33 protein-coding genes and 1 pseudogene (2 of these 34 cut by a window edge) are annotated in these 57671 nt (G+C 48.3%); 15 read left to right on the top strand and 19 right to left on the bottom strand.

Going from position 1 to position 57671, the window contains the following annotated elements; genetic code table 11:
• The 7 genes from HMPREF1212_RS00575 to HMPREF1212_RS00550 all read left to right on the top strand — a co-directional run.
• Nucleotides 1-478: the end of an efflux RND transporter periplasmic adaptor subunit gene (locus HMPREF1212_RS00575; protein ID WP_046148054.1), read on the top strand. The gene continues 638 nt to the left of window position 1, outside the view; the window shows 478 of its 1116 coding nt (coding positions 639-1116); its start codon lies beyond the left edge, outside the window; the stop codon is at nucleotides 476-478.
• A gap of 14 nt (nucleotides 479-492) precedes the next feature.
• Nucleotides 493-3705, top strand: a complete 3213-nt coding sequence (locus HMPREF1212_RS00570) for an efflux RND transporter permease subunit (protein WP_046148053.1) — start codon at nucleotides 493-495, stop codon at nucleotides 3703-3705.
• Between the two features lie 4 nt (nucleotides 3706-3709).
• Nucleotides 3710-5077, top strand: coding sequence for a TolC family protein (locus tag HMPREF1212_RS00565; RefSeq protein WP_046148052.1), 1368 nt, complete (start codon nucleotides 3710-3712; stop codon nucleotides 5075-5077).
• Nucleotides 5078-5306: 229 nt separating this feature from the next.
• Nucleotides 5307-9407: a hybrid sensor histidine kinase/response regulator transcription factor gene (locus tag HMPREF1212_RS00560; RefSeq protein WP_046148051.1), complete on the top strand. Its 4101-nt coding sequence runs from the start codon at nucleotides 5307-5309 to the stop codon at nucleotides 9405-9407.
• Nucleotides 9408-9563: 156 nt separating this feature from the next.
• A complete protein-coding gene (locus HMPREF1212_RS27460) occupies nucleotides 9564-11303 on the top strand; it encodes a SusC/RagA family TonB-linked outer membrane protein (protein ID WP_255353034.1) in 1740 nt (579 codons plus the stop codon).
• Nucleotides 11279-12643: a SusC/RagA family TonB-linked outer membrane protein gene (locus HMPREF1212_RS27455; protein ID WP_369800833.1), complete on the top strand. Its 1365-nt coding sequence runs from the start codon at nucleotides 11279-11281 to the stop codon at nucleotides 12641-12643. Before HMPREF1212_RS27460 ends, HMPREF1212_RS27455 begins: the two co-directional genes overlap by 25 nt.
• Before the next feature lie 25 nt (nucleotides 12644-12668).
• Entirely contained in the window at nucleotides 12669-14150 is a 1482-nt protein-coding gene (locus HMPREF1212_RS00550) for a RagB/SusD family nutrient uptake outer membrane protein (RefSeq protein WP_046150173.1), read from the top strand.
• Between the two features lie 77 nt (nucleotides 14151-14227).
• On the opposite strand, the gene rocF is transcribed toward HMPREF1212_RS00550, so the two are convergent.
• The 7 genes from rocF to HMPREF1212_RS00510 all read right to left on the bottom strand — a co-directional run bounded on the left by rocF (nucleotide 14228) and on the right by HMPREF1212_RS00510 (nucleotide 28745).
• Nucleotides 14228-15124: an arginase gene (gene rocF / locus HMPREF1212_RS00545; protein ID WP_046148050.1), complete on the bottom strand. Its 897-nt coding sequence runs from the start codon at nucleotides 15122-15124 to the stop codon at nucleotides 14228-14230.
• Between the two features lie 9 nt (nucleotides 15125-15133).
• Nucleotides 15134-16342: an ornithine--oxo-acid transaminase gene (gene rocD / locus HMPREF1212_RS00540; RefSeq protein ID WP_046148049.1), complete on the bottom strand. Its 1209-nt coding sequence runs from the start codon at nucleotides 16340-16342 to the stop codon at nucleotides 15134-15136.
• A gap of 326 nt (nucleotides 16343-16668) precedes the next feature.
• The gene (locus HMPREF1212_RS00530; protein ID WP_052724894.1) at nucleotides 16669-21276 is read right to left on the bottom strand and encodes a hypothetical protein; all 4608 of its coding nucleotides are present in this window, start codon (nucleotides 21274-21276) and stop codon (nucleotides 16669-16671) included.
• Between the two features lie 60 nt (nucleotides 21277-21336).
• The gene (locus HMPREF1212_RS00525; protein ID WP_046148048.1) at nucleotides 21337-22164 is read right to left on the bottom strand and encodes a DUF6261 family protein; all 828 of its coding nucleotides are present in this window, start codon (nucleotides 22162-22164) and stop codon (nucleotides 21337-21339) included.
• Nucleotides 22165-22371: 207 nt separating this feature from the next.
• Complete coding sequence (locus HMPREF1212_RS00520) at nucleotides 22372-25257, bottom strand: hypothetical protein (RefSeq protein ID WP_157316927.1); 2886 nt, start codon at nucleotides 25255-25257, stop codon at nucleotides 22372-22374.
• Nucleotides 25223-28138 carry a M26 family metallopeptidase gene (locus tag HMPREF1212_RS00515; RefSeq protein ID WP_157316925.1) on the bottom strand — a complete coding sequence of 972 codons (2916 nt, stop codon included), beginning with the start codon at nucleotides 28136-28138 and terminating at the stop codon, nucleotides 25223-25225. Before HMPREF1212_RS00515 ends, HMPREF1212_RS00520 begins: the two co-directional genes overlap by 35 nt.
• 52 nt (nucleotides 28139-28190) lie before the next feature.
• Nucleotides 28191-28745, bottom strand: coding sequence for a helix-turn-helix transcriptional regulator (locus HMPREF1212_RS00510; RefSeq protein ID WP_052724893.1), 555 nt, complete (start codon nucleotides 28743-28745; stop codon nucleotides 28191-28193).
• Nucleotides 28746-29043: 298 nt separating this feature from the next.
• On the opposite strand from HMPREF1212_RS00510, the gene HMPREF1212_RS00505 reads away from it, so the two are divergent.
• Nucleotides 29044-30999 (top strand): transcriptional regulator, encoded by a 1956-nt coding sequence (locus tag HMPREF1212_RS00505; protein ID WP_052724892.1) that lies wholly within the window; start codon nucleotides 29044-29046, stop codon nucleotides 30997-30999.
• Nucleotides 31000-31049: 50 nt separating this feature from the next.
• Here the strand turns inward: HMPREF1212_RS00505 and HMPREF1212_RS00500 are convergent, their stop codons facing one another.
• Entirely contained in the window at nucleotides 31050-33869 is a 2820-nt protein-coding gene (locus HMPREF1212_RS00500; protein WP_046148045.1) for a hypothetical protein, read from the bottom strand.
• An 856-nt stretch (nucleotides 33870-34725) separates the two neighbouring features.
• Between HMPREF1212_RS00500 and HMPREF1212_RS27525 the strand changes: the two genes are divergently transcribed.
• Nucleotides 34726-34821 (top strand): hypothetical protein, encoded by a 96-nt coding sequence (locus HMPREF1212_RS27525; protein WP_369800832.1) that lies wholly within the window; start codon nucleotides 34726-34728, stop codon nucleotides 34819-34821.
• Nucleotides 34822-35774: 953 nt separating this feature from the next.
• Here HMPREF1212_RS27525 and HMPREF1212_RS27520 read toward each other — a convergent pair.
• Nucleotides 35775-36233: pseudogene (locus HMPREF1212_RS27520) on the bottom strand (hypothetical protein); the annotation flags it as partial.
• A gap of 993 nt (nucleotides 36234-37226) precedes the next feature.
• Nucleotides 37227-38462, bottom strand: coding sequence for an MFS transporter (locus HMPREF1212_RS00490; RefSeq protein ID WP_046148043.1), 1236 nt, complete (start codon nucleotides 38460-38462; stop codon nucleotides 37227-37229).
• 222 nt (nucleotides 38463-38684) lie between these two features.
• Between HMPREF1212_RS00490 and HMPREF1212_RS00485 the strand changes: the two genes are divergently transcribed.
• Entirely contained in the window at nucleotides 38685-42644 is a 3960-nt protein-coding gene (locus HMPREF1212_RS00485; protein WP_046148042.1) for a hybrid sensor histidine kinase/response regulator transcription factor, read from the top strand.
• A 63-nt stretch (nucleotides 42645-42707) separates the two neighbouring features.
• On the opposite strand, the gene HMPREF1212_RS00480 is transcribed toward HMPREF1212_RS00485, so the two are convergent.
• The 6 genes from HMPREF1212_RS00480 to HMPREF1212_RS00460 all read right to left on the bottom strand — a co-directional run bounded on the left by HMPREF1212_RS00480 (nucleotide 42708) and on the right by HMPREF1212_RS00460 (nucleotide 47991).
• Nucleotides 42708-43868: a 1-acyl-sn-glycerol-3-phosphate acyltransferase gene (locus HMPREF1212_RS00480; RefSeq protein ID WP_028728279.1), complete on the bottom strand. Its 1161-nt coding sequence runs from the start codon at nucleotides 43866-43868 to the stop codon at nucleotides 42708-42710.
• A 12-nt stretch (nucleotides 43869-43880) separates the two neighbouring features.
• Nucleotides 43881-44870: a D-alanine--D-alanine ligase gene (locus HMPREF1212_RS00475; RefSeq protein ID WP_046148041.1), complete on the bottom strand. Its 990-nt coding sequence runs from the start codon at nucleotides 44868-44870 to the stop codon at nucleotides 43881-43883.
• 2 nt (nucleotides 44871-44872) lie between these two features.
• Nucleotides 44873-45949, bottom strand: coding sequence for an RluA family pseudouridine synthase (locus HMPREF1212_RS00470; RefSeq protein ID WP_046148040.1), 1077 nt, complete (start codon nucleotides 45947-45949; stop codon nucleotides 44873-44875).
• 2 nt (nucleotides 45950-45951) lie between these two features.
• Nucleotides 45952-46575: a PASTA domain-containing protein gene (locus tag HMPREF1212_RS00465; protein ID WP_028728276.1), complete on the bottom strand. Its 624-nt coding sequence runs from the start codon at nucleotides 46573-46575 to the stop codon at nucleotides 45952-45954.
• 123 nt (nucleotides 46576-46698) lie between these two features.
• Nucleotides 46699-46851 carry a 50S ribosomal protein L34 gene (gene rpmH, locus HMPREF1212_RS26505; protein ID WP_005633099.1) on the bottom strand — a complete coding sequence of 51 codons (153 nt, stop codon included), beginning with the start codon at nucleotides 46849-46851 and terminating at the stop codon, nucleotides 46699-46701.
• Between the two features lie 174 nt (nucleotides 46852-47025).
• Nucleotides 47026-47991 (bottom strand): tetratricopeptide repeat protein, encoded by a 966-nt coding sequence (locus HMPREF1212_RS00460; RefSeq protein ID WP_046148039.1) that lies wholly within the window; start codon nucleotides 47989-47991, stop codon nucleotides 47026-47028.
• A gap of 1012 nt (nucleotides 47992-49003) precedes the next feature.
• On the opposite strand from HMPREF1212_RS00460, the gene HMPREF1212_RS00450 reads away from it, so the two are divergent.
• The 5 genes from HMPREF1212_RS00450 (at nucleotide 49004) to HMPREF1212_RS00430 (ending at nucleotide 55773) form a co-directional block, all read left to right on the top strand.
• Complete coding sequence (locus tag HMPREF1212_RS00450; RefSeq protein WP_046148037.1) at nucleotides 49004-49279, top strand: OadG family protein; 276 nt, start codon at nucleotides 49004-49006, stop codon at nucleotides 49277-49279.
• A gap of 17 nt (nucleotides 49280-49296) precedes the next feature.
• Nucleotides 49297-51192 (top strand): biotin/lipoyl-containing protein, encoded by a 1896-nt coding sequence (locus HMPREF1212_RS00445; protein ID WP_046148036.1) that lies wholly within the window; start codon nucleotides 49297-49299, stop codon nucleotides 51190-51192.
• Nucleotides 51192-52427: a sodium ion-translocating decarboxylase subunit beta gene (locus tag HMPREF1212_RS00440; protein WP_028728270.1), complete on the top strand. Its 1236-nt coding sequence runs from the start codon at nucleotides 51192-51194 to the stop codon at nucleotides 52425-52427. The genes HMPREF1212_RS00445 and HMPREF1212_RS00440 overlap by 1 nt, the downstream gene beginning before the upstream one ends.
• A 233-nt stretch (nucleotides 52428-52660) precedes the next feature.
• Complete coding sequence (locus HMPREF1212_RS00435) at nucleotides 52661-54514, top strand: DUF349 domain-containing protein (protein WP_046148035.1); 1854 nt, start codon at nucleotides 52661-52663, stop codon at nucleotides 54512-54514.
• Nucleotides 54515-54564: 50 nt separating this feature from the next.
• Entirely contained in the window at nucleotides 54565-55773 is a 1209-nt protein-coding gene (locus tag HMPREF1212_RS00430; RefSeq protein WP_028728268.1) for a hypothetical protein, read from the top strand.
• A gap of 13 nt (nucleotides 55774-55786) precedes the next feature.
• On the opposite strand, the gene HMPREF1212_RS00425 is transcribed toward HMPREF1212_RS00430, so the two are convergent.
• The 3 genes from HMPREF1212_RS00425 to HMPREF1212_RS00415 form a co-directional block, all read right to left on the bottom strand.
• Nucleotides 55787-56275, bottom strand: coding sequence for a cupin domain-containing protein (locus tag HMPREF1212_RS00425; RefSeq protein WP_046148034.1), 489 nt, complete (start codon nucleotides 56273-56275; stop codon nucleotides 55787-55789).
• A 12-nt stretch (nucleotides 56276-56287) separates the two neighbouring features.
• Entirely contained in the window at nucleotides 56288-56962 is a 675-nt protein-coding gene (locus HMPREF1212_RS00420; protein WP_028728266.1) for a porin family protein, read from the bottom strand.
• Nucleotides 56963-57040: 78 nt separating this feature from the next.
• Nucleotides 57041-57671, bottom strand: the 3' portion of a protein-coding gene (locus HMPREF1212_RS00415; RefSeq protein WP_046148033.1) for a LytR/AlgR family response regulator transcription factor. The gene runs 65 nt beyond the window's last position; 631 of the gene's 696 nt are visible here — the last part of the coding sequence; the start codon falls outside the window, past its right edge; its stop codon occupies nucleotides 57041-57043.

The following is a 57671-nucleotide window of genomic DNA, read 5'->3' as shown; positions in this document are numbered from 1 at the left end:
CTCCATGACTGAAAACCAGCTCCTGTCATTAACCCGTCAGTATGGTTCGAAGCAAAAGGCACTGGAGATGATGCCGGAAGTAGAACTACAGCTGAATGACAAGTCTGTTTATCCGGTAAAAGGGAAGGTAGAAACAATCAGCGGCGTTATCGACCGCAGTACAGGGACCGTAAGCCTGCGTGCCATATTCCCGAATGAAGACGGCATACTCTACAGCGGCAGTTCCGGTAACATCATTCTATCTACAGAAAAATCAGGAAGTATCGTTATACCGCAGACGGCCACTTTTGAAATACAAGATAAAGTTTACGCCTACAAGGTGGTAGACGGTAAAGCACAGTCCACCCTGGTTAACGTAACCCGCGTGAACGGCGGACAGGAATATATCGTGAACGAAGGTTTGAAAACTGGTGACGTGATTGTTGCCGAAGGTGTAGGTTTGCTGCGCGAAGGAACCCCGATTCAGGTTAAACAATAATTGAAAGAAGGAATATGAAATTAAGAACCTTTATAGAACGCCCGGTACTATCAGCCGTTATCTCTATCGTGATAGTATTTATGGGTATTATCGGATTGTCGACGCTGCCTGTCGAACAATACCCGGATATCGCCCCGCCTACCGTCATGGTAAGCACCACTTATTTCGGAGCCAGCGCCGAGACACTTCAAAAGAGTGTTATTGCCCCGCTGGAAGAAGCCATCAACGGTGTTGAAGATATGACCTACATGACCTCTACCGCAACCAATGCCGGTACCGTCTCCATCATGGTATACTTCAAACAGGGAACTGATCCCGACATGGCTGCCGTAAACGTGCAGAACCGCGTATCGAAAGCCAGCGGTCAGCTCCCCGCAGAAGTAAACCAGGTAGGTGTAACGACGACGAAACGGCAAACCAGTATGTTGCAGATATTTTCTATCTACAGCCCTGACGACTCATACGATGAGAACTTCCTTTCAAACTACCTGAGTATCAACCTTAAGCCGGAGATCCTTCGTATCTCGGGTGTCGGCGAGTTGATGGTAATGGGAGGCGATTACAGCATGCGTGTCTGGATGAAGCCGGACGTAATGGCACAGTACAATCTGATCCCGGCTGATGTTACAGCTGTCCTGGCTGAACAGAATATTGAGTCGGCCACCGGTTCATTCGGAGAAAACTCAACGGAGACGTACCAGTACACGATGAAGTACAAAGGACGTCTGATACAGCCGGAAGAGTTCGGAGACATTGTGATCCGCTCGTCGGAAGATGGAGAAGTTCTGAAGCTGAAGGATATCGCCGAAATAGAACTCGGCCGCGAAAGCTACGCATATATCGGCGAGACATCAGGGCATACCGGTATATCCTGTATGATCTTCCAGACAGCCGGTTCGAACGCAACCGAGGTAAACAACAATATCGACGCCTTTCTGAAAGAAGCGCGTAAAGACTTACCTAAAGGAGTAGAGATCGTACAGATGATGAGCTCGAACGACTTCCTCTACGCCTCTATCAATGAAGTGGTGAAGACACTGATCGAAGCGATTCTCCTGGTAATCCTTGTCGTATATATATTCCTGCAGGATATCCGTTCGACCTTGATCCCGTTGGTAGGTATCATCGTATCGCTGGTCGGTACGTTTGCTTTTATGTCGATTGCCGGATTCAGTATCAACCTGATTACGCTGTTTGCCCTCGTGCTGGTGATCGGTACGGTGGTCGACGATGCCATTGTCGTCGTCGAGGCGGTGCAGGCCCGATTCGATGTCGGGTATAAGTCATCGTACATGGCAAGTATGGATGCCATGAACGGTATCAGCACCGCCATTATTTCTTCTTCACTGGTGTTTATGGCCGTGTTTATTCCGGTATCGTTTATGAGCGGTACTTCGGGAACGTTCTACACCCAGTTCGGTCTGACGATGGCCGTTGCCGTAGGTATTTCGGCTATTAACGCGTTGACATTGAGTCCCGCTTTATGTGCCCTGATCCTGAAACCGTACATCAATGAAGACGGTACGCAAAAGGAAAATTTTGCCGCCCGTTTCCGCAGGGTGTTCAATACGGCTTTCGACGCGATAATCACCAAATATAAGAAAGGTGTATTGTTCTTTATCAAACGGAAATGGCTTACCTGGTCGTTGCTGGCCTGTTCGATTGTCGTACTTGTTTTACTGATGAAGACAACGAAGACCAGTCTCGTTCCTGACGAAGACCAGGGAGTATTGTTTGTCAATGTAACTACCGCAGCCGGTAACTCACTGGCAACAACCAATATCGTCATGACCGATATCGAGAACCGTATCAAAGATCTTCCGCAGATAAAGGAATATAATAAGGTCTCCGGCTACGGGCTGATCTCCGGACAAGGTAACTCGTTCGGTATGTTTATCCTGAAACTGAAGCCCTGGGATGAACGTACAGCCAGGGAAGATCATGTGCAGTCTGTCATCGGACAGATATACGGGCGTACCGCCGATATAAAAGATGCCAATATTTTCGCTATGGCTCCGGGTATGATCCCCGGCTACGGTATGGGTAACGCGCTGGAAATGTATATGCAGGACAAAAAGGGAGGCGATCTCACCGAGTTCTTCAATACCACCCAGCAATACCTGGCCGCCCTGCGCGACCGTCCGGAGATCGCGGCAGCTTATTCCACCTTCGCCATCAACTACCCGCAATGGGAGGTGACAGTGGACGCAGCGAAATGTAAACGCGCCGGTATCACGCCGGATGCTGTTCTGAGCACACTCTCGGGTTACTATGGCGGACAGTATGTCTCCAACTTCAACCGTTTCTCGAAGGTATATAAAGTGATGATCCAGGCTTCACCGATCTACCGTTTGGATGACTCTTCGCTGGATAATACGTTTGTACGTATGGCAAACGGTGAAATGTCTCCGCTGAGCCAGTTCGTAACGTTGACAAAGGTGTACGGTGCCGAGTCGCTGAGCCGTTTCAATATGTACAACTCGATCAATGTGAATGCCATGCCTGCTCCGGGATATAGCTCCGGTGATGCGATCAAGGCTGTGAAGGAAGTAGCCTCAACCGCCCTTCCGAAAGGATATGGTTACGACTTTGCCGGTATCACCCGCGAGGAAAATCAGCAGAGCGACACGACGGTCGTTATCTTTATCATCTGTATCCTGATGATCTACCTGATCCTGAGTGCCCTTTACGAAAGTTTCCTGATCCCGTTCGCTGTGATCCTCTCGGTTCCTTTCGGGTTGATGGGTAGCTTCCTGTTCGCTAAAATTATGGGATTGGAAAACAATATTTACCTGCAAACCGGATTGATTATGTTGATCGGATTATTGTCAAAGACAGCGATCCTGCTTACCGAGTATGCGACCGAACGCCGGGCAGCCGGTATGAGCCTGACTTCAGCCGCACTGTCTGCCGCCAAAGTCCGCCTGCGCCCGATCCTGATGACGGCGTTGACGATGATCTTCGGTCTGTTGCCACTGGTAGTTGCTACCGGTGTAGGTGCAAACGGTAACAGTTCGCTGGGTACAGGTGCCGTTGGCGGTATGCTGATCGGAACACTGGCATTGCTGTTCGTCGTACCTTCCCTGTTTATCGTATTCCAGTATCTGCAGGAAAAAGTGCGTCCGATACAGTTCGAGCCGACACACGACTGGCAGATCCAGGAAGAAGTGGAAGAGGTAACTGCCGAGCGGAAAGAATATCTCGATAGTAAAAAGAAAGAAAAATAAGCAGATGAAAAATAACATCATATTATTATCCGTCGCCACCCTCTCGTTACTGAGCGGGTGCGGCATCTATACATCCTATAAACCGGAGACTTCTGTTCCTGACAATTTATTCAGGGATGAAGAGATGGCTACGGATACGACAAGCATCGGTAATCTCGACTGGCGGGAACTTTTCACGGATCCGCAGTTGCAGGTTCTGATCGACAAAGGGTTGGAAAACAACACCGATTTCCGTACCGCCCACCTGCGGGTACAGGAAGCCGAAGCCGCCCTGATGACCTCGCGCCTGGCGTACCTGCCGGCACTCAATCTGACCCCACAGGGTACGTTGAGTAGCTTCGACGGTTCAAAGGCAGCGAAAAGCTATCAGCTGGCCGCTTCCGCCAGTTGGGAAATCGATATATTCGGGAGACTGACAAACGCGAAAAGAAGCGCTCAGGCAGCCCTCGAACAGACCAAATCATATAAGCAAGCCGTCCGGACACAGCTAATAGCCACTATTGCCAATTCCTATTACACTTTATTATTACTAGACAAACAACTTGTCATTAGTGAACGGACGGCTTCACTTTGGAAAGAAAATGTACAGGCGATGTACGCCCTGAAAAAAGCCGGGCTGACGAATGAAGCAGCCGTCTCACAGTCGGAAGCGAATAGCCTGAATGTGGAAGCCTCTCTCCTGACTTTACGCCAGCAGATCAATGAAATGGAGAACAGCCTTTCAAACCTGCTCGGAGAAGTTCCGCGGAAAATAGAAAGAGGCGACCTCGATGGGCAGGAGTTTCCCCAGTCACTATCAGCCGGTGTCCCGGTTGCTCTGCTCGGTAACCGGCCGGATGTGCGGCAGGCTGAATACTCGCTAGCACAGGCGTTCTATGTTACAAACGGGGCACGGAGCGCATTCTATCCGAGCATCAACCTGAGCGGCGTGGTGGGATGGACGAACAGCGGAGGCGGTGTCATTGCCAATCCCGGCGGTTTATTGTTGCAGACTATCGGCTCGCTGACACAGCCATTGTTCAATAAAGGAGCCAATATCGCACAACTGAAGATAGCCAAGGCACAGCAGGAAGAAGCCTCACTCGCCTTTCAGCAGAGTATCCTGAATGCCGGCAGCGAAGTAAACAACGCATTGACCCAATGGCAAACAGCCCGCGGACGCATCGTGTTGGCCGACCAACAGATTGCCGCCCTGCAAAAGGCCGTAAAAAGCACACAGTTGTTGATGGATCACGGAAACACGACGTATCTGGAAGTGCTGACCGCTCAACAATCCCTGTTGCAATCCGAATTGTCGCAAGCAGCCGACCGCTTCGACGAAATACAGGGAGTGATCAACCTCTACCATGCTTTAGGGGGAGGACAAGAGTAGTAAAATGAGGATGCCGCAAACAGCCGTTTGTTTACGTGACAAACAAGCGGCTGTTGACACGACACACAAACGGTTGTTTATGTGGCAAACAAAGGGCTGTTGATGTAGCAAACAAGGGGCTGTGACCGCCGCCAACATCAGGCAGTCACAGCCCCTCTTCTTTTTATACAACCGATATGCGCGTTACAGCCATTGTTTTCTTATATTTGCAGCGTAATGCTTATACGTTATGAAGAGAACATTTCTGATCACTCTTATCCTTTGTTGTCTGAACGCCTTGCTCTACGGGAAAGTCTCCCCCTTCTCCTTTTCCTCACTGAAAATGGAAGACGGCCTGTCGCAACTGTCCGTATTAAAGATATATCAGGATAAAAGAGGTTTTATGTGGTTTGCCACACGCAACGGACTGAACCGCTATGACGGTAATAGTTTCGTTGTTTATAAACATAGCAACAGCGACTCACTCAGTCTCTCCGGTAATCATATAACAGCACTGGCTGAAGACAGCCTGGGTAATCTGTGGATAGGCGCAACAAACGGATTGAACCGGCTGGATTTGAAAACCAACCGGATCGTCTCTTACAACAACCAGGCCTCATCCTCCGACTCCCCTATTTTCCGGGCCTGGATATCCAGTCTCCACATTGATAAGCAACAACGCTTCTGGATCGGGACAAATCATGGCTTATATCAGTACAGCTATGAAACCGACTCATTTATCCAGCCGGATCTGAACGGCGAATTACCCCGCGACCAGATCATGGTCATCTATGAAGCCCATAACGGGAATCTGTTGATCGGCACACTGGGAAACGGACTTTACATCTTCGATAAGCAACTGAATCTCTTATCACACTATTCTAAGAATGACACTTCCCCGTCATTAACCGATAACAATATTTCTGCTATCCATGAAGCGCCGGACGGCAGCCTATGGATAGGAACCCGCACAGCCGGAGTGAACCGGATCGATATGAAGACCCGCAAAATTACCTGTTTCAACACTCAAAACGGAAATCTGGGAAATAACTCCATCCGCACAATCTCCAGTTATAACGGGAAAATCATCGTCGGTACATTCAATGGATTAAGCTTACTGGATCCGGATACCGGCACTGGCACCAAATACACCAACTTCGATGAATACCAGGGAGGACTCAGCCATTTCTCCGTTTACTCTTCTTTCGTTGACAACGCCAATACATTATGGATCGGGACGTACGCCGGAGGAGTGAGCTACAGTAATCCGCTAAACAGCCGTTTCACGTTTTATGATCTGCGGAACGATCCGGATCTATCGTTCGGTATTTATGCCACTATGGATTACCACCCGGATCATACCCTATGGGTTGCTTCGGAAGGAAGAGGACTTCTTTCGCTAGACCTGAAGACGAATACCTTTGAACGTTTCCCCCTGAATTCACAACCGGATGCTTCGAACGCGCTGAACGACCGGAACATCATCAAATCGCTGTTCGTAGAAGGTGATATCATCTGGTGCGGTACCCAGAAAGGGACTATTTACCAATTCGATATCAAAAAGAAGAAGTTCACGCTCTTCCATTCCTTCAACAGTGAAATCAGTATCTATACGATCGACCGGTGCAGTGACGGTGCATTATGGGTCGGGACAACCGATAATACAGGGATCACCCGTTTTCTGCCGGACGGGACAGTAGCCCCGAAAGATAGTCTGTTCCGCCGGTTACCCAGCGTCCGTAGTTTCATGGAAATACGAAACGGCATCTACCTGGTGGGAATGCATATGGCCGGACTGGCCATATACGACTCCAACACCCGGAAACTGGAATCCTTCAACACCCGCCAGGAAGGTAGCCACAATCTTTACAACGATCACATTACGAATATCGTAAAAGACAGTAAAGGACGCATCTGGATCGGTACTTTTGGCGGAGGACTTTGCCGTCTGGACGAACAGAAAGGGATCGTTGAACGGCTCACAAGCGATGACGGACTCAGTGACGATAACATCAATGCGATCGTTCCCGGTGATGACGGGAAACTCTGGATGAGCACGGGAAACAGTATTTCGTCCTACGATCCGGACACACATACATTTGTCAACTACACGGGAAAAGCAGAAATCCCTCTGAATGAATTCAGTATGAAAGGAGGTATCAAACTACCCGGCAACCAGATTTATTTCAGCGGCAGCAACGGTGTCGTATCCTTTTATCCCGAACAGCTGAAAAAGAACCATTTCATTCCCCCGGTTGCACTAACCTCTTTTACCGTCAACAACAAACCGGTTGTTCCCGGTGACGCCTCCGGGCTGTTGGACAAAACGCTCGATTATACGAAAGAGATTAAACTGAATTACAACCAGAACAATTTTTCCGTCGGATATGCCGCACTGAATTATCTGTTCCCGAATCAGAATAAATATGCTTATATGCTGGAAGGCTATGATACCGACTGGAATGATGCCGGTTATCGCAAGGAAGCATTCTATACCAACCTGAAACCGGGACACTATACCTTCCGCGTCCGGGCATCCAATAACGACGGACTTTGGAATAACGAAGGAAGGTCGATCCCGATCTATATCCGTACCCCACTCTGGCAAACCTGGTATGCCTATTTACTGTATCTGTTAATAATCGGTAGCATTTGCTATACAATGTGGCATTATCTGCATGTAAAGCGGAAGCTGGAACGCGATCTGGATGAAAAGCAAAAGGAACAACAAAGACAGGAAGAGTTTCATCAGTCGAAAATCCGTATGTTCACCAACTTCTCGCACGAATTACGAACCCCGTTGATGTTGATCCTTTCTCCTTTGGAAGAGATCCTGCAGCGGGTCGATATGAATCCGAACCTGAAAAGTTCGCTGAGATTGGTTTACGGAAACGCGCAGCGACTTTTATTACTGGTCAATCAATTGATGGATCTCCGGAAAAACCAGAGCGGAAACCTGCAATTACGCATATCGCATAACGACTTGTATTTATTCATTCAGGAAATATATATTGCTTTCAACCAGATCGCAGCAAAAGAACAGATCGTTTTCCGGTTAGACTCCGACGAGTCCCGCATCGATGGCTGGTTCGACCGTACACTGTTGGAAAAGGTGGTCTTCAACCTGTTATCGAATGCCTTCAAACATACCGTTCCTCACGAATCGGTCACTGTACGATTACAATCCTTATCCGTCTCCCGCTTACAGGAACTATACCCGGATCATGCCTCAGGAATTCCTCTTTCATCTTCCCGGTATGTATTCCTCTCGGTTGAAGATACTGGAAAAGGAATAGAAGACTCCGACAAGAGCCATATATTCGCCCCTTTCTACCAGGGGACGGACGAAAGCGAACAGAATACAACCGGAACAGGAATAGGACTCAGCCTGGTTCTTTCCATAGTCAAACTGCATCATGGCATTGTCTGGGTAGAGGATAACAATCCTAAAGGAGCTATTTTCCGTGTCCTGATCCCCATAGACCGGGAAGTATACAGCAGCGAAGAAATTACAACCGAGACAGAGACCGTCGAAACTGAAAATTCATTCGAAATACAGGAAGATACGGAGGAGCAGACGGTTGCTACCGGGCAACGATACACATTGTTACTCGCGGAAGACAACCCGGACGTACGGCAGTATATCAAAAAACACCTCGATCCCTACTTCGAGGTGCTGGAAGCCGAAAACGGAGCAGAAGCATTCGACAAAGCGGTGGAAGTCTTGCCGGATATGATCATCAGCGATATTATGATGCCAAAGAAAGATGGCTTGCAACTCTGCTCGGAAATCAAACAGGATCTGAGAACAGGGCATATCCCGATTATCATTATCACAGCCAAATCGATGGTTATGCACATCAAGGAGGGCTTTCAGTGCGGTGCAGACGATTACATCGTTAAACCGTTCAATATGGGTGTCCTTTTATACCGTATCCGTAACATCCTGGCTACCCGCGAACGGCTCAAAGAGTTGTATGGCAAAAAGTTTTCTTTAGAGTCGATGGGAATCGAAACCGTTTCGGCCGACGACAAGTTTATGCAAAAATTCTTTGAGGTGATCGAACAGAATATCTCGAACCCGGAATTGAATGTGGATCTTTTATGCAAAGGCACCGGCATCGGACGTGCCAATCTGTACCGGAAACTGAAAGCGATCACAGACCTTTCACCAATCGACCTGATCCGTAATAAGCGGCTCGAAATGGCAGCTAAGATGTTAGTGGAAACAGATATGAATATCTCCGAAGTCTCCGCTAATATTGGCTTTAACTCACATGCCTACTTTGCCACCTGTTTCAAATCCATGTATGGCATGTCTCCTACCGAATATGTATTGCAACACAAGTAATTAATACCTTCAAAGCATGCTCCGTGAGCATGCTTTTTTCATGTCTGATATAGTTTTAAAAGGAAAAGAGATAAATTTTAAACAGTCGCTTACCGTTTCCCCCTAGATTTGCAGCCGAAGAAAAACACAACAAGTTCAATTAACAGTATTAATATTATGAATAACACGTACATGAAAAGTTGTGCCTTGTGCATGACATTGTGCCTTACTTCCGCCTCTTTGCCTCATATAGTAAAAGCGGACGGTTCGGTTATCGAAAACGGAGTTTTGCAGTCATCTTTGATCAGAGGTGTAGTGAAAGACTCGAACGGCGATCCCCTCTTGGGAGTGAATGTGATCGTAAAAGGCTCTACTATCGGTGCCGTGACCGATATAGATGGCAACTTTTCTTTTGAAGCTCCTGCCGGTTCCATCCTGGTTGTTTCTTACATTGGTTTCAAATCACAGGAAATCAAAGTAAAAGGAAATACCCCCTTAAACATCATCCTGAAAGAAGACTCTGAAGCACTGGACGAAGTTGTGGTAGTAGGATATGGTGTACAAAAAAAGAGTGATGTTACAGGAGCTCTTTCTTCCGTAAAAGGAGACGAACTGACAAAACTGTCCATATCCCGTACCGACCAGGCTTTACAGGGCCAGATGGCCGGTGTTATGGTACAAAACAGTGTCGCAGCCCCGGGAGAAGAACCCAATATCATTATTCGCGGGGGAAACTCCCTGAAAGGTGACAACGCTCCCCTTGTCGTTATCGACGGCGTGTTAGGCGGTGATCTGTCCCTGATCGATCCGAACGATATTACCTCTATCGAAGTATTGAAAGATGCCTCCTCCACCTCCATATATGGTTCACGTGGTGCCAACGGTGCAATTATGGTGACAACCAAACGAGGCAGCACCGGTAAACCTTCTGTTTCATACAGCGGTTATGTATCCGTATCGCAGGTCTCTAAAAAAATGGATATGCTAAACGGACAGGAATTATACGACCTGTTAAAAGAAGCACAGGAGAACTATCCGACAAGTGCATTAAAAATACCCTCCTGGGTCGATCCGAATAACCTGAACAATACAGACTGGCAGGATGAAGTTTTCCGCTCGGCTCCTATGACCGGACACTCCTTATCTGTCAGTGGCGGTACGGAAACGACAAAATACAGCCTGTCCGGCAACTACCTGTTGCAACAGGGTATAATCAAAAACTCTGACTTTAACCGTGCAGGTGTTCGCGCGAACGTCGAACAGAAGTTAGGGAAAAACGTTACAGTCGGCATGTTGCTGAACGCCTCCCGCTCGTCATCTACCAGCGCCAGCATTAACCAGATGAATGGTTCCGATGGTGGTGGCGTTACATTCTCTGCCCTGGGTTTCGGCCCCTTGGTACCCATATATAAAGAAGACGGATCATTCAGCGGCCCTCTGAAAGACGGGGCACAGATGAATAACCCGGTAGCGCTGATCAACGACCAGGTAGTGGATAAAGACCGCAGTTATTTCCAGGGGACTGCTTTCCTGGAATGGGAAATACTAAAGGGCCTGCGTTTCCGGACAGCCTGGTCGTACACATACAGCGATAAACGCCAACGCCAGTTTACTTCCGGGGAAAACCTGCTGTCTTACAAAGGACAAGGATATGCGTATGTAGAGAATAAAGAGACAACGAACTGGTTGGGGGAAAATACGCTGACCTATTCAAAAACATTCAATAAAGACCATTCGTTGAATGTGGTGGCAGGTTTCACGGCAGAAGCATCCGATTACTTTTACAATACATCCAGCGGTAAAGGCTTTGATATCGAATCGCTGGGATACTGGAATATGGGATTAGCCGACAACAGCCTGTTAAGCGTGGGTAGTGGGGAAACCATTCTGCGATCGCTTCCTGGCTGGGACGTGTAAACTATGCCTATAAAGGCAAATATCTGGCATCCGTCAGTTTCCGTGCCGACGGTTCTTCCAAATTTGCAAAGAACAATAAATGGGGTTATTTCCCTTCGGCGGCATTGGGATGGCGCATCAGTGAAGAAGATTTCATGAAAGATATTTCATGGATACAAAACCTGAAACTGCGTGGCAGCTATGGTGAAACAGGTAGCCAGGCAATCACTCCTTACCAGTCATTAGCAAGTTTCAGTACGACTAGTTATGTATTAGGGGGAAACTCTGCGGTCGCCCTCATTCCGGGACGTGTGCCGAACCCTGACCTGAAATGGGAAACAACCAAGCAAACGGATATAGGTATCGACCTGAGTGTATTGGGTGGACGTATTTCACTGGTTGCCGACTATTACTATAAAAAGACGATCGATCTTCATTATGACAAGATACTGCCTTATTATACCGGATATTCATCACAGACCCAGAATATCGGAAGTAAACAGAATAAAGGATGGGAGTTTTCTTTGAATACACAGAATCTGGTCGGCGACCTCAAATGGTCAACCTCCGTAAACATTGCTTTGAACAAAGAGAAAGTACTAGACCTGGGTGACGATCAATATTTCTATACCAACGGTTCCGGCGGCGCTTTGGGAGCAGGGTTTAATGAAACCGGTATCGTACAGGTCGGCAAACCGCTCGGTAACTTCTACGGATATGTATTCGACGGGATCTATCAGAACCAGGCGGAAGTAAATAAACTGAGTAGTTCCACTGCCCGGGTCGGTGCCGTCAAATTCAAAGACTTGGATGGCGACGGAAAGATTACGACCGAAGACCGTACCATCATCGGTAATGCCAACCCCGACTTTATTTTCGGTATCGGCAACGACTTCTCCTATAAGGATTTCGACCTGAGCTTCTTGTTTCAGGGTACATATGGGAATGATATTATGAACCTGATGACAGTAACATTCAGCGAATTACCCAGTAACTCGAACAATACCGGCAACGCATTCAGATATGTAAAAGACTCCTGGAGAGGCGAAGGCACATCCAATACACAGCAAGCCCTGAACGAAGGGGTCGGCCCGGCATCTACACGCTTTATCGAAGACGGTTCCTATATCCGCCTGAAAAACCTGACACTGGGTTATACATTGCCTAAGTCGCTTACCTCCCAATGGGGTATTTCCAACCTGCGCCTCTATATCAGCGGACAGAACCTGTTCACCATCACCGGTTATTCCGGTTACGACCCAGAAGTCAGCTCCCGCACAGGTAACTATAACTTAGGTTTCGATGGCGGTAGCTATCCAGCCATCCGCTCTTATACCTTCGGATTGAATCTTACATTATAATTAAACCATTTAAATGAACATGAATATGAAATCATATATAAACAAAGCAGTTGCGGGAGTATGTTCCCTGATGTTATTAATGAGCAGTTGCGATTCTTTCCTCTCGGAAGAACCGAAAGACTTCCTTTCGCCCGAGAACCTGCCGAATACGGAAGCAGAATGTAATATGCTGCTGATGGGAACGCTTTCCTACTGGCGCAGCAACGATTTCGAGCGTCATATTAATTTCATCGCGGAAGCAACCACCGATGCCGTTGTCAGTGCTACCGCCAACAACGTTGCCCGCGACGAAATGAACTCCCTGACCTGGCAAAGCGACAACGAGAGTCTCTTCAAGCCCTGGAAACAGTTCTATGCCTGTATCAATGCTTCCAATATCATTATACAGAAAGTCCCGAACGCTTCGAAAGTGAACGACGAAGTTAAAAACCATTACGTGGCTGCCGCCCGCTATATGCGCGCCATGTCTTATTTTTACCTTGTTCGTATCTTCAATGATGTCATTTATCTGGATACGCCGGTGGAGGATTTCAACGGTGCAACGAATATGACAAAGGTTTCCGCCAAAGAAATTTATGGCCATATCATCGAAGACCTTGAATTTGCGGAAGCCAATTTACCGGAAAAATGGAGTGAAGGGACAGAGCGTCCCACTATCGCAGCCGCCAAATCACTGTTATCATGGGTATATATCACAATGGCCGGCGAACAGATCAAGGATCAGTCGATGTGGGCCAAGGCAGCAGCCAAAGCCAAAGAAGTCATCGACAATAAAGGCAAGTACGGAATTGAATTAGTGGCCGATTACGAGGATTTGTGGAAAGTAAGCAACCGTTACAACAAAGAGTCGATCTTTGCACTGAACTTTGCCGAAGGCCTCGGAGACAACCAATGCGGAGCCGAATGGCGCCCTTCGAGCATCGGTTCCGAATCCGGCTGGGGATTCTTCTACACGCTGCAAACTTATATCGACAGGTTCGATGATAAGGATAAACGCAAAGCAGCTACGTTCCTGACCGAAATAGTCAGCACCGTAGACAAGAAAACTTATACAACGGCCGATTTCGGCAGCCCGTACCCTCACGGAAAGAAATGGTGCGACGGTGGCCGCGAAAACTTCTCACAGCGTAATAAACGTACCGATATGTACATTCCGATCATCCGTTACGCCGATGTACTATTGATATTTGCAGAAGCAGAGAACGAAGCCAACGGCCCGACGGCAGCAGCCTATGAAGCAGTAAACCAACTACGTACACGTGCCGGCCTGGATAATCTTTCCGGCTTATCCAAAGACGCTTTCCGCCAGGCTATCCAGAAAGAATGGATACTCGAGACATCCCACGAACGCATTTATCGTTTTAACCTGGTACGCTGGGGAACATACTTGTCTACCATGAGGGATTATTTCCAAAAGAACTTCCCGGACAAGGTAAAGAATGTAACAGAAGAAAGACTTTATTTCCCGTGTCCGGATCACGACGCCATGCTGAATCCTAATTTATAAGCAAGTCGTTGACAAAACTTCATAAGTAAATCAAAAAGGGTATGAAATTCTATTAGTCTTTCATACCCTTTCGCTTTTCAGATCCGTGCCGTTATATAATCGATGATATCCAGACAGAGATTGGTGGTCTGGTCATTCGTATCCAGATCCGGATTCAGCTCCACGAGATCCATCGATTTGATCAGGTTGGTCGACAGCATGTGTTCGACAAACTCATTGAACTCGTCGGGAATAAGGCCTTCACAGACACGCGTTCCCGTTCCCGGGGCAAAGCGGGGGTCGATACTGTCTACATCGATGCTGAAATGGACATTGCGCACCTTTCTTTCCCGGAGTTTCCGTTTGATATCTTCGGCCGCAAAATTAATGCCTTTCAGATGAATGGTTTCCATCGTATAGACACTCAGTTGCTCCTTTTCTATCAGGGCCTGTTCGCCCTCGTCGAGGCTGCGGGTTCCGACCAGAAAGACATTCTGGGGATTCACCTTGTTGCCGGGAGCATAGATATTCACCAGTTCTTCACTCCCCATCCCCATCAGGGCGCTCAACGGCATACCGTGGATATTTCCGCTGGGAGAGGTTTCGTTCGTATTGATATCGCCGTGGGCATCGAGCCAGATGATACCGAAATCATCGAAGCACTTCCCTACCCCGGACGCACTGCCCAGTCCGAGCGAATGGTCGCCGCCGATCACAAGCGGGAAGGCGCCGCCCCGCAACGTGTCGTAGACCAACTCCGCCAGGTTGTTGTTCACCTCGACGATAGCGTCGAGGTATTTCATGCTCTTGCTTCGGGCAAATTTATCCGCTTCCGACACGGGAGGCACATAGAGATTACCCAGGTCGAAGGCACGATGTCCGTTCTTCCGGATAACCTGCATCAGCCCCCGCTCACGCAGATGGTTCGGGGCACGTTCAACGCCTTCGCGGTCGCAACCCAGATTCAGCGGGACTCCTATTACGTTTATTTTCATATAACCGGTTTAAAATTGAGCGAACGTTTCTTTAATAATACCGATTGCTTCCATCATCTGGTCGCGGGTAATGATCAGGGGCGGGGTGAAGCGGATGATATGGTCGTGCGTCGGTTTGGCTATCAGGCCGTTCTCTTTCAGGGCCAGACAGATGTCCCAGGCCACCTTACCGTCTTTGGGTTCGGTGACTACGGCATTCAGCAAGCCTTTGCCACGAACCTGTTTGATCATCGGATTGTCGATCTTTTCCATTTCGTTACGGAAGAGTTCGCCCATTGCATAGGCATTTTCCGAAAGCTTTTCATCGCGTACAACTTCCAGGGCGGCAATACCCACAGCTGCCGCCAACGGATTTCCGCCGTATGTAGAACCATGTTCGCCCGGAGCGATCGTCAGCATGATCTCGTCGCTGGCCAGCACAGCAGAGACAGGCGTCACACCACCGGAAAGGGCTTTTCCCAAGATAAGAATATCGGGATGGATATCTTCATAATCGCAGGCCAGCAGTTTACCGGTACGGCCGATACCTGTCTGTATCTCATCCGCGATAAACAGGACATTATGCTGTTTGCAGAGATCGTAGCACCCGCGGAGATAACCGTCGTCGGGCACTACTACACCTGCTTCGCCCTGTATCGGTTCGAGCAGGAAGCCGACTACATCGGGATCTTTCAAGGCTTCCGCCAGCGCATCCACCTGATTGTATTCTACTTTGATAAACCCCGGGGTATAAGGGCCGAAGTCCGTATACGAACTCGGATCGGTACTCATCGAAATGATCGTGATTGTCCGTCCATGGAAATTCTCGCTGCAAACGACGATCTTTGCTTTTTCGGGAGCGACGCCCTTGATACGATATCCCCAGCGGCGAGCCAACTTCAGGGCGGTCTCCACCGCTTCGGCTCCGGTATTCATCGGCAGTAGCTTGTCGTAACCGAAGAACTTGCAGGCAAACTCCATGTATTCACCCAGTATATCGGCATGGAATGCACGCGATACGAGTGTCAGCTTCTGCGCCTGGTCGGTCAGCGCTTTAATGATCCTGGGATGACAATGCCCCTGGCTCAGGGCGGAATAACCGGACAGGAAATCAAAGTAACGTTTGCCTTCCACGTCCCACACAAATACGCCTTCTCCTTTCTCGAGAACGACAGGCAGGGGATGATAGTTGTGTGCACCAAACTTCCCCTCACGGGTGATGTAATCTTCCGGTCTCATACTATTTCTGATTTAATTGTTTTGTCAGACTGTAAGCGTTTCATACAGCCATTGAGCCAAAGGTACTAAAATGAGTAACAGTATGTCACCGAAAGATGTATGTTAAGAAACACACTATGACCGGACTTCTTCCACAATCCACCGTTCGATATTGCGTGTTTCTTTGCTGAAATTAAGACTCCACCTTATCCATATTTGCATAAAAAGATTACCGGACACAGACGACGCAGAATACGCAGAGTCTCGCAGGCTTTTTATTAATAAATAATAGCATCTGCGATATCCTGCATATCCTGCGTCGTTGTCTGTGTGCGGTTGTATGTATCTTACTTGACAATCACCTTGCAAACCTTACGCCCGGTCTGTACAACATACAATCCGGGAGTCAGTGGACGGCGGTTCATACCTGGCTTGGCATCAAAGACGGCGACTATGCTGCCGCTCACCGTTATGACACGGACCTCTTCCGTGCGGTCGGTTTCGAGGCAGAGGGCGGAAGGCTCTGTCCAGACTTTCACACCCGCCTCGATCGTGGCGTTGGCTACATCGGTGTTCTTTTGGATACCGGCAATCGAGATGGTCACATCCGAACGGATATACTTCACCAGATAAGCGCCGTCGCTCGCACGGGGAGTGATCGTTTCACCACGGCTGGTCGTTACGACGGGGACGGATTGGTCATAATCCTTATCCAACGTGAAGTAGAAACGGAAACTGCTCCAGGACTCCACCTCGTAATTACCCGGAGCCGGATCGGTTGTTGCACCTTCCAGGGCGGGAAGGGTGACAGTGTAGTAAACCGGAGTCGGATCAGGAACCGGATCAGGATCGGGAGTCGGGTCGGCGGCCTTCGTCCAGACAATGCCGAAGGGGCTGAAACTGGAAACGGAAAACTTCAAACCGACTACCGTATTTTCCAGATTACCCTCCGAAACAGAATAGACTTCCGTCGTTCCATCCATCTTCACATGGACAATCGTGAAGGTATCGCCGGCATCCGTACCTGCGGGATAAGGGTAGATAACCGTTACCGGATGATCGGCAGAAGGCTGGATAGGGATTTTCGTACCACCCGACTTTACTTCTACCAAAGCGATCTCGACATAGATCGGTTGATCGGGATTTTGTACATTGGCCTCTATCACTTTATCGACAGCAGTTTTATGACTCTCTTCCTCCAGAGCACCGGTTACCAGTTTGATGGTAGAGCCATCCGTTACTGAAGGCCGCTCATTTAGAGGAATAACGACTGTCGGTTCTGCGACAGGAGCTGTCGGTTCATCCAACACAACTTCTTCTTCAGTTATAGTTGTACCTTGCACCACTCTAAAGGTGGCTGTAAAAGCGACAGATATTGCATCATCAGGAACCTGATAGCTACCATTTTTCGGATCACTATTTGCTTCCGTAGAAGATCCTCCGGACGGGGTAGCCGTATAGGTATCTAATTGATAACCGGGGATAGCAGAGTATTTACATTTCAATGCCGCTCCATTGGGAATTACATCGGTAGCAGTCACCAGGCTATCATTGCAGAAGACGGAGATGGAACCGCCGCCCTTAGTCGGCTGAGTAACGGTTGCCGTAACGGCATCTTTCATGCCGGTGAAGACTGCAACATCATTGCCTGCCGTGGCCTGGAAGTAAACGATCGGAACGGGAGTAGCGCCTGCCGTTTTGCCTTGCTGGCGGGTACGGACTTCACCATCAGCACTCGTTACCGTCCAAAGCCGGTACGTCTTGCCGGGCGTAACGGTTGTGGCATAGGTTTTGCCCTGGCGCAACAGGGCGGCCGGGGATTGGTTGTCATCGTCGGTGGCGGCAAAGGCTATTTTGCCGTCAGGCTGTCCCGATGCGTCTGCAAACTGCCATTCCATCCAGGCATTAGCGAGGGTTCCGATGTTATGGATGGCGGTGTTGGCGCAATGGAAAGTAACGGAGGTCGATGACGGATCGGACACGGTGAAGGTGCCGGAGTTATCGAGGGCGTAATATTCGTTATTATCGCCGGTATTTCCGATATACAGGCCTTTGCCCGTCAGCGTCAAGATGCCTTTATTTATCAGGGTAGAGGCTCCGGATGAGCTGAGAGTGGAAGTGCCTTCATCCGCTGTGTTAATGGTCAGGGCGCAATCTGCGTTGATGGTCAGGGCAGCACCGTCGGTCGGTTTGATTTCCACTTTCTCGAAAGTCAGCGTCGGGTTGCCGGTGGCGGTGGAGATGACGAGTTTGTTGGTGGAGGTTGCTGCGCTTTCGGTCATTTTGACCGTGCCGTTGAAACGGGTCGACGTTTCGCCTTCTCCTTTTTTGTAGCTCCATTTGCCATCGGAATAAGAGAGGGTGATGAGATCTGTGTCGCTGACAGGCAAGGACAGCGGGCCGGGCATAGCCAGATAGTCGGCGGACGTCAGGCTGGCGGCAGGCTGGCCGGGGATGGCTTCCCCGTAAATTACCGGCAAGCCTTCGTTGCCATAGCTGGCGATGGTTTTCAGTTGCGGGAGCTTGCCGTCCGCATCGGTACCGATGGCGGTGAAGGCTTTCGTATTTTCGGAGCCAGCCCAAGAGGCAGTAACCGCGGCAGCTTTGTCGAGGTAGAGGTTGGCACCGTTTATCGCATGGGCGGTGATGTTTTCGGTCGGGATGGACTCATTATTACCTATCGTCAGCTTGATCTTGGTGCTGGCGTAGTTGTTGGAAAGGGTAGCATTATTATTCTTTCCGACAATACGACCGGCCTGTTTATCAGAGGTGTTCCCGGTAGCTTTCACGCCTTCGACATTTAAGGCGAGGCAATCCTTTACAGTAACATTACTATTGCTCCAAATCCCCCCGATAATACCGCCTGCATAAGCACCGTTGTCGCTGCTTGATGATTCTGCGGAAACAGAACCCGTAGCAAAACAAGATTTAATAGTCACATATTGAGCACCGCCGACAATGCCGCCGGAAGGACATGACTGGGTAGCTTTCGCGGTTATATTCCCTGTTGAATAGCAGTGCAATATATTATTCCCCGTATCAGAACTACCATCACCGCCCATGATGCCACCCGCATAGGCGGCGCCACTACCGGCGGTAACATCAATCTTACCTGTGTTGAAGCAGGAAGCAATGGAAGATTTGGTACTTACCCCTACGATTCCGCCACCCATAGCCGTTGATCCATTGATAGTGATAGCTCCACTGTTTGAACAAGCACTAAGCACCGAGTTTATTGTTGTGCCGGCAATTCCACCGACCTTCCCATCCTTATCAGAGTCAGAGTTAGAGAACTTGACCTCGCATTTATTATGGCAATTCATGATTATTCCATTCTCCACATAACCTGCGATGCTACCAAGCGGGTAATCAGTTTCTGAGCTTGGAAGAGTTTGCAAATGAATACTATTAGATTCCGCCATCGTCAGATCCTTCACGGTCGCTCCATACAGATAACCGAAAAGGCCGGTATTGATTACCGAGGTCGTGTTGATCTTCATTTCGGTAATATTTTTGTTATTTCCATCGAAGGTACCCTGGAAGCATTTAGTGTAGACATTATTTAGATCCGAAGTAGAAACAATCCCTATCGGTATCCAATTATCATCGAAATCGTTGGCAACACCCTGAGCAGGCGTAGCCAGCGAGATATCGTTGGCAAGCGTAACCGTACAGGCATTGAAGCCTGCGGAGGTGGGATAGTAAGCGGTATACGTTTCACCGGTATTGCCACTCTTTGTCTTCGCATTATTCGTCACCCAAGCGATCCACGCGAGGCCACGAGGGGTCTTGACGGTATAGTTTATACTGGAGTTTGTGCCGGAGACGGAGACATCGATGCCATCCGTGCCGACATTGGCTGTCTGGGCGTAATCGGGCCAGTCGGCAGGGAAAGTACGCATACCTGAAAAGTCGAATAATTTATCGTCCGTTGCCGTAAAGACAGTTGTTCCGTCCTTATCCATGAGTTGTTCATCACCAAGCCAAAGGGTGTAGCCGGTGTCCTTCGTGACGTTGACAGCGAAACTTTTCGCTTCGCCGTCGGTGGAGAATTCAAAAACGGGATCGGACGGATTGCCGTCGGCCTTTTTTATTTTAAGCGTTTTGCCGCTCTCCGGGGCGGAATCGAATGTCCATTGGAGGAAGGGGGATTGCACTCTGCTATCACCATATCCAAAAGCCTTTTCACCGGAATATTTCGAAGATAGCGAACATTTCGAAGAAATCTTTACTTTTGCATTACCTATAGCCGATAAAATACCGGCATTATTAAACCACACACCCATACGACCCGCTTTGATAGTTACTTTATTTTTGAGGATAGTGGATACAATCCTACCACTATTATTATACATCCTTAGCCCAACTGTATAATCTCCTTCTCCAAGGATATTCAATTCTCCTGCTTCACCATCCAGAATCAGGATACCTCCGTTGTAGTTATAAATCGCATGACTGAGAGTGTTAGAATTTCCATCAGTATTTTTACCTTTCAAGGTACTGGAAGAATTGCCTGTTGTTTTAATACAGAGCGGCTTAGTACCTTCTGCTATCTTAATCAAGTCGGCTTTATCAACAGCCGTCAGGCTTACTCCATTCAATATGAGTTTGGCACAATCATCATAATTCGGGGAAGTGGCATCCTTCTCGCTTTTGATGGTGATGACGGGAGAATCGTTTTTTTCCGAGCCTGTCAGCGTGCCGGTAAATTCGGATACCTCACCCTCGCCAATCTTATAATACCAGGCGTACGTATCAGGATCGCTTTTCTTTTTATAGGTCAGTGTCGTTGCGTCTGTAATGTTGCTCACATTGAGATCTGAAGGTGGTGTTTGTTCTTGCGCCCCTCCCCTCACCGGCCATAAAAACGCCAGTATCATGATACTGATTATACGTGCAGCGAGCCGGAGGGGCGCTGCACGGTGGTTACTTTTTATAGGTAAAAAGTTGTTCATAAGTAAATGTGTCTATTTAAATGATTAATATGATGAAAGAAATGCCTGCCGTCCGCTGTATTATTCGATCACCGGACGATCGTCTTCGCCGCCGGGCGACGGATCGGGATCGGGAGTCGGATCAGGTGTCGGGTCGGGTGTCGGATAGGGCTTGTCATCGGGCTGGGTCGGTGTAGAAGGGCCTCCCTTGGCGGCGATCAGGTCTTTGTATTTGCGGAAGATCTGGTTCACCGTGTCGATAAAGCCGTTGATAACATCTGTCGGTTCCAATACGGCATAGGCATTAACGCGCTGGATGACCAGATCGAGCGTCTCGTCGGTTGCCTTACGGGCCTTTGAGGTATCGGTCTTCACGCGGGCGGCGTATTCGTCGGTACGTGAAGCATCGAGCGTCTTGTACTCGCTGTTCTGGGTTTTCAACTGGGTGACATACGTTTCGAGATGAAGGGTCTGCAGCGCCGTTGCCACTTCGGGCTTGGACAAGTCGATCAGTAATCCGTCGATCAGGGCGGTTTCTTCGGCATAGGCCTTACTATACAGCTTGTCGTAGGCACGGAGCACGGCGTCGACGGTACGGGCAGCGGACTGGAGGGCCGGATCGGGGCAAACCAGGTAGGAGCCGTTCATAGAGAAAATGAACTGGATCGTCTTGTCGCGTTCACCGTCTTTGGCTACCAGCTGGTCGGTCGTCGCGCTTTTGGTGATGCGGTTGACACATTCGCCTTCACGGTCGATGCATTCCTTGTAACCGGGAGCCAGCGATTCGAGGTGGAGGGCGGCGACCGTAACAGCCTGGATACGATCGTATATCTCCGTATTCATGTTCTTGTGGGCCGCATTGCTCAACTTCGTTTTGTTCATCGTGCCGATTTGTTTTGCTAATGGCATAATCGTAGTTTTTAATATTGATACTAGAAATTATTTCGTTTTTTCTGTTTTAATAGCTCCGTCGACCTACAGAACCGTCGCTACGGTTGTCGGGGACGTTCCGGCGGCCGGCGAAGCTATCTCTACGACCTCAGCAGTCGTTTTGCCGGCCGCCGGAGGCATTGCCACGAGTGTAGCGATGGTTTTGCCGGTCGGCAGAGGGTTTCGTCACCGGAAACTGTAGTACAAGTTATTGTACGGTTGCGGCACGATAGGGCTCAGGAAGGCCCAGGACTTGTTGTCGTCGAAGTCGAAGGGGCTTTCGGTCGAGGTGTAGGTCGACTTCTTGGCCAGATCGTCGGCAAAACGATATCCGATCTCGCTACCCCAGGAACCTTTTTTGTCAGCCAGGAAGAAAAGTCCCTGGTTCTCGTAGCAATAAGAATTGGAGTAGGGTTCCTGGTTGACCGACCCAACAGAGACGATGCGGCGCACCTTGATATCGTCGAGCAGGTCGAGCGAAACGTCCGACACGCCGTAGCCGGAGGCCACCCCGGCAGAAAGGCAGTTATGCAGTTTCACATGGTCGCCCAACCGTGCCACGATGCCGTAGCCTTTTTTGCCGGCACTGACGGTTCCGAAGTTACTGCATTGCGATATTTCGACGCAGTTGTCCATCCGATCGGTCAGGTTGCCCACAGTCGACACGGCAGCCGATAAGACGATGACGGTGGCAGTTGCGGCACCTCCCGATACGACAGCTCCGGCCACAGCCAGGACACACGAGGCGGCTGCAAGGGCTATCTCGCGTGCCTGTTCGATTTTAGCGACCTGTTCGTCGATCTCGGCCAGACGGTTGTGGACGGCATCGGCGTAACGGTCGTCGCCCTCTCCCTCGAGGCTGTTGTTGAACTCGACGGAGTTGGCATAGGCCAATCCGGGCAGCACTTCCGAACCGGGTAACGCATAGGCTACGGCGGGGATGGCGGCCGACACTTCTTCGTTCATGCGTGACAGCATATCTTCATTGACGATGTCGATCTTCTGTCCGTAGAGTTCGTCCCACATGCTGATGTCCTGCATCATTGGCGGGGTGGCGATGGCTTGGTAGAGGTCTTTGGCCGAAGAGGCTATTTTGACGACGTTCTTGCCGTGCTTAAAGGCGGCTTTCATCCCCGACATTTTCTTGGGAGGGGTTTCAAGGGCTTTCATCACTTTGTGTTTCGTCCGACCGTAAGAGATGATGACGGAGGCTATGTCGCCGGGAGTGAGCGATTTGCTGTCGCCCGTACGTGCTGCGATGCCGCCGCAGATGTCGGTACCGCTCACCCGTCCGTAGTTATTACAGAAATTGATCATGCCGCTGCTTCCTCCCAGGGCGAGGATACCGCCTGCCATACCGGCAGAGGCATCGACGGATGCGAGGTTGGAGCTGTTGGTCACGATATAATAGGAAGCGCGCCCGATAAGGCCTCCGACGCATTGATCGGCACCTACCTGACCGTTATTGAAACAATGGTTGACGACAACCGTCGGGGTAAAACCGGCCAGTCCCCCGGCAAAGGTGCCTGCTCCTTCCACCATTGCGCGGTTGTAGCAGTCGGCCATCAGTGTCTGTGCTTCGCCGATGAGGCCTCCGGTGTTGTCGATTCCGTAGACGGGGCCGTAGTTGTGTGCCGAAGTCATGATCAGGTCGTTGTAGCTTCCGTCTTCCTTGTTGATCACGGTACTGCCCACGATACCGCCGGTACCTTCGTGCCCGCGTATCTCGCCTTCATTGACAACGACCGCCAGGGTCGAAGTACCCAGTCCGCCGGCAATACCTCCGGTGGCCAGGCAGTTGGAAGCCACAACGGCTCCACGGTTGATGCAATTGGTGATGTTGGCAGTCTCGATGCCGCCGATGATACCGCCTGTACAGCGCGATCCTTCGGCCTGCACGCGGGTCAGGTTGACGCAACTATCGAGGATGGCTGTCGCATTGATCGTACCGCCCCCCACCAGGCCTCCGGCAAAGGAGCCGTCGGAACGGTTACCTACCGGCAGGTTCTCATTGACACAACTGTGCATCACCAGTACGGCTTGTGCATCGACACCACCTACCAGACCGCCTACGAAATTAGTGCCATAGACTTCGCTGGCGGTAGAAGTTTCCTTACGCACCCGGATGTTGCGCAGGTAGGTGGGCGTTTCTTCCACTCCGGATACGCCACGGATGCATCCGACCAGGGTACCTGTGGAGTTGGCGCCGATAGATACAGGGTCGACCATCATGATATCGCGGAACGTTGCGGCGCAGACGTATCCGAACAATCCGGTGGCTTCTATTTCATCGCCGGCGGCCTGTGTTTTCGAGTCGAGCGTACGGATGGCGCAGTGGCGGATAACATGGCCGTCGCCATCGTAGCATCCTTTGAACGGGAAGGCGGGTTGATAGGCAATGGGGCGGAAACCTTTGTTGTAGGTGTCTATCATGTCGATATCGGCCGTCTGGAGGAAATATTTGCCTTCAAAACTGTTCGCACCGTCTTCCATCAGCTTGCGCATCACCTTGAAACCGGTAGAGGAGGCGATGCGGTAAGGATCGTCGGCCGTGCCGCTGCCAAAGTAGCCTGCCAGCTTGTCGAAGGTGGAAGGTGAAACGGCGTTGCTACGGGTGGTTACCTGCAGGGTACAGCCGATGTTGGCTTCGTCGTAGGTTTCTTCGCCGGTTTTATGGATGATTGAGGCGAGGATATATTGGCCGATGCGCAGGCGTTCGTCGAGCCGGATCACCGACTTGCCGCTTTCTACGGAGTGGACGGACTTGACGACTACCGGAACTTTCTCGTTGCCGTATATCAGTTGGCAGGTGATCTCGCCTGTCGGAACCACGTTGCTCAGGTCGGCCGCCAGTTCGATACGTTGCTCTTCGCCGTAATCGGGATTTTCGGGTACGGGTGTGTTCTTTTCGTCATCCTTGCATCCTGCTGCGAGCAAGAGCAGGATCAATGCCAGTGCAGCCGGTAAAAGGTGGCAAAAGCGGTGTGTGCGGGATTGTATCTTGTTCATATATATAATATATAAGGTTAGACAATTATTAATGTAACGGATATGAGCTCGGTGTGGGAACATTCCTTAGGACAGGAGCGGAATATCCATCGCCTGAGAATGTCCAGACATCTGTCGAGAAACCGGCATAGGTGGACTTGCGGCGCATTTCATCGGCGCTCTTGGCATGCGAGCCGCTGCCTTTCATATCGCCGTCGCTGGCGGTATTGAGGTAATAGCAGTTGCGGCAGTCCACGTTATCGTCGTCTTCGCCTCCGATGATGCCCCAGCCGGTGGCACCGACATTGTAGCAGTTCTCGATCAGGATGTGTTTCTTACTCTTGTCTTCTTTCTGCCCGACGATGCCGGCAAGCAGGCTTTTTCCGCTGGCCCAGGGGACGAACCCCATGTTGAAACAGTTGGTCACGGTGGTATAGTCGGTCACACGACCGGCAATGCCGCCTACCGCGCTGGTGGCGTCGATCGTCCCGTCATTGTAGCACTGGTCGATGTAGACGTTTTCGAGTTGTTGCCCTACGATACCGCCGGCAGCCGAAATAAAGGGGCCGGAGATGTTGCCGTGGTTGACAGAGCGGGTGACTTTTATTTCAAATCCCTTCTCGTCGCGCATGCCGATAATACCGCCATAGCCGTCAACGTTGCTGCTAGACGTAGAGGTGAGCGTCATATAATTGTGGCAATCGTTGAAACGAAGGCTGAGACAGTGGTAGTTTTCCGCCCGTCCCACAATGCCGCCCACGCTACCACCGTTGGCGGTGATGGAACCGCGGAGTTGCCGCACGCCGGATACATTGACGTAGAAAACGTTCTCCCTCCTGGAGTCGACCTGGAGAAGGCCGATCGCACCGCCCACATTGCTGCCCGACGTGGAGGTGATGGTTACCTGCCCCGGCGAAACGGATTTGAACAGATCGATATTGGTTTCCACATCCGAAAATCCAATGGAGCCAAACAGACCGCCTACGTTGCTCCGCCCGATGATACTGCCGTAGCAAGGAGGGATAAAGCCTGCGGTATTGTTGCCGTTATCGAAGCGTCCGACCATACCGCCGATATGATTGGCACCCTCGAGCTTCATAGAACCGGTGCTGCTGCTCACGCGGCTTTCGTTGCGGAGACTCATATATCCGCTAAGAATGCCGAAGAGGCCGCCTACGTAGTCGCTCGTGGCGATAACGTCGCCGTCGTTTACTATCGTCACATTTTCACATGTGCCCATTTCACCGGCGATACCGCCCACCCGGCTATTTCCCTCGACGCGAGCCGTATTCGTGTATGAGCCGTTATTTATCTTTTTGCAATGCCCGAACAGGCCACCTACATTGGTGCTGCCCTTAATCGTTCCTGCATTTTCGAAAGACCCTTCAAGACCATTCGTGGAGTCGTATGTTCCTATTAACCCTCCTACATAATTATTGGCTTTGATATAGGCCTTGGAGGTAAACGTAGTGCCTCGTGGGATATTGGCCCCCATTATCATTCCAGCCAGGCCGCCTGCATAATTCGTAGCGGTGAGGCTGGGTGTAGAGGTGTTGCTGTATTTGAATGCATTCGCACCATTCAATGTTAAATTGCCGGAACCGAGAAAACCGCCTACTTTATTGTTACCATGAATGTCGATCGAGATTTCGGTGACTTTTGCTTCCGTAAATGCCTGCCAGGGATAGGCATACGATCCATAGGCAATGGTGGCGCCGACCTGGCAATCGGTAATGTGGAGATCGTCGCTATTTCCACAGATCCCGCCGGTCTGATCCTTTCCCTCGATCTTTCCGCAGACGTAACAACGGTCAAGGTTTCCTTCTTTGCTATAACCGATAAAGCCGCCCACATTCGAGCTGGAAAGAGCCTTAATCTGTCCGTTACGCAGACAGTCGGTGAAGGTAGCCCCTTCGCTGTATCCGATCATACCGCCGATATTGCTGGATTTGGTATCCGACGAGAGTGTCACGGAGGAGATACACCGGATTACAATAGGAGAACCTTTTCCTACCAGGCCGCCTATATTGTTTTTGCCGGAAATAAAACCCTCGACACTGATATTCTCCAGACGCGAGTCTCGATTGGCATAGCAGGCAACGGTACCCAAATAGTCTTTCCCGTCGAGTTGAACGTAATGGAACTGTATATCGTGTATGCAGGCTTCACTTCCCAGGCTGTAGAACAGCCCCCCGTAACCGTCGGACGTATGGCAGAAGAGGTTGTCGATACGATTGCCCTGGCCATCTAACGTGCCGTTGAAGTCGGTGCTTCCTCCGTTGATGTTATTATGCCCGGCGGGCTCCCAGCCTTTGCCGGAGGTAATGTCCAACAATTGGAAGTTGATGTTTTCGGTGAGGTCGAAACAGATACCGCTCAGGTCATTGCAGTTAGTCATGGCATTGACGATATTGGTCATAAAGTCTTGTCCGCAGGCGATGGCAATAGGGTCGTCTTTACTGCCTGTTCCGATACAGTCGGCCTTCAGGTTGAAGGAACTGCGGAAAGCTATATTGTTGGGATCCTCAATAGAGAGACGGGCGCCCAGATAGATGGTGTCCTGTGCAATTAGGGTATCGTCTGCCTCTGCTTTGGAGGTAAGGTCTTTCCGTGAGAAAGTGACGTAATTGAGACGGTACTGCTGATGGGGTAGTTCGCTCAGGATGGGATCTTCCGCCTCGATCAGCAAAGAGTCGGTATCGGCGGAAAGGAACGTGTTGACAGGGTAAGTCACATTGTCGTCTTTCCCTTTCAGGTGGATGCGGCAGTTCACTTTGGAAAAGAGGATCTCCAGGCGTCCCAACCGGGGGAGTTTCAGGCTGAGCTGGCGGATCCCCACTTCCTGTCCGGGGATGCCGTTTTCCTGCGGAACGGTCATTTCATCTTTGTCGTCGGCACAGGCGACAAATAGTACCGGGAGCAATAATAACGCCCAGACTGCCAGAATAGATTTGAAGGTGTTCATAAGCATTCATATTATAATGTTTAACATATTCCTGTTTACCGGATCAGTCTTCTTATTCGAACTGGCGTATCCAGTCGTCGAGATTCACCTCTTTCGGTATAGCCAGTTTTCGTTTCAGCCGGTAACGTGTCGTGTGCAAACTTCCTTGCGAGATGGAAAGTTGTTCCATAACCTCTTTGTTACTCAAATTCGATTTGATCAGCATGCAAAGAAACTCGTCAGCTTCCGTAAGCGCCGGATAGGCCTCATGTAATCGTGAAAGGAAATATGGGTATGTGCACTGAATGTTTTTACGCAGCTCGTCATTTCCCACAACTTTTGGGATAAACACAGTATCTTCGGCAGCCAGTATATTTTTCGTTTGGGCAGAAGCTTTAGAATGATGTTCCAATTTCCAGACAATGCGTTGATGATACACATCGATCTTCCGGTTCAAATGGTACCAGAAAATGTAATTCGTTGTCAGCAGGAGATAAAAAAGAACCGAGAGGATTATCACCGTCCAGCGGAGATATACCTCGCCCACGATCATCACCGCCACCATCTGCAACAAGGGTAGCGATAAAAGGATCGGGATCAGGAATGCCTGTGTTCTTTTCTTCTTCATATCAGCTCTTTTTATTTGCATCCAAAGTAAAACAATACTTTGCGTCCGTTCGCTCTCACAGTCTGAACAATTCACTGAACAACGACTGAACAACAACGTTTTTTTTCTCATTTCTGTTCATCACACGTTGCTGAACAAACAGCTCACAGCCTTGTCTTCAGACGCTGTAAAGGTATACACTGGCTCATGAACCACCTCGGATAACCAATAGACGATTTAATAGATTTCCTGCAAAAACAAGGGGTAAAACCGGATAAATACACTATTTTTGTTCCCAACCTTAAATATCAACCGAGATATGAGCAATTATCTGTTTTCCCCCGTTTTTCTTCTTCTTTTTCTGCTGGCCGGTTGCCGGCAGCATCCCGTCGATCCTTCGCAACCACTCGAAGCACGGCTGGCTGCGGATACGGAAACGACGCTCAGGGAACATAATGACCGGAACGAAAAACTGCTCCGGCAGAAAGACTGCGATTCGGTTATCATTTGCAGCAGGCAGCTGCTCCGGGGTTTCCCGCAGCACCCGTCGGGCAACGGCGACTCGGTGTTGAAGGAGACACGCCGTCTGCTCAACTTCTACCTGAAAAGCAGTACCCAAAACAAACAAGCGGCCGGAAACAGCCTGTTGACGGATAGTTTGCTGGAGGCAGGTCACCCTTATTTCGACGGGCCTGCCCATTACGACCTGCTGGTCGTCTGTACCGCCTTCCACAATTACGGTAATGATCCGGAAGGGACACGCAAGCTGATCGAACGTTTTGCCGCCCTTCCTCCCTCGCCCGACCCGGCACAGGAAATCTATGCCTGCCACCTGGTAGCCAACGCCTGCTATCGTTACAGCGAACAACCGGAAAGGGAGATTCTTTTCCAGAAACGGGCCGTCGATGCTTACCATGCCGGCGGAGAAGCCAACGACCCGGCCGATCTTTTAAGCACATTAGGCAATTATTACCGCCGCAGGGGGATGTACGAACAGGCCGTCGGGTATTTGCAGGAGGCGCGCGACTGGTGCCTTGCCCATCCCGAACGGCTCGACGAGGGGTTCGTCTATAACTTTACCGACCTGGCCAACCTGTACGACACACTGGAGCAACAGGATAAGGCGCTGGAAAACATTTCGCAGGCCATCGCCTACTCCCTTGCGCTCGACAGCGTGGTGCTGAGCGACCTCTACCGCATGAAAGCAGGCATGTTCTGGAAACCCGAACAGAAAGATTCGGCACGGTTTTATATTCTAAAGGCCCTCAGGTTGGGTGAAGCGCATCAGCACCCGGCGGAGATCGCAGCAGCAAAGAACTTGCTTTACAGCTTTTACGACGAATTTTACCCGGACTCGTCGGCATTGGTGGTGAAAGGCTTCCGGGAATTATGCGCCGTTTCGCAAAACGACGTCATGAGCTATCACTACCCGACTTTCCGCTTCTCTTTGGGAAACGCACTGGTCAAAACAGGGCAGTTGCAGGAGGGTTTTCCACTGATGGAAGAGACTATGGACTATTATCTGGAACAGGATTTCCCTGAAATGATCGACTGGTGCGGGAACATCTTGCTAAAAAGATATGCAGAACATAAGATGTATAGTCGGATAGGTGAAATTTACCCGGTCTATACCGCCATACACGATTCTTTACAGAAAAAAGAAAAACAGCGGTATGCCATCGCCGCCAATATCCGTTATGAAACGGAACGAAAGGAACAGGAAAACCGTGCGTTGGCTGCCGAGGTGGCACTGAAAGAGCAATCGCTCGTCTATACCCGGATTATCCTGGGGTTGTCGGGCTGTTTACTGGCTGCCGGAGTCGTTTATCTGATCCGTCGCCGCCGTCGGCAACTCAAAGAACGGGAAGAACACCGCCGCCAACTGAACGAGTTACTGACTTCACAGCAGGAACTGAACCGGCGTAATGAAACACTAAGCCATGAACTGGAGCAGTTATCGCACAATGAAATCATCGACAATGTGCGCCGGCAACTCGACCCGACCTTGTTGAGCGGTGAAGATGAAAAGCGTTTCCGCCAATCGTTCGCCGCCCTTTATCCGCGCTACCTGCCCGGACTACGGAGCCGCTGTCCGGAACTGACCAAATCGGACGAATTATTTTGCATGCTCATTTACCTGAAACAAAACACGGATGAAATAGCTTTGGCCTTAGGTATTTCGCGTGCCAGTGTTAACACGGCCCGGAGCCGGATACGGAAAAAATTCGGATTACAAAAAGAAGATTCGCTGGATGAATATCTGCAAATAAACTAAAAAAGAAGGTATCCTTTTCGGACACCTTCTTTTTTACCTTACAGAGTTTTTTACCGGAAACCGAAATACAAATTATTATACGGCAGCGGTACGATAGGCGTCTGGAAGCTCCAGGTCTTGTTCTCGTCGAAGTCGAAGGGGCTTTGCGTATCGGTATAAGTCGATTTGCGTGCCAGTTCCTCTGCCGTACAACCGCCGGACTTCGATTTTCCGGAGCCGTCAATCAGAAAGAAAAGACCCTGGTTGGCAACGGCAGAACCACTCTTGAAAGGATCCTGATTGATCGCGCCGATTGAAATGATACGGCGAGGCTTCACATCGTCCAGGCCGTCGAGGGCCGTGTCGCCTACACCGTAACCGGAGGCAGCACCGGCCGAGAAACAATTGTGCAGTTTCAGGTGGTCGCCCTGGAAAGCGATGATTCCGTAACCGTTTTTCCCGGCGCTGATAGTACCGAAGTTGGTGCATTGCGAGATTTCGATGCAATTATCCATGCGCTCGGTCAGGTTGCCGACCGTCGTGACGGCTGCGGAACAGATAACCACAGCAGCAGTAGCGGCTCCACCTGAAACGACTGCCCCGGCAACAGCCAGGATACAACCGGCAACGGCAAGCGCGATCTCACGGTTTTGCTCGATCTTAGCTACCTGCTCGCTGATATCCCCCAGGCGTTCGTGCACGGCATCGGCGTAGAGGTCGTCACCATCCCCTTCCAGGCTCCGGGTGAAGGCCTGCGAATTATCGTAAACCAGTCCGGGCAGTACCATCGAACCGGCCAACGGGCCGTAGTAGGCAGGTAGCGAACTGAAAACTTCGCTATTCATACGTGCGATCATTTCTTCGTTGCGCACATCGAGTTTTTGGTTGTAGAGTTCGTCCCACATGCTTATATCCTGCATCAGCGGCGGAGTGGCGATAGCGTCGATCAGCTCTATGGTAGAAGCTGCGATCTTCACGACGTTTTTGGCTCCTTTGAAAAGGGCTTTCATGCTGGACATTTCTTTCGGCGGAGTTTTCAGCGCCTTCATCAGCTTGTATCTGGTCTTTCCGGAGGAGATGACAACGGAAGCGATATCGTTGTTGGTGAACGATTTGGTTTCGCCAGCGTGGGCTATGATACCGGCTGTGAGGTCGGTACCGCTTACGGGAGCGTAATTGGTGCAAAAGTTGATCATTCCGGTCGTACCACCGAGAGCCAGGATACCGGCTGCCATTCCGCCGGAAGCGGTCACGGGAGCCAGGTTGGAGCTGTTGGTCAATATATAATAGGAAGCGCGCCCCAGCAGGCCGCCGGAAAAACTCCGGGCATCGACACTACCGTTGTTGTAACTGTTGTTGACAACGATGGTAGGTGTGTAGCCGGCCAGTCCCCCGGCAAACGTGTTTGTAGCTTCTATGGAGGCGCGATTATAGCAATCGGTCAGCATAGCTTGTGCTTCGCCTGCGATACCGCCGGAGTTGTCGGTTCCGTAAACGGCTCCGTAATTATGAGCGGAAGCGACGATCAGGTCATTATAGCTTCCATCGCTTTTGCTGATCACAGTGCTGCCAACGATACCGCCTGTACCTTCGTAACCGCTTATACGGCCTTCATTCTGTACGACGGCAAGGGTGGAAGTGCCCAGCCCGCCTGCAATACCTCCGGTTCCGAGTGCGGACGGGTGGGTGGCACTGACGTTGCCTTTATTCATACAGTTGCTGATATTGGCTGTTTCGATACCGCCGATCAGTCCGCCTGCACAACGGCTACCGGCTGCACTGACCTGGGTCAGGTTGACGCAGCTGTCCATAATAGCGGTGGCATTGACGGTTCCTCCACCGACCAGGCCGCCTACAAACGAGCCGTCGGAACGGTTACCTACCGGCAGGCCTTCGTTCACGCAGCGGTGCATGACCAGTACGGCTTGTGCATCGACACCGCCTACCAGGCCGCCGACGAAGTTGACACCGTATACTTCGCTGGCGGTAGCGGATGTTCTCCGCACGCGGCAATTATCCAGATAAGTCGGGGTTTCTTTTTCTCCGGAAGTGCCCAGCACGGCACCGATCAGGGTTCCGGTCGAGTTGGCGCCGATCGATACGGGGTCTACCATCGTGACGTTACGGAACGTGGCACCGCAGGCATAGCCGAACAATCCCGTAGCACGTACCTCGCTTCCGACCTGCTGGTCTTTCGAGTCGAGGGTACGGATGGCGCAATAGGAGATCGTGTGTCCTCCCCCGTCGTAGCAGCCTTTGAAAGGAAAGGCTTGCTGGTGGGCGATGGGACGGAAGCCTTTGTTGTAAGAGCCAACCATGTTGATATCGGCAGTTTGCAGGAAGTATTTGCCTTCAAACGAGTTGTTGCCGTCTTCGATCAGTTTGCGCATGACGTCGAAACCGGTCGATGAGGCGATACGGTAAGGGTCGTCGACCGTCCCGGTGCCGAAGTAGCCGGCCAACTTGTCGAAGGTGGAGGGCGAAACGGCATTCGCGCGGGTAGAGACTTCGAGTGCACAGCCTACGTTGGCTTCGCTGAAGACTTCTTCGCTGGTCTTATGGATGATGGAAGCCAAGATATAACGACCTACGCGAAGCTGTGAGTCGAGGAAGAAAACCGATTTGCCATTCTCTACTGAATGGGTGGCTTTAACGGCCAGCGGAGTGCTTCTATTGTAGATAAGGCGGCAGCTTATTTCTCCTGTAGGAATTGCGCTACTAAGGTCTGCGGCCAGTTCAATACGCTGTTCCTGTCCGTAATCTTCGCCTCCTCCGGGTACGGGTGTTTTATCATCATCGTCTTTACAACTGGTCAGCAGTAGGAAAGAAGTTGCGAGCAGAGCCAGGAAAAGGCGGCTGAAACGGAGGGTATGTATTTTATGTATCTTCATATTGTCTATGTATATTAAATGTATTTATCGGGATAATGGATTGGGATAACCGGGAGCTATCTTATTATTCTTCAAAGTAGGAGCAGACTCCCCATCGGCTCCGAAAGCCCAGATATCGGATGGAAAAGCGGAATAGGTAACCTTTTGACGCATCTGGGTGGCATTTTTCGATTCTGACCCGCTCTTCTTCATATCGCCATCGGAGGCGGTATCGAGGTAATAGCAGTTCTGGCAATCCACGTTCTTATCGTCTTCACCGCCGATAATACCCCAGCCGGTAGATCCTACGTTATAGCAGTTTTTGATCCGGAGGTCTTTCTTGCTTTTGTTCTCTTTCTGTCCGACGATACCAGCCAGGAGGGTCTTGCCTGATGCCCAGGGAACTTCGCCCATGTTGAAGCAGTTCTCTACGGCTGTATGTTCGAATACACGGCCAAGGATGCCGCCTACTGCACTGTTGGCATCGATCTTACCAGCATTGAAGCATTGGTCGATATAGACGTTTTCTTCCTGTTGCCCGAAGATACCACCTGCCGCGGAGACGTTTCGTCCGGATATATCGGCATAGTTGGCACAATTGGCGATCCGGATCTCATATCCTGGTTCGCTGCGCAGACCGACGATACCGCCGAAGCCGTCTACGTTACTGCTTGCCGTCGAAGTCAGGCTGACAAAGTTTTTACAGTTTTCGATCAGGATACTCTTGTTATTCTTGTTTTCCACCCGTCCGACAATGCCGCCGACAGCTCCGCCGGATGAGGTTATACTGCCGGTCAACTGAGTTATTCCGCTGAGTTTGATTTGACCGACATCGTCCTTATTGGTTTCCGCACGTAGATAGCCGATCGCTCCGCCTATGCTGGTAGGGCATGAAGAGGTAATTACTATTTTACATATATTCGTGCCATTGATAACCTGGGTCACCCCGGCTGTATTGCGCATATATATATAGCCACATATACCACCGACAAAGCCACGTTCACCACTTAAACTAGGTTTGGCATATATGTTTGCATAAACAGCAGGTTGTTTGTTTATAACGTATGATGCAGAACCGAGATCCGCTTCAATCCTTCCCACTATACCGCCTATATACGAATCACCTTCAATTTTCATAGATCCTCCCTCTTGGCTGACACGACTGTCCGTACCAAAGCTAAGCGGACTGCTACTGCGTCCGACCAGACCGCCGAGGTAAAAACCTGTAGCTTTTATCGATCCGTCATTAATCATGTTGATTTCACATTGGCTATCCATTTTATCCACAAAACCGATAATGCCTCCCACTCCCATACAACCAACGATAGTTGCTTCGTTAGTCCAGGTGCCTTTGCAGGCAAGGTTTATTCCGACACCTGCAATTCCTCCGCAATCGTAATTTTCCGCATTGACAGGGCCACGGTTGATGAAAATGGCATTCGTATTCATATTTTCCAACTGACCGGCAACTCCACCGACATAGTTGTTGCCATTGATATGAGCGTAAGAGATGAAAGAGGCCGATGCCCTGGCTTCCAGAGATTTACTCAGCCCGACCAATCCACCTACATAGTCTTTTCCCGTTAGGGTAGCAGTTGTACCCGACTCTCGCAGGAATATATTCTCTCCCGACAGGGTAAGGGAACCGGTACCGGCAAATCCACCTACATAATTAGTGCCTGTGAGACTAATAGAGAACGGGCTTACCCTCGGTTGTTCCAGAAAAACCTCCCAAGGAAAAGCATACGAATTGTAGCTGAGCGTGGCCCCGATCCGGCAATCGGTTAAGGAACCGCTGGCCTCTCCAGTGATCCCTCCCGTATAGTTATGCCCTTGTATGGAACCGCCTACGTAACAGCAGGTAAACGAACCACCCGCTCCGGTAATCCCCCCTACTTTATTGCCTTTAGCTGCCGTAACCTGTCCGGTCAGAACGCAGTTTCTTATGTCGGAAGAGGCGGTTTTACCAATCAATCCACCTATGTATTCAGCTGATTTATCGGATTTCACACTCACGGTAAGGTTGGAAACACAATTTGTAATAGTTACATCACCAGAACCTATCAATCCTCCTATATTCGACCTCCCGTTTACAAAACCTGTCAAACTGATGTTTTCCAGCCGAGCCCCCTCTTCCGAATAGCAAGCTGCTGCCCCGATATAGTCTTTTCCTATCAGCGCGACAGAAGTAAATTTAATATCATGCAAATGGGATTGCGAACCCAGTTTATAGAATAGTCCGGCATAATCTTCCGTAGAGCTACTGGAAAGCAAGTCGATCGCATTGCCGTTACCGTCCAGTATGCCGTTGAAGGAGGTGGAACCTCCATTGATATTATGTCTTCCGGCGGGTTCCCAACCTTTGTCGGTGGTGATTTCGGGCATCTGGAAATTAATATTCTCCGTGAGTTCGAAATATTGTCCGCTCAAATCGTTACCGGCAGTCAATCCTGCACATATAATATCGTAGAAATTCTTTCCGCAAGCAATGGCGACAGGGTCTGCTGCACTTCCTACCCCTATACGGTCAGCTTCAAGATTGAAAGTCGAGCGGAAAGTGATATTGTCGGGATCTTCGACCGACAGGCGGGCACCCAGGTAAACAGTATCCTGTGCGACTGCATCCGAAGCCAGCTCATCCGCTTTCACAGCCAGATCTTTTTTCGGAAAGGTAATGTAATTCAAATGGTACATCTGGTGGGGAAGTTCGCTCAGTATCGGGTCTTCCGCATCGATGATCAGCGAGTCTGTCGTAGCAGAAAGGAACGTGTTGATGGGATAAGTGATCCGGTCGTCGACCCCTTTCATATGAATACGGCAATTGACTTTAGAGAAAAGGATCTCGAGCCGTCCCAGGCGAGGTAGTTTCACAGATAGCTGGCGTATGCCGAATTCCTGCCCGGTTATGCTGTTGTCCGGAGGGACGATCGCATCTTCCTTATCATCGCCGCAAGCGAGGAAGCAAGCCAGAAAAAGAAATAGCACTAAAGCAGTGAAAATTGGTTTGAAGGTGTTCATAAGCATTTTTAATTATTTAATTTAACATCAATATCTCATAATAGTATTTTAATCTACAGACAGCCTTATTCCAGCCCCTGTATTCAGTCGTTGGTGTTGCCTTTTTAAGTACTGAATGAAATGCCCGACTCTCACCTTCAGCAAAGTAAAGGTATGTAAAGAGGTGTGATAAACCTTAAAACACCAATAGACAATTCAATAGACAATTACTTTACGCAGGAAGAATGGAATGAAAAACATAGGATATAAAAAGAGTCGTACAGGGAATAACAGCTTATTAAACTAAAAAAGGGATGACCCTCGTCATCCCCTTTTTTCATGTTTGGCGTGATATATATAGTCTTGAGAATTAAATGCGTATTATTTACCGGAAGTTTTAAGGCTTACCGGTTTGAACAGGAATACGAACAGGAACAGCAGCACCGCCGTGCAAACCGAAGAGATCAGGAACAATACCGGCCAGTCGCATTTGTCGCCGTCGCGGAAAAAGCTGATCAGCCATCCGTTCCATAACGTCCCGATCAGGAAGCCTACGCCCCATACCAGGAAGAAAAGCAATCCCTGTGCCTGTGCTTTCATCTCTTTCGGGGCTACATTGTCCGTGTACACCTGTCCGCCGACATAGAACAAGCCGAAGATCAGGCCATGCACGATAATTCCTATATAGTAGAACCATTGCTGCCCGGTTTCCGCACCGAAGAAGAAGGCTCCGTAACGAACCAGCATCGCCACCATACCAAAGATCAGCGTGTTCTTGATCCCCGACTTTACGAGGATCGTTGTTGTAATGACCAGAAAGAACATTTCAGCCAGCTGGCCGAAGTTCATCGTCACCGTTATATTACGAACCTGTTCGTCGGCCAGGATCATGGAACCATATACATGATACAGGGTAAACGGGATGATCGAAAGGAACGTAAGGATCATAAACACCCGGTAATTCTTATCTTTCATCAGCGAGAAGGCGGAAAATCCGGTTATATCCATCACCGATATCTTCGAACTTTTCGCCACGGAAGGCGGAGTATGCGGAAGCGTCAGGTTGACAAAAGCCGCTACGAAAGAAACGCCGGCACCGCAATACATCGGCAGGTTCGTATCGTCGAACGCCTCCATACCCATCAGGTGGATCGCTACGATACTAAAAATACCGGAAGCCACCCAGCCTACCGAACCGAACATACGTATACGCGGGAACTGCTCGGACGGAGCATGACTCATCGCAATCGTACTTGTCAGGCTCTGTGTCGGCATGTGACAAAGCATAGCCATTACAACAAAGAACATCAGTGGAGGAAAATCCTGCTGCTGGGCAGCCAGCAGCAGAAAGACTCCCGTTAATATATTCAAAACTGCCAATATCTTTTCTGCGGCAAAGTAACGGTCGGCAATCGCTCCGATAAACGAAGATCCCATTGCGCCGATAGCCATTGCACTTAATACTAAGGATACCTGATAGACTTCCAGCTTGAGCGTGTGCGAAAGATAGGCGGCCAGCGGCACCCACCAGACAGCACTCAACATGTACTGTAAAAACATCATCAGACATAGCTGAACTTTTGTTCCGAGTCCTTTATTAGTATGTAGTGTACTCATGATAGTAAAAAAGGTTATTTGTTGTGTTCTTCAAATCGATGATCAAAAGTAGTCCTTCCCAGAAAGAAAGTCTGTCCGTTCCGGTTGCATTAATTCCCGTATTTATCTCATTCCAGGGTGTTCTCGCACGGTATGATACGATTTTTTAAAACCGTGATACGATAAAAGGAAACCGGTAATACAATTTTATATATCTTGCAGTGTCAAACAACAAACTTATTTATGAGCTATCTGAAGTTGATCTTATCTATACTTTTCCTGTCGTGCTCCCTCTGGATATTTGCTGACGAAAGCAACTACCTTTTCCGTCATTACCAGGTGGAAAACGGGTTAAGCGATAATATGGTGACAGGCTGTGTGCAGGACAAAAGCGGCTATATATGGATCGGGACGCGCGACGGCCTGAACCGTTTCGACGGATATACCTTCAAAGTGTTCCGCAACGATCCCGACGATGCAGAATCGCTCGGTAACAACTGGGTCACACATCTGAACTGCGACAACGAGGGGAATTTATGGGTAGGAACGCTTTCCGGATTGTATCAGTATAACGAGACAAAAGAATCGTTCCTCCATGTACCTTTCACCAAGAACAAAGGGATCGACCTCTTTCAGTTCGATGAGAACAACCTGCTGTGGCTGCTGATGGACGGAGCACTCATTCAATATAATATAACTGACGGACAGTTCCATATCTTCGCCGGAAACAACGGACAGACTTATACATCTTTCTGTATCATGCCCGACAATTCCATCTGGCTGGGAGACTCGGAAGGTTTTATCTCCCTGCTGAACACGGAAGACGGGACACTTGACTCGTACGACCTTTTTGCGCATTCCCCGGCTACGACTTCCCGGAAGCTCTCCATGCTCTACCGATCGCCTTCGTCGGCCAATATCTATGTGGCTTTCGAACACGACGACGTGAAGATATTCAATGTTCTTACCAAAACATACCAGGATCTGAACATCCAGGAGAAAAACCAACTGACTATCCTGATCAACTGTTTTCTTGAAAAAGATAAGGAGGAGCTGTGGATAGGCACAGACTCCGGCCTGTTTATCTACGACCTGCAACTGGGCACCTGCAAACGAATCCGGCAAGATCCACTCGACCCCTACGCCCTTTCCAGCCATTTCGTCTCCGCCCTGTTTGAAGACCGGGAAGAAGGCGTCTGGATCTGTTTCCACCAGAACGGGCTGAACTACTACTCCCCTTTCCGCCCCTTCAACGTATATTATCCCTGGAACGAAACGCATTCACTGAAAGGTGAAGTAATACGCGACATTTGTAGCGATGCCTATGGAAACAGATGGATCGGTACGGAAGACGCGGGTGTGAACTGCATGGAAAAGAAAACGGAGACATTCACCAACTACCAGCCTGTACCGGGTGTGAAAAGTCTCTCCCACACCAATATCCGCGGACTGGCCGCTTCGGGCGACAACCTGTGGATCGGCCATGTGATACACGGCATCGACCTGATGGACATAAAGACCAGGAAGGTGATCAAGCATTACGACTTGCTGAAAGACAGCCATACGGTCAAAAACAGTACGGTGCGTTGTATCAAGGTACTGCGTGAAGGGGAAATACTTGTCGGTACGGAAGACGGCATTTTCCGTTACGACTATCTCAACGACCGTTTTGTCTATGCTTCCCAGTTCCCGCCATTTGCCGTGAACAGCCTGTACGAAGACCGTGCAGGGAAGATATGGCTCGGCATGTTCAACCGTAGTTATTACTTCAACACCACCAGCAACACGGGGATGTATCTGCCGTACGACAAGCTGAATACCCAACGGCACAATACCGTGAACGATGCCTGCGAAGATAAAGACGGGAATATGTGGTTCGCCACCGTCGAGGGCGTGATCAAATACGATTTCCAGACCGGCGAGTCGCTGCATTATACCGTAAAGAATGGCATGCCGAGTAACGTGGCCTTCCGCATCCTGCCGGACGAAAACAACTGCCTTTGGATCAGTACGGCCAACGGCCTGGTCTGCCTTAACACACAGACGGAAAAGATCATGACCTATACCGAGGCGCACGGCCTTGTCACCCGCCAGTTCAATTACAACTCGGCATTTAAAGACGATGACGGCACGCTCTACTTCGGTACGGTAAAGGGATTTATACACTTCAAGCCCGGAGACGTAAAGCCTGCGGCCGAAAAGATGGATGTACACATCAGTTCGCTCGACATACAGAACGGGACGGGAGGACGGCAGATCATCAACAGTTCTTCTTCTTCGGAAGTGAAAAGAATCACGCTGAACCACGGTCAGTCGACCTTCAATATTAATTTTTCTTCCCTCAACTTCATAGCTCCGAAGTCCATACAATATGCCTACCGGATGGTGAGTCTCGACAGGGACTGGATACCGTTGGGCGAACGTAACATCGTCTACTTCACCGAACTGCATCCCGGCGACTATACGTTTGAAGTCAGGGCGGCCAACCTCTCGAACAATTGGGAAGGCAAGATCACCCGCCTGCACATCACGGTACTTCCGCCTTGGTGGGTCTCCACGTCTGCCTACATTATATATTCCATCATCATCCTGGCCGTTATCATCTACCTGATCTTCTACTGGCGACGGAAAAACAAACGCAGCATGGCTTACAACATGCAGATATTCGAAAGCAAGAAGGAGAAAGAGCTTTACCAGGCCAAGATCGACTTCTTTATCAACATCGCCCACGAAATACGTACGCCGCTGACGCTGATAAAGAATCCGCTCGAACGTCTGCTGAGATCGGACAAGATCGGCGAGAAAGAGAATAACTCGCTGATACTGATGGATAAGAATGTATCGCGCCTGCTCTCGCTGGTCAACCAGCTACTCGATTTCAGAAAGACAGAGATAGAGGGTTACCGCCTGAATTTCATCCGCACGGAGGTCGTTTCGCTATTAACTGAAACAGCCAAGCGTTTCCAGGAGATAGCCACGGAAAACAACCTTTTGCTGAACCTCGACCTCACCGTTCAGGAGCTGTACGTATTCGTAGACCGCGAAGCCCTCACCAAGATCATGAGCAACCTGTTCTCGAATGCCGTTAAATATGCGGCCGGCAGCATTGTCGTACGCCTGCAACCGTCAGCCGATTACGAGACCTTCACGATCGACTTCATCAACGACGGCGTTCCTGTTCCGGCAGAAATGAGGGACAAAATATTCGAACCTTTCTACCGCATCAAAGGGAACGAAGACAAACCGGGCACGGGCTTAGGTCTCCCTCTGGCACGCTCTCTGGCAGAAATGCATCACGGTACGCTCTGCCTTGCCGATACTTCCGGTAATCAGACCCTGTTCCGTATCACTTTGCCGGTAAAACCGGTCGGTGCCGTTAAAACAACCGAAGAGGAAATCCAATCGCTACCGGAATCCCGCAAAATTACTTATACCCGCGAAGAAGGCCGCCCCACTATCCTGATCGTCGAGGACAACAAGGAAATGAGCGCTTTCATTGCCGACGAAGTCAACGAAAACTACAACGTGCTGATCGCAGGCAATGGCTCCGAAGCGCTGGAACAACTCAAAAAAGAAAGCATCCAGTTGATCATAAGCGATGTGATGATGCCTGTCATGGACGGCTTCTCCTTGCTCCGGAGCGTAAAGACAGACATTGAATTCAGCCATATCCCGGTTATCCTGCTGACGGCCAAGAACACCATGCAGGCGCGCCTGGAAGGGTTGGAACTGGGAGCCGATGCTTACATCGACAAACCGTTCTCCACCAACCTGCTGATGGCACAAATATCCAACCTGCTTTCCAACCGGGACAATATCCGTAAGTTCTACTTCAATTCGCCGATCGCCAATATGAAGTCGATGGCCTATACCAAAGCGGACGAAGGTTTCCTCGAAAAACTGAACGAGATCATCAACGAAAACATCGGCAACCCCGAATTAGATGTCAACATGATCGCCGACCTGATGCACCTGAGCCGCCCGACCTTATACCGCAAGATACGCGCTATCTCGGATCTGACCCCGAACGACCTGATCAAAATCAGCCGTTTGAAGAAAGCGGCAGAGCTACTGTTGCAAGGAAATATGAAGATATACGAAATATCGGAAGCAGTAGGTTTCAGTTCGCAATCTTACTTCTGGTCAGCCTTCATCAAACAGTTCGGCATGAGCCCCTCGAAATATGCTAAAGAAAACAGGTAGGTACGGATATGACAAAGGGCTACCCATACCGGATAGCCCTTCATTATTCAATAGACATATTTTTTATTCCTGACTCGCCAAATGGTTCTTTAGCGGATTAGTGTACATTTCCAATATCTTTGTACGCAGGAATGCTTCGTCCTTATTAGGAAGAACGATCTTATCCAGTTGTCCCTGCAGGTATTCTTCGAAATGTTTCTTATCTCTTAGTCCGTAATTGCCGCTGAAACGTTTGGTTCCGGTCAGCATATCATAAGCTACATAGTTGCAAGGATAGAAACGGTAATGTTTGTAGATTTCCTTATCGATGATGGAGGCGATCGCTGCGATCAGTTCGTTCTTTTCCATATTCCTGTCGAGAGCGGCTAACTGGTCGTTGATCGGCTCTGTCAATGTGAAGTGAACGCGGCCTTTATTATTCAGGATACCGGTTTCCATGCTCAACAGGTCGTCGCGCTGGCTTTTTACATAGTCAGGATCATCCCGTTTCATCTGGAACTCTTTTGCTTTCAGGAAGTCGCAAGGGTCATATTCGTAAGAGATAGCGACCGGGAAAATATTCAGATCCATGATGTTAGAAACGATATCCTTGTCGCCGCTCATGTTCAGCATCTTCAGGACACTCCCCTGTGTACGGTCGTTCGAATCCTTGGCACGGCCTTCACGCTGGGCGATCCAGATAGACTCTTTCGTTTCGTTGATCGTATGGCGGACATAAGCGGAAAGCGTACGGCTGACATCCAGCATCTGACGAACAGAAACTCCGCGTTTTACGATAAAACTGTTGTTCAGGCGAACCAGTGTTTCGATCCAGGGACGGATCATCAGGTTATCACCTATCGCTACCTGCGTCATGCCATAACCCACATCATACAGCATAACATTCAGGAATGAGGCATCCAGTACGATGTCGCGATGATTGGAAATAAACGTACAAGGCTTTTTGTCTTTCGGAAGACGGCTCCGTCCGGAGATTGTCAGTGAGAAAGTTGTCTTATTGGCAACCATCATCACCGCTTCGTAAGCCAGCTTCGATTTAAAGTCTTCTTTTGTCTTGAACGAACGCATCGTTTCAGAAAACTCTTTCCAGTTCACATCCGGCTTGATATACCGGAAGGCCCGCTCGAAATCTTCGTTGGTTACCAGTGCTTCGATAGCATCCTTCACCTCGTCGTTGTTCAGCGGACGAATGTCGTCAAAATTATAGGAAACTTCTGTATCCATATCTTTTTATTATTATTTACCTACCTTTTGCAGTTCATTTTCAATGATGTCAGTCATAACATCCTTGATATCCAATCCGGCAGCCCGAACTTGCTGCGGGATAAAGCTGGTAGCCGTCATACCCGGTGTCGTATTTACTTCGAGCATTTTCGGTTTCCCGTTTGCTTCGATAATAAAATCTACCCGGATGAGTCCTTTGGCGCCCAGTATGTCGTAAATCTTCGATGCTTCGCGTTGTACTTTCTCCGTCAGTTCGGGAGAGATACGGGCGGGAGTGATCTCGTCGGACTCGCCGTTATACTTCGCGTTGAAATCAAAGAACTCGTTCTTCGTAACCACTTCGGTAAGAGGTAAGATTACTTCTTTTCCTTCTACCTTATAACAACCGCAAGTCACTTCTGTTCCGGAGATAAAACTCTCCAGCATGACCTCGTCGCCTTCGGCAAATGCCTTTGCAATAGCCGGTTGCAATTGTGAAGCGTCCTTAACTTTGGTTACTCCGAAGCTGCTTCCCCCATCGTTGGGTTTCACAAAGACCGGCAGTCCTAACCGACTGATCGCTTCTTGTTCCGTCACAGTCTGTCCTTTGAACAAACGGATAGAGTCGGACACATTTATACCAAAACTACGCAAATAATTATTGCAAACAAACTTGTTGAAGGTAAGTGCGCTGACCAACTGACTACAGGAAGAATAAGGCATCCCGATCAAATCGAAATAGCCCTGCAACCGACCGTCCTCTCCCGGAGTACCATGAATAGTAATATAAGCAAAGTCAAAATGCTTCACCTCACCATTCTCCCGGAAACTAAAATCATTTTTATCAATTGGTGTATGTTCCCCGCCAGGAAGTTTAACCGCCCATCCTTCTTTCTTAACGATTGCAATATATAAATTATATTTGTCTTTATCAATAAAAGAGTAGATTCCTTCTGCACTTTTTAATGAAACAACAATCTCGGAAGAATCTCCCCCGGCTACAATAGCAATGTTCTTTTTCATTTTTATATTTCTTTAGTATTTGCATATATCCGCCACTTCTCTATCAGTTGTGCCATATCAGTGGGAATTTCGGAATCAAAAAACATTTCCTCACCGGTAGTAGGATGCACGAATCCCAGCGTTTTGGCATGCAGTGCCTGCCGGGGACAGATGGCAAAGCAGTTCTGTACGAACTGTTTATATTTAGTAAAAGTTGTTCCTTTCAGAATTTCATTTCCGCCATACCGCTCATCGTTGAAAAGGGTATGACCGATATATTTCATATGTACACGTATCTGGTGCGTACGTCCTGTTTCGAGGCGGCACTTCACCAGCGATACATACCCCAAACGTTCCAGTACGGAATAATGGGTAACGGCCGTTTTTCCCTGATCTCCTTCGGGAAAGACCGTCATCTGCATCCGGTCGCGCGGATCGCGTCCGATATTACCTTCTATGCGGCCTTCGTCCTCCTGCACAATTCCCCAGACCAGCGCACGATATTCGCGTTTGGTAGTCTTATTGAAGAATTGCAGGCTGAGGTTGGCCTTCGCTTCCGGTTTCTTGGCAACAACCAGCAGCCCGGAAGTATCTTTATCGATACGGTGAACCAATCCCAACCGCGGATCGGAAGGATCGTAGGTCGGATCGTCTTTCAGATACCAGGCCAATGCATTTACCAGCGTACCGGTGTAGTTACCGTGTCCGGGATGCACAACCAGGCCTGCCGGTTTATCCACCACCAGCAAGTCTTCATCTTCATATATTATTTTAAGAGGGATATTTTCCTGAACGATTTCCAGTTCACGACGGGGACGGGTCATTACGATCGTCACCACATCTTCCGGCTTCACGCGGTAATTGCTTTTTACCGGTTTTCCGTTAGCTAGTATACATCCGGCTTCAGCAGCGAGTTGTATCCGGTTGCGGGTCGATCCGAACATACGGTCTACCAGGAACTTGTCTACCCGCAACAAAGATTGTCCTCGATCGGCAACGAAGCGGAAATGTTCATACAGTTGGGGAGTTCCATCCTCCTCTTCCTGTCCTAACAGGCCGTCAGCCTGTTCATCATCCATTTCGTCAAAAAAGTCATCCATAGTTAAAACCAGTTTTCTTCTTCACTATCCAACGATTCGACAGGCATGGTCGACAGCGAGTCTTCGGGTAGAATTTCAGCCTCGCCACTGCTCACCTTCAGCACCAAAGGAGCCGTAAGCGGGACATGTTCCCCTTTATTCAACGTCCTTCCACGCAAATCGACAGAGACTGCCAGATCCTTAAAATCGCCCGGCACATATTCGATCTCCACATTTTCAAATCCGCGAGCCCGCAACAAGGCATACGCCTGGCGGAACGACAAGTCTTCCACTTCCGGTATGGTAGCCATCTGTGAAGTCATCGCATTCACCGTAATGAACACGATCCGTCCTTCTTTCACCTTCGAACCAGCCGAAGGTACCAGCTCTACGATCGCTCCCGGACTGACATCTTTCGAGAATACCGAGTCGATCACATTATAACGTAAGTTGTTATTTTTGAAGAATTCAGCGGCTTCTTCCACTCTCAGGCCTTTCACATCCGGCACGACAACAGCCTCATTATGCCTCGTATACTTATCGAGCCATTTCAGGGTGCCATAGATCAGGCCACATGCCACGACCACAGCCAGTAGCAAGTTCAAGACGTACGGATTCTTTATCAGTTTAACAAAAAAGTTATTCATTTCTATTTTGTGTTTGTAGGCGGGATCAAAAGTAGAAAACAAAGCCGTTAAAACAAAGAAAGTAAAGGCTTTTTAGTAAAAACCTCTACTTTCTTTATGAATAATTTCTTTAAAACGGGCTGATTATCCGTTGTATTCGTCAGAAACTGTTAATTTAGCTCTTCCTTTAGCACGACGAGAAGCTAATACTCTACGACCATTAGCAGTTGCCATTCTTGAACGGAAACCATGCTTGTTCTTTCTTTTTCTGTTGGAAGGTTGGAATGTTCTTTTCATCTTTCTATATATTTATTTATTATTATCTTATACCAATTCGGGCTGCAAAGATAGAGGCTTTTTTTTAATAAACAAAGAGTTAGCTATTTTTTTCAATACAAATGTACGATTTCTCAAAAAAGAGAATAAATCATCCATTGTATAGAAATCAACTAATAAACTGATATGTAGCTGTTAAAAAATACCCCCTTTGTACATATTATCGAAATTATGCTGTCCTTCAAACTTCTTAGCCTCCTCACCTTCCGGATTCAATTCGATCGATTTTTTCAGATCATCGAAAGCACCTTCCTTATCGCCTTTCAGGTTCTTTGCCCGTCCGCGTTCGGCGTAAGCCTTGGCAAAATCGGGTTTGATATCAATGGCATCATCAAAGAAAGCGATCGCTTCATCCAATTGCTCTTTCGTAATCAGAAGGGTTCCTTTCAGGATACAGGCATCTTCGTTGAACGGGTTCAGGTCGAGCGCCTGCTGGTAATCAGCAGCGGCGGCTTCCAGGTCGCCCAAGGATTCATGAATCTTTCCTCTTACCAGATAGGTTGTTTCCTCTTCCGGAGCCAATGAGATTGCTTTTTCGATATCAGGCAATGCTTCTTTTCCCTGTTTCATAGCCAACAGGATTTCTGCACGGAGCAGGTAAGCATCTGTAAAATCATCTTTCAGGGCGATCGCTTTCGTCAGGTCGGCAATAGCGCCCAGCGGATCGCCGGTCGTTCTTTTAGCTTTCGCCATCAGGAACCAGGGAAGATGGTTGGAAGCGTCGAGCTCGATCACGCGCATACAATCGGCAATCACTTCCTGATCCTTGTCCAGCATGAAAAGCACGCTCACCCTTGTCAGCAAGGTATTTACATGCTCCGGCTCCAACTCCACCATTCGGTTCAATACATCCAATGCCTTTCCGGTTTCACTGGTCATGGAGTATGCCGATACCAGATAGTTCATTGTTTCAAAATCTTCTTCGATATTCAACGCCTCGGTAAAGCATTTAATAGCATAAGCCACCTGCCCCATTTTTTGGGCACGAACGCCATCATATTTTAATATGTCAAAGTTTTTCTGATCGTTTTTCACTTTCTCTTCTACTGTATCCTCATTTTTTTTAGAAGAAGAGAACAAGGATGTAAAGAAATTTCCCATGATAATACATTTTATTCTGAGGGGCAAAGGTAAAAAATAAAACAAAGATATTCAGCATTAACCGGAGAATTCCGTGATTAACAAAATGACAGCAACATTCCATAGACCACTATAATATCAAATTGTCAATTCAGCCAGCCCTTAGAGAAGCTGTACGGATACAAATCAAGACCTGTTGTTTTTTACGCAACTGTCAGCGATTTAGCAAATAACATTTCAACTGATTTAGACTCACAAAAGCGACATTATAAAACACCCAGAGAATAACATAGAGCAACTAGTCGCAAATTACCCAAACAAACCTTCAATACGATCTTGCATCCATGACATATATTCACCTTGCTACAGAAAATAAAAATGTTATTCAACATGCATTTTCCACACAAAAAAGCCTCAAAAAAGGCGACGAGCAACAGCTATTAACATATTTTTTATCTAAGACAAAATTTCATTTCGCTTCAAATGAAAAAAATTTCGTTTTAAACGAGTTGAAAATTCGTTTAAAACGAATCGTGAAAGATGTATATCCGGAGAAAATTGTTAAATATTGTATTTTGAAATATTCTACAACATCGATTTGACAGAATACATACGCCACAAGAAACCGATATATAGAATCTTTTTACTCAAAAAAACACCCTATATCACTTCATTTTGCTAAACCCACAACCACCAACAATTAAACCTCAAAAGCGTAAATATTATCTTTTCTTTGTCTCATATACCTTAATCCTCTCTTCACAACATTGTTTCGCAATATCCCGGAGCAATTCGACGCTGGACAGAAGCGATTCAGAAACTTCATCTCATAAAAATAACTATTTATCACAAAAACCCACATTAATCCTACGAAACCAAACATTCAAAAGAGCATATCTTCTATTCTTTCACTTTTTTTATAGTCCTACTGCACATAGATTTGCGAGATTTTGTTATTTTTGCATGCAATTTATAACTTGGCGGAGATTGTTTTGATCGCTTCCCACAACACTTATTGTCATAAATATTAGATATGGAAAACATAGAAACTGGACTTTTGTTAATGGTAGTCGGAATGACCACGGTTTTTGCAATTCTTTTGATCGTTATCAACCTCGGAAAAGGATTAATCGCACTGGTAAACAAATACGCACCTGAAGAAGTCGTCGTAAAAAAACAAGCAGCAGCAGTACGAACCACCGCGGCACAAGCCGGAAATATCTCCGGTAAAACAACGGCCGCTATTGTAGCCGCTGTGAGCATGGTAACCGGTGGACAAGGAAAGGTTACCAAAATTGAAAAAATATAATACTAGCATAAAATATCATGAAGAGAGAAATCAAATTCAGTTTGGTCTTTAGAGACATGTGGCAATCTGCCGGAAAATATGTCCCCAGAGTAGACCAACTAACCAGAGTTGCCCCCGCTATTGTAGAGATGGGCTGTTTTGCCCGTGTTGAAACCAATGGAGGAGGATTCGAGCAAGTTAATTTACTATTCGGAGAAAATCCTAATAAAGCCGTACGCGAATGGACGAAGCCATTCCATGATGCAGGTATCCAGACACACATGCTTGACCGTGCCCTGAACGGACTTCGCATGAGCCCGGTTCCGGCCGATGTCCGCCAGCTTTTCTACAAAGTAAAGAAAGCGCAGGGTACAGATATCACCCGTACTTTCTGCGGGTTGAACGACGTACGCAACATCGCCCCTTCTATTAAATATGCAAAAGAAGCAGGCATGATCTCCCAATGTTCATTGTGTATTACCCACTCACCGATTCACACGGTCGAATATTACACAAAAATGGCCATGGAGCTGATCGAGCTGGGAGCCGACGAGATCTGTATCAAAGATATGGCCGGTATCGGTCGTCCCTATTCATTGGGACAAATCGTTGCCAACATCAAAGCAAAACACCCGGAGATACCTATCCAGTATCATAGCCATGCAGGCCCCGGATTTAACGTAGCTTCCATCCTGGAAGTTTGTAATGCCGGTTGCGATTATATCGACGTAGGTATGGAGCCGCTTTCATGGGGTACAGGCCATGCCGACCTGCTGACCGTACAGGCCATGTTGAAAGATGCCGGTTATAAAGTACCGGAGATCAATATGGAAGCGTATATGAAAGTACGCAGCATGATCCAGGAATTCATGGATGACTTCTTAGGATTGTATATCAGCCCGAAAAACCGTTTGATGAACTCCCTGCTGATCGGCCCCGGACTTCCCGGCGGTATGATGGGTAGCCTGATGTCCGACCTGGAAAAGAATTTGGAGTCTATCAACAAAAGCAATATAAAGAACAATAAGCCTCTGATGTCGCAAGACCAGTTGCTGATCAAATTATTCGACGAAGTAGCTTATGTATGGCCGCGCGTCGGTTATCCCCCACTGGTAACGCCGTTCAGCCAGTATGTTAAGAATCTGGCCCTGATGAATGTGATGCAGATGGAAAAAGGGAAAGCTCGCTGGAGTATGATCGCAGATGATATCTGGGATATGCTTCTCGGAAAGGCAGGAAGGCTACCGGGAGCGCTTGCACCGGAAATCATCGAAAAAGCAAAAGCCGAAGGACGCGAATTCTTTACCGGCAATCCGCAGGATAACTACCCCGATGCGCTCGACAAGTATCGTAAGATAATGAACGAAAAGCAATGGGAAACAGGCGAAGACGACGAAGAATTGTTCGAATATGCCATGCACCCGGCACAGTACGAAGCCTACCGTTCAGGAAAAGCGAAAGTTGAATTCCTGGCCGATGTGGCTAAAAAGAAAGCGGATCTGCACGAGAAGAGCACACCGGCTGTTGCGTCTACCGCCGCAGCTCCTGCCCTGCCTACCACTCCGCAGGTACTGACCGTAGACGTAGACGGACAACCCTACCGCGTAACCGTGGCCTTCGGAGAAACAGCGAATACTGCCCCCGCAGCAGCTCCTGCCCAACCGGCAGCCCAACCAGCCGCAACTCCTGCACCAGCCGGAGCTGGCAACGAGATCCTTTCACCGCTGGAAGGTAAATTCTTCCTTGTGAAAAATGCATCGGACGCACCGGTAAAAGTGGGTGACGTTGTGAAGGAAGGGGATGTTCTTTGTTACGTAGAGGCGATGAAAACATACAATGCCGTACGTTCGGAATTCAGCGGAACAGTTACTTCCATCAATTATGCGGCAGGTGACACAGTTTCTGAAGATGATGTATTAATGACGATACAGTAATGAACGAGATCTTTCAAAATCTGTACGATATGACTGCGTTCAGCAACATCATTGCTGAACCGCAGTTCCTGGTCATGTATGCAATCGCTTTCATATTGCTTTATCTTGGTATCAAGAAACAATATGAGCCTTTGCTGCTTGTTCCTATCGCTTTCGGGGTTTTGCTCGCCAACTTCCCGGGAGGTGATATGGGTGTGATCCAGGCAGACGAGAACGGGCTGATCAATGTACACGGAGTGATGAAAAATATCTGGGAAATGCCTTTACACGATATTGCGCACGAACTGGGAATAATGAACTTCATCTACTACATGTTGATCAAGACCGGATTTCTTCCGCCAATTATCTTTATGGGCGTGGGAGCTTTGACCGACTTCGGGCCGATGCTCCGTAATCTGCGCCTGTCTATTTTCGGTGCGGCTGCCCAGCTGGGTATCTTCACTGTATTATTAGTGGCTATCCTGATGGGCTTTACTCCGAAAGAGGCTGCTTCCCTGGGTATTATCGGTGGTGCCGATGGCCCTACCGCGATCTTTACAACGATCAAGCTGGCTCCGCACCTGTTGGGACCGATCGCTATTGCCGCGTATTCTTACATGGCGCTTGTTCCGGTCATTATCCCCTTGGTAGTTAAAGCATTGTGTTCGAAGAAAGAGCTTTGCATCAATATGAAGGAGCAGGAGAAAAAGTATCCGTCCACTACGGAAATCAAGAACATGCAGGTGCTGAAAATCATTTTCCCGATCGTTGTTACGACAGTCGTGGCCTTGTTTGTTCCGAGTGCGGTTCCCCTGATCGGTATGTTGATGTTCGGTAATCTGGTAAAAGAGATCGGAACAAATACATTCCGCTTGTACGATGCGGCATCAAACAGCATTATGAATGCCGCTACGATATTCCTGGGGTTATCGGTCGGAGCGACTATGACTGCCGAAGCTTTCCTGAACATGACGACAATCGGCATCGTGATCGGCGGCTTCCTGGCATTTGCTTTGTCTATCGCCGGAGGTATCTTCTTCGTGAAACTGTTCAACCTGTTCACCAAGAAGAAAATCAACCCGCTTATCGGTGCAACCGGACTGAGCGCCGTACCGATGGCCTCACGTGTTGCCAACGATATTGCCTTGAAATATGATCCGAAGAATCACGTACTTCAGTATTGTATGGCGAGCAACATCTCCGGTGTGATCGGTTCTGCCGTAGCAGCAGGTGTATTGATCTCGTTCCTTGGATAAAGATTGATAAATCAACAATAAAAAAATCCTGTAATCGGCTCAATACCAATTACAGGATTTTCTATTTAACACCTGCAACGGCCTGCCGGTACAGGTTATTACAGCCTTTCTGCAAGTTTATTAACCTTTTCTAATAAATAAATCGCTCTCAAATGCTGTAATCCAAAAATAATTACTTTAATTTGTGACTTGATATAGGAATGTATTTATCCTTTTCTTAAATGTGATTGAATATGAATGACACTCATGAAACTAATTTACCGGTTGAAGAAACTGGCAAATTAGAAGAAACTAAAGCTCCGGAAGTGACTCCGGAAAACACTGCGGCTGAAGTTGAAGTAACCGAAACAGTGGAAGAAGCAACTGCGAATGCGGTCGGTAAATTATCAAAAGAAGAAATTCTGGAAAAGTTGACCGAACTGGTAAATGCTGCTGCCGAAGCAACGCGCAACGAAGTAGAATCGTTGAAGCAGGCATTCTATAAAATCCATAGAGCCGAAGTTGAAGAATTGAAAAAAGCATTCCTCGAAAACGAAGGAGAAGAAAAGGATTTCGTAGTACCTGAAGATGAAGACGAAAACAAACTGAAAGAATTGCTGGCTGTTTACAAAGAAAAAAGAGCTGCAATCATGGCAGAAGAAGATCGTGTGAAAGCCGCTAACTACGCACTGAAACTCCAATTGATCGATCAATTGAAAGCGCTGACCGAAAGTCAGGACGACTTCAATAAATTATACAACGACTTTAAGGATATCCAGCAGAGATGGAAAGAGGTTAAAGCCGTACCACAGGAACATGCCAATGAACTGTGGAAAAACTATCAGACTTACAGCGAAAGATTCTACGACATAATCAAGATCAATAACCAGTTCCGTGATTATGACTTCAAGAAGAATCTGGAAATGAAAACCGCCTTGTGCGAAACAGTTGAAAAGCTGCAAACTGAACCGGATGTAGTATCTGCGTTCCATCAGTTGCAGAAGCTGCACCAGCAATGGCGCGAAATCGGCCCGGTGGCTAAAGAACTGCGTGAAGAACTCTGGACACGTTTCAAAGCGGCTTCTACAGTGATCAACAAACGCCATCAGGAACATTTCGAATCGCTGAAATCAAAAGAACAAGAAAACCTGATAGCAAAAACTGCCATCTGCGAAGAAATTGAAGGTATAGACTTCGAAGCCTTGAAGACTTTCAAAGACTGGGAAGAAAAGAATAAGGAAGTGATTGCTTTGCAGGAAAAATGGAAAACAATCGGTTTCGCTCCGAAAAAATCGAATGTAAAGATATTTGAACGTTTCCGTGCTGCATGCGACGTTTATTTCAATAAGAAAAGTGCCTTCTACAAGAGTATCAAAGAAGATATGGAGAAGAATCTGGAGCTGAAAAAGGCTTTATGCGAAAAAGCAGAAGCTTTGAAGGACAGCACAGAATGGAAGAGCACTACTGAAAAGATGATCGCACTTCAGAAAGAATGGAAAACAATCGGCTCTGTTGCCCGCAAGCATTCGGACGCCGTTTGGAAACGTTTCATTTCTGCCTGCGACTATTTCTTCGAACAAAAGAACAAGAATGTTTCTTCTCAGAAGAGCGTAGAACAAACTAATCTGGCAGCGAAGAAAGAATTGATCGAAAAGATCAAAAACTTGGATGAAGCGCTGGCTGCAGAGGATGCAATGATCGAACTGAAAGCGATGATGGCTGAATGGAATGGAATCGGTCATGTTCCTTTCAAGGAAAAAGATAAGATCTATAAAGAATATCACGAAGCGGTAGACAGTCAGTTCGACCGTCTGAAAGTAGATCAGAGCGACCGTAAGATGCAAAGTTTCCGCAGCAACCTGAGCGATATGGCCGGGGGCGAACGCGGAAAAGGCAAGCTCTACGGTGAACGTGAAAAGCTGATGAGAATGTTTGAACGCATGAAGAACGAATTGCAGACTTACGAAAACAATATCGGCTTCCTCAGTATCTCGTCGAAAGGCGGTGGTGGTCTTGTCAAAGAAATGGAACGCAAGATCGAAAAGCTGAAAGATGAGATGGCGCTCATTATCAAAAAAATCGATGCGATAGATGAAAATCTCGAATAAATAAAAACGAAGCCGTCTCCCAAACAGACGGCTTCGCTGTTTCTATACATATGATATCTCAAATACACTATTTTAATCCGGGACATGAAACCGCAGTTTTACTGGGGTCGGAAAACTATACTCCGCCTGCCAATGTACAGAGGATGATAAAAGAATTATCATATCTCCCTGTTTGGTATGCCGACAGTGATGATTTTGTTTTTACGGAAGAGATCACTTCTCCCCGCTTTTTCTCTTTACAGCCTAAAGAGTTCAGGCCATTCGCTACGCTTATCTCCAGAAAGGAACTTAAGCAGAAAGGGGCTTCCTTACCGGAAATGGTTGCTGCTCCGTGGGGATTATCTCCCCATAGCCTGCATCTGTTTGATGAATTAAAGAAGAATTGCGGGTTGAACTTATCTGTCCCTTCCTGGAAAGAAGACTATTTCAAATTGACCGGCCGCCAGACAGCAGCCGAGTGTCTCGAACTGATCCGTCAGCAATTGCCGGATTTACAGATACCCGTTGCACCCCGGTTCTGTAAAAAGATCAGGGAAGTGGAGAAATACCTTATCCTGCAAAATGCTCCTTTTGTATTAAAAACGCCCTATTCTTCATCCGGACGTGGTTTGCACTGGATACCCGAACGTAAACTGACCACCAAAGACCGTACATGGATAGAAGGGGCGATCAACAAACAGGGCACTGTCAGCATCGAATGCGGCCTGGACAAGGTACAGGACTTCGCAATGGAATTCTATTCCGACGGAGAAGGGAATGTTACCTACGAAGGTATTTCGGTTTTCGGCACGGAGCAACAGGGCAGTTATTCCGGTAATATGCTGGGTAATCAGGAATATTTACGCAGACAGATCACCCTGCGGGTGGGAGAAGAGGTTTACAATCAAATACAGACGGCCGTCACTGATGCATTAAAAAGCTTCTACGGGAATATCTACCGGGGATATCTGGGAGTAGATATGATCGTTTATAAGACTACCAAAGGTGCTTATGCTATCCACCCCTGCATAGAGATCAATATGCGTTATACAATGGGAATGGTAGCTCTCCGCCTCAGCCAGAAATATCTTGCTCCTTCAGCAGTCGGAGACTTCCATGTCACCTACGAGAGTAAGGAAGGAGAGACATACGAACGGCATCGTTTCATGAAAGAAACTTATCCGCTGATAATAGAGGATGGAAAAATAAAAGAAGGATATTTATCATTATGCCCGGTCACGAAAGAGACACGTTACAGGGCTTATATATTAGTTATGTAGATAGGAGCTTTTCCTATCTACATAACTGATCGATTATATCTTTATCCAAAGGGAACAAGTCTATTAAGATTTCTTTTCGAGCCAGTTCGAAGTCTTTATATTCAAATCCGGGAGCTACGGCACAACTCACCAGGGCAAAGCCTTCCGGCTCTTTTAACCGGGCAGCGAACCAGGTATCCGGCTCAATCGTAACCTGCAATTGTCCGCTTTCCCGATCTGACAACTCACGACAAACGAGTTGTCCTTCTTCAAAAGAAAAGATCAGCAAAGGTTCCCCTTTATGGAAAAACCAGCTTTCCGGAGATTTTATCCGATGAAAGGCAGAATAATCCATATCTTCCAACAGATAATAGATCGTTGTCAACACCCTCCGGTCAGCCGGATATCCGGCTATCGGCTTCCAGGTAGCCGGACGATATTCTTCTTTAAAGTAACCGCCTTCGGGATGTGGAGACATTTTTAGTTTCTCAATCCAAAAAGCAGCTTGTTTACCAAGATCCATTTGCTTATTTAATTATTTATGCCGGCGAACGGAACGAATAGTTTCCGCCTTTTCTTTACCCGCACCCAGTTTATACCCCAAAGATAAGCCAAAAGTAAATGTTCTATCGCGAGTAACCGGATTTAAACGAGTGAAACTTGGTAAATAAGCGAAATTAAGTCCGATTTGCATACAACCAAAATCCTTCCGGATACCTCCTACACATTTCAAACCGAATAAAACAGAATGATATCCATCTATTGTTCGTTTAGAATAGTCATTATCACTAGCATAAAGATCAACTGATGATTTTAACAGAAAATCAATTCTGGGCCCTACACCTATATAACAGGTATAACCATCACGACTCATTTTCTTCAAATCAAAAGTTGTATTTAACGTCAGATAATGGAGATTTATTCCTATGACCTGATAGCTTCCCGCCCATACGCTTGTCGGATCCTCCTTATCCCGTTCTCCTCTCCTCAAATAACCAACATTACTTGATAAGTTAAACCAACCCTTATCCAGATATTGCATACCCAATGAGACATGATAAGGATGTATTTTATCCAGCGCTTGACCAATACCTTTGTAGCGCATAGAAGAAATACCAAATCCATTTTCCAACGTAAACACCTGTGCTTTCCCCATGACAGTAACACATAACAAAGCACATACTAACCACACACAACTCTTCTTTTTCATAACTTGTATTTAATTTGTTATGATACTTAAACGACAGCAGAAAGAGTTTCGTATATCAACCGGGGATATTTAGGACAACTACAGGGGATTTTTTATTATACGGGCGAAAACCGTCTCCCGATAATTACGCGCAACGGGTATTTCATGGCCTGCAATATTCAATATATTACCTTCGATCAGGCTGACGTGATGGATATTGACTATAAAAGACCGATGAGTCTGGATAAAATCACTTTCCGGCAAAGAATTATATATATTTTTCATTGTCGAGTGAACCAGAATCTTATCCGAAGCGGTATAAATACAAATATAGTTCTCTAATCCCTCAATAAAAAGAATATCCTTCAAAAAAACCTTTTTCATCTGTTTATCGCTCTTGACAAAGAGAAATTCCTCTGCTGCAGGGGCTGTTTCTTTCTGCAAAAGGTCATGCACCTTATTTACCGCTTTCAGAAAACGTTCGAAAGAGATCGGCTTCAATAAATAATCAGTCACATCCAACTCATAGCCTTTCAGGGCATATTGCTCGTAAGCGGATGTAATAATGACTTTAGGGGGATTAGACAGGGTAGCCAATAAATCCAAACCGGATAAATAAGGCATCTCTATATCCAGAAAAAGTAAATCCGGCTGCTCAGTCTTTAACAAAGTATTCAGTTGGATAGCATCTTCACACACACCTGTCAATGCCAGGAAATCCACTTTCTCC

Origin of the sequence: Parabacteroides sp. HGS0025 (assembly GCF_000969845.1) — a bacterium.
GTDB classification, from domain to species: Bacteria; Bacteroidota; Bacteroidia; order Bacteroidales; family Tannerellaceae; genus Parabacteroides; species Parabacteroides gordonii.
The sequence above is the reverse complement of the archived record's forward strand: the minus strand, read 5'-3'. Positions and strand labels throughout refer to the sequence as shown.

Bases quoted from the DNA above. Each gene is read 5' to 3' on its own strand.
- HMPREF1212_RS00570 (WP_046148053.1), top strand. From the start codon at position 493: ATGAAATTAAGAACCTTTATAGAACGCCCGGTACTATCAGCCGTTATC.
- HMPREF1212_RS00565 (WP_046148052.1), top strand. From the start codon at position 3,710: ATGAAAAATAACATCATATTATTATCCGTCGCCACCCTCTCGTTACTG.
- HMPREF1212_RS00560 (WP_046148051.1), top strand. From the start codon at position 5,307: ATGAAGAGAACATTTCTGATCACTCTTATCCTTTGTTGTCTGAACGCC.
- HMPREF1212_RS27460 (WP_255353034.1), top strand. From the start codon at position 9,564: ATGAATAACACGTACATGAAAAGTTGTGCCTTGTGCATGACATTGTGC.
- HMPREF1212_RS00550 (WP_046150173.1), top strand. From the start codon at position 12,669: ATGAAATCATATATAAACAAAGCAGTTGCGGGAGTATGTTCCCTGATG.
- rocF (WP_046148050.1), bottom strand. From the start codon at position 15,124: ATGAAAATAAACGTAATAGGAGTCCCGCTGAATCTGGGTTGCGACCGC.
- rocD (WP_046148049.1), bottom strand. From the start codon at position 16,342: ATGAGACCGGAAGATTACATCACCCGTGAGGGGAAGTTTGGTGCACAC.
- HMPREF1212_RS00530 (WP_052724894.1), bottom strand. From the start codon at position 21,276: ATGAACAACTTTTTACCTATAAAAAGTAACCACCGTGCAGCGCCCCTC.
- HMPREF1212_RS00525 (WP_046148048.1), bottom strand. From the start codon at position 22,164: ATGCCATTAGCAAAACAAATCGGCACGATGAACAAAACGAAGTTGAGC.
- HMPREF1212_RS00520 (WP_157316927.1), bottom strand. From the start codon at position 25,257: ATGTTCCCACACCGAGCTCATATCCGTTACATTAATAATTGTCTAACC.
- HMPREF1212_RS00515 (WP_157316925.1), bottom strand. From the start codon at position 28,138: ATGAACACCTTCAAATCTATTCTGGCAGTCTGGGCGTTATTATTGCTC.
- HMPREF1212_RS00510 (WP_052724893.1), bottom strand. From the start codon at position 28,745: ATGAAGAAGAAAAGAACACAGGCATTCCTGATCCCGATCCTTTTATCG.
- HMPREF1212_RS00505 (WP_052724892.1), top strand. From the start codon at position 29,044: ATGAGCAATTATCTGTTTTCCCCCGTTTTTCTTCTTCTTTTTCTGCTG.
- HMPREF1212_RS00500 (WP_046148045.1), bottom strand. From the start codon at position 33,869: ATGAAGATACATAAAATACATACCCTCCGTTTCAGCCGCCTTTTCCTG.
- HMPREF1212_RS27525 (WP_369800832.1), top strand. From the start codon at position 34,726: ATGCTGGTAGGGCATGAAGAGGTAATTACTATTTTACATATATTCGTG.
- HMPREF1212_RS00490 (WP_046148043.1), bottom strand. From the start codon at position 38,462: ATGAGTACACTACATACTAATAAAGGACTCGGAACAAAAGTTCAGCTA.
- HMPREF1212_RS00485 (WP_046148042.1), top strand. From the start codon at position 38,685: ATGAGCTATCTGAAGTTGATCTTATCTATACTTTTCCTGTCGTGCTCC.
- HMPREF1212_RS00480 (WP_028728279.1), bottom strand. From the start codon at position 43,868: ATGGATACAGAAGTTTCCTATAATTTTGACGACATTCGTCCGCTGAAC.
- HMPREF1212_RS00475 (WP_046148041.1), bottom strand. From the start codon at position 44,870: ATGAAAAAGAACATTGCTATTGTAGCCGGGGGAGATTCTTCCGAGATT.
- HMPREF1212_RS00470 (WP_046148040.1), bottom strand. From the start codon at position 45,949: ATGGATGACTTTTTTGACGAAATGGATGATGAACAGGCTGACGGCCTG.
- HMPREF1212_RS00465 (WP_028728276.1), bottom strand. From the start codon at position 46,575: ATGAATAACTTTTTTGTTAAACTGATAAAGAATCCGTACGTCTTGAAC.
- rpmH (WP_005633099.1), bottom strand. From the start codon at position 46,851: ATGAAAAGAACATTCCAACCTTCCAACAGAAAAAGAAAGAACAAGCAT.
- HMPREF1212_RS00460 (WP_046148039.1), bottom strand. From the start codon at position 47,991: ATGGGAAATTTCTTTACATCCTTGTTCTCTTCTTCTAAAAAAAATGAG.
- HMPREF1212_RS00450 (WP_046148037.1), top strand. From the start codon at position 49,004: ATGGAAAACATAGAAACTGGACTTTTGTTAATGGTAGTCGGAATGACC.
- HMPREF1212_RS00445 (WP_046148036.1), top strand. From the start codon at position 49,297: ATGAAGAGAGAAATCAAATTCAGTTTGGTCTTTAGAGACATGTGGCAA.
- HMPREF1212_RS00440 (WP_028728270.1), top strand. From the start codon at position 51,192: ATGAACGAGATCTTTCAAAATCTGTACGATATGACTGCGTTCAGCAAC.
- HMPREF1212_RS00435 (WP_046148035.1), top strand. From the start codon at position 52,661: ATGAATGACACTCATGAAACTAATTTACCGGTTGAAGAAACTGGCAAA.
- HMPREF1212_RS00430 (WP_028728268.1), top strand. From the start codon at position 54,565: ATGATATCTCAAATACACTATTTTAATCCGGGACATGAAACCGCAGTT.
- HMPREF1212_RS00425 (WP_046148034.1), bottom strand. From the start codon at position 56,275: ATGGATCTTGGTAAACAAGCTGCTTTTTGGATTGAGAAACTAAAAATG.
- HMPREF1212_RS00420 (WP_028728266.1), bottom strand. From the start codon at position 56,962: ATGAAAAAGAAGAGTTGTGTGTGGTTAGTATGTGCTTTGTTATGTGTT.